The sequence below is a fragment of the Roseovarius aestuarii genome, assembly GCF_019966515.1.
GTDB classification, from domain to species: Bacteria; Pseudomonadota; Alphaproteobacteria; order Rhodobacterales; family Rhodobacteraceae; genus Roseovarius; species Roseovarius aestuarii.
In genome coordinates, this window is record NZ_JAIMIB010000018.1 from 57,672 (window position 1) to 104,058 (window position 46,387).

Consider the following 46,387-nt stretch of genomic DNA (forward strand, 5'->3'; position numbering starts at 1 on the left):
GACCTCGTCTCATGTTGCGGATCGCCTTCGACCACGCGGTCAGGTAAATCCGCAAGCCGACGGTTTGTGGTCGTTCCGCCGTCGAGCTGAAAGTTAATCACATTGGGCGCCATGCTCTTCGCACTCCTGGTTCATTGCTGCTCTAAAGCAGATCGTTACCGTGTTCTTGGGTGCGCGGGGCAAATTTAGCGCCACGCTCTTCGATGGCCACCCTCAAGGCCGCCCACGCCCAAAGCCTACAGGATTTCATCCTTTAAATAGTAATACGGGTACATTACGCGCTGCCCGAGCCGCCTGAATGGCGTCAGGATGCCGTGACTTGGCAACGCCGAGTTGAAGATCGGCAGTTCAGGATCAAGCTTCTTGCCAGCAACGAGCTGTGCAAGCCTTTTGCCCGCCTGAGCCGAATACATCACGCCATTGCCACCATAGCCCATAGCGTAGAAGACCGTGCGATCAGGGTCAGGTTGATAGATGCGCGGCATCATGTCGTGGCTGACATCCACCCATCCCCACCAGGAATAGTCCAGATCGATATCGGTCAGTGCCGGGAATTTACGGTGCAGGCCCTTGCGAAGCAGCGCAAGGTGTTTGGGGTTTTCCGCGTCTCTGCCGGTGATGGCGCTTCGACTTCCGATCTGAACACGACCATCCGGCAAATATCGATAATAGTGCCGCAGCGTCCGCGTATCCGTTAGCGGTGAATGCGTTTGGAAGCCACATTCCGCTTTTTCGTCGTCCGTCAGTGGACGCGTCACGATCGAGTTTGACAGTATCGGCATCAGCCGATGCTTGGTCCGATAGTTCAGACCGGGCGGTGTGTATCCCGCCGTGGCCAGAGCTACGGCCTTTGCACGGACTGTCCCCCCAGGTGTCGTCAGATGATGCACCCCGTCTTTCACTCTCCAGCCCATGACCGGACTGGCGGTGTGAACAGCAGCGCCTAGTTTCCGGGCGAGCCGAACATAACTGAACGCCAGCTTGCCGGCGTGAATGCACGTCCCGTCGGGTTCCCACATGGCACCGTGCGCTTCCTGATCACGCAAATGATTTTCATGAAGCTCTTCGCGCCCGATCACACGGCTACCATAGCCGAATGTGTCGTTCAGAAGCTGGCTCTCCTTCTCGAGGACGGGCATGACCTTGGCGCGGTGCGCCAGATAGAAATGACCGCCGGGCTGAGGATCACAGTCAACATCATCGGACCCGATCAGATCATTAAACAGCTCAAAGGCTTCGCAGACTTCGGCATGCATCTTCTTTGCAATGTCAACGCCCCAACGCTGAATCCACTGCGATCGTTTCAACCGCCCGGATGAAATCTGAGCCTGTCCTCCATTGCGAGTCGAGCAGCCCCAGGATACCGTATTAGCCTCCAGAACGGTCGCCTTTATGCCGTGTTCTTTGGCCAGATGTATGGCCGTCGACAGCCCGGTATAACCGGATCCGATGACAACGACATCAGCGTCGATGTCCCCAGATACAGGACCATCGTCTTCGGGCGGGTTACCGGCCGTTCCAATCCAATAAGTTGGCGCATGATCGCGGTTGTGCCCCGGGCCAGCATCAACCATGGGATCATATTTCGGATCATAAGATGCTTTGGGCCAGTGTCGGGGGCGTAATTTATCAGGCATTGTTCCCATCCCTCATCGCACGGATATGGCGCGTTATCAGGTTTTGAACGCAGGACGTGCTTTGCGCAGTGCTTGTTTGACTATGATCTTGCCGTCGCGCAGCGTGAACAGATCTGCACCTTGTGCCTCAACCCGCATGCCATTTTCGTCGGTTCCCGAAAAAGTCCATTCAGAAACGGCGCGATCTTCGTGCACAAAGTGACTGTGGTGATCCCAGTGCGCATCTTTCATTGCGGCCCAAACTGCGGAAAAGGCCTGTGCGATAGCATCGGAACCTTCGATTTTTGCACCAAAAACCTCAGGCCCGCCAACTGTATAGAAAACACAATCATCGGCAAAGCATTTCATGACACTGTCCACATCGTGTCGGTTGAAAGCATCAAATGTGTCTGCCAAATCTTGAGCTGTCAGCGTTGCGGTCATTTTAGAATCCTCCAAACAGCAGATATTTCGTCAATCAGAATTCAGGCAAATCGCCAGATCCTGAGAGGTGATGTCGTTAGAACTTTTTTTATCTGAACCGCTTGTGTCGATGGCCCAGAGGCTGCCGTCTAATACTATTGATACCAATTTTCAGTAGGGCCAAATAGTGCGGAAGCACCAGTCCAGATCTGTATCCGGTCCATGCGTGCTACGACAGTTTGATCATCAAACAATTGATTGAACTTGTTGATTTGACCAGCGGCGAAGAAACCGAGAACGTCGTACAAACTTCTGTGGCGGCGCCGAAAATGGTAACTATCCTATGATTTGCCAAAGAGGTCGAAGGAGGCGTGGATCTCCCAATAGATACGGCGATCGCGAATTTGCGAATCACTGGGGTATAGCGTCGATCAACGAGGTTTAGCCGACATATGAGCGAGCGCAGCGAAAGTCCGGGAAATCCGCTCTGCAAACTAACGTCGGCTAGCCGTCTCCATTGAACCCGCCCCGGTTACTCCCATTCAAGCTCGGTATACGCCACGGTTGCATTTCGCGGGTTAAACAGGTCGAACAGCTCCCATTTGGACATTTCGCCCGTTGCCACCTTCTCTACCGCTTCCGCCAGGCTATCGCCGCGGGCGATGGCTTCGCGGGTCTCGTCTACCAGCACATCAAGATAGCCGGCAAGCGCCCCACCGCCGTCAGGCCAGTCCAGCACCGGACCACCATGGCCGGGCACGATCTGCGTATAACCTTCAATCCCCCGAAGGTCGGCCAGCACCGACTGCCACCCCAGCACCGACCCGTCCAGCGCCGGCGTGTGGACGTGAAACACCAGATCGCCGGTGAACAGCGTGCCGGTTGTCACATCTCCCACCGTCAGGTCCGAGCCGGTATGAGAGCTGGGCCAGGCCCGCAGCTCCAGCACCCGCCCACCCAGATCCAGCGACATGCTGCTTTCAACCGTCACATCGGGCAGCAGCACCCTAGTGCCGATAAATGCCTGTTTCCCGATCAGGCGGCCAAAATTATCAAGATAGGTCTGCGCCCGGTCGGTCAGCGCGCGGCTTAACCCGGCATGGCCAACCACTTCGGCGCCGGCGGCAGCAAAGACCGACGCGCCCAACACGTGATCGGGATGCATATGGGTCAGGATCACATGACTGACCGGCAGATCGGTCTTGGCCCGAATGGCACGATAGAGGGCCTCGCCTACCTGTGCCGCTCCGCCCGCGTCAATCATCGCAACGGAATCGCCGCCAATTACGAACCCCGCATTGCCGACATCACCGCCATTCTCGGGTGCCGCATCGCTGATGACTGCACGATGTGCAAAGACACCCGCAGCGACCTCCTCGACACGGGCAACAGGGCCAATGGGTTGGCAGGTTATGGCGCCACGCTCGATCCCCTCGGCCAAAGTCGGTACAGGCGGCCGATCTGCAAGTGCTGCTTCACAAGCGGCAAGCGCCGACGCTTCATATCCCGGCAGCAAAACCGGGCGGCACAGCGCCGGGTCGGCAACCAGACAGGCCATAATGACGGCTTCAAACATGGGAAAACCCCTTTTTTGCTTGCCCCGGCACTTTCTTATTTTTTTCACGTCCGCGCGACCGATCCTTAAGGAGCATTTCAGAAATACGGGTTTTGTGCTAGAGAGCGCGCAACAGCGCGTCTTTCCGCAATGTTGTGACCCAACCTTGCGCGAAGCGCATTAGGAGGCCGATATGAAACATCTGATTGCTGCATCCGTGGTGGCATTACTCGCTCAGGGTGCATTTGCGCAGGATAATCCGCTGACCGAAAGCCCCACTTGGGAGGATCTTCGGGTAGACCTGATTGGAGAGGTAACACCGCAGGATGGGTCTGGGCTGTTTGAGATTGACGCCCCCTACCGCGCCCATGATGCCGCGACAGTACCGATCCGCATTCACCAGAGCGAAGATGCCACCCCGATCCGCGAGGCGATGCTGGTGATTGATGAAAACCCGGCCCCGATGGCGGCGGACCTGACTTTCGGGGATGCCATGGCCCCGCTGGATTTCGAACTTCGCGTGCGGGTGAATCAGTATTCCAACGTGCGTCTCGTCGCCGAGACAGAGACCGGCACCTATATGAGCGGGCGTTTCGTGAAAGCTTCAGGTGGGTGCTCTGCCCCGGCCTCCCGCGATCCCGAAGTGGCGCTGGCCAATATGGGCAAGATGCGACTGAAAACCTTTGACGACGCGCCCAAGATGTCGGGCCAACGGCGTGAGGCGCAAATCATGATCCGCCATCCCAACTATTCCGGGCTGCAGCGCGATCAGGTGACGCAGCTGTTCATCTCGGCGCATTTCATCGAAGAGATGGAAGTATTCCAAGGTGAAGAGAAGCTCTTTACCCTCACGGGCGGCATCTCGGTCAGCGAGAACCCGGTGTTCCGCTTCGGCTATCGCGATAACGGTGCGCCGACGATCCGCGTACGCGCGGTGGACACTGAAGGGAATGTGTTCGATCAAACACTGCCCAAATTCGCCGAAAGCTGACCGGTATCCACTATTGCAAAAGTAAAATGCAGGGCTGCGTTTCCGAGGGCAAAATGTGGAGCGAGGACCGCTGAACCACGGTTCTATCAACATCGTTTTCTTGTAGTGCGGTTATTTAGACCGTGCTCTACAAGACCCGGTCTGTTTCGATGGTCCGTGTCTTATTGCTGAAAACACAAGATTTCCGCTTCGGCCTGTGCCCGGCGCAAATTGGCGACAATTTCCTTGGCCATGGCGGCGGTGCGGAAGATCGACATACGTTCGCCCCCGGTCAGCTGCATCGACAGAACCGTTTCCGCCTCGACATACTGATCATAGGTCAGGATCGTGGCGATATGGTCGATCGAGCAGGCGCATTTCAGCAGAATGTCACGCTCCTGCCCGTTTGCCGCCATACAGCCGAAGACATAGTCGGCCCGTGCCGCCGTCGGATAATCATTCAGCCGCTCGGCCACGGTTTGCCCATTTGCCATGCTGCCGACAGCCAGCAGCCCGGCCAATACCAGGCCTGCCCTGCCAATCATTGAGCAGCCTCCATCCCATGCAATGTCAGCGCATTGCGATAGCTTAGCCCATCCTGATCACCCGGCGCGCTGGCTTCAAGCGACAGGTACCAGCCCGGCACGTCTTCAGACATGGTGAAGGTCAGGGCCAGATCGGCATAGCCACGCAGCTTCTCGCGGTTTTTGTCGTTTTCAAACGGTCTCAATGTCACGGTTTTGACGGCGATATCCCGGCCATTATAGGAGAGGGTGGCATCGTTCACCGGGGCATCCTGCACCAGTGAATCCTTGATACGGTTGCGGATGTAGAACGGGCTGCCGCCCGCCTCCTGCGCGACGTCTCGCAACACGGTTTCCACGAAATACATGATCACCGGATTGCCAACCGTCGCCGGGAACTGACCAAGATTGCGGTGCCTGGTGTCCTTCACAAAACGCAGCCGCGCCATGTCCTCGGGTTCAAAACGCAATTCAATACCGCCGGTATTGCGGTCGGCATATTCGGCATTGCCGTCAATCGCCACCTCGCGGCCATAAAGCAGCATTTCATCGCGTGGCAGCCCGTCCAGCGTGCCCATGCGGAATATCAGGTCATAGGGCTGTTCTGCTGCCGCCGGGACAGCCAGAAACAAAGTGAGAAGCAATGCGCGCAGATATGTCATGTATCCATCCTCTGTTGCCACCCAGCCTAGCCCGCACTGGCGCGAGGTCATTGCAGACTTTCGTCGGTATGCAAAAGATGTGCGGAACTGGGCATGCGCCGCGTTTTCCAGTCTATCAGCGGACGCAGGCGGGATAGATTAACCGGCTTGGTAAGCACGGAAAAGCTATGTTCGGCCCCGATTTCCTTGATCGCCGCATCCTGATTGGCGGTGATCATGATCGCAGGGATATCGATGCCGGTTCTTTCACGCAGGGCCAGAATGGAACGCAGGCCGGTATCACCATCATCCAGCTGATAGTCGGCCAGGATGATATCCGGACTCATGCCAATATCATCCAGAAGACGCACGGCTTCCTCGGTCGAGCTGGCGCCAAGCACCGACGCCCCCCATTTTTCCAGCCGTTGGGTCATGGCAAAAAGAACGCCAGGGTCGTTTTCTATCAGCATGACGATTAGATCCATCTCGGAATCCAGCGTCTTGGAACGGTCCACCGGCTCGGCGGGCTTGGCCACGTCCTGCCCCACCATGGGCAGGGTTATAGAAAAGACCGAGCCCATCCCCGGCTTTGACCGCACCGTCACCGGATGATCCAGAAGCGCACAGGCCCGGCTGACGATGGACAGGCCCAACCCCATCCCAAATCCCGCACCGGTACCGTGATCCACTCGGGTGAATTCCTGGAAAATGCGAGCCTGATCTTGTTTAGCAATGCCGATACCGGTGTCCCATACCTCCAGCACAACCTTGTCGCCGCGGCGGCGACACCCCACCAGAACCCGGCCTTCCCTTGTGTATTGAATCGCGTTGTTGATCAGGTTTTGCACCGAACGGGCCAGATAGCGCCTGTCGCTGCGCACGTGCAGGCGGGTTGGCACCACGTCCAGACACAGGTCCTTCTGATCGGCCAGCGGTTGGATATCCCCGGCAATTTCCAACATCAGCGCACCCAGATCGAAATCCGTCAACGACAGCTTGGTATCCACCGAATCCAACCGGGAAATGTCCAGCAGCGCGTGCAGCAGCGTTTCCATTGAATGAAACGAACTGTCGAGGCGGTGCACAGTGTCCTCCAACCCGGTGCCCGGCGCCATATCGGAAAGCGAGGATATCAGCAGCTTGGCCGCATTGATCGGTTGCAACAGATCGTGGCTCGCGGCGGCAAAGAAGCGGCTTTTGGAGGTCATTGCCGCCTCGACCTCGGCCTTGGCGACGCGCAGGTCCTCTTCCACGCGGGCTTGTTCAACGTATTGGCTGCGCAACACGTGGTTCACCTTGGTGAGTTCCTGGGTGCGGGCGCGTACCCGGTCTTCCAGCTCCTGTGTGGTCTGGAATTGCGCCGTGACGTCCATCACATTGACGATGCAGCCGCCATCGGGCAGCGGATGAACATCGATGTCCAATACCATACCATTGTTATGCCGCACCCTGACATGCAGGGTGTCCGCCCGGCGCAGGTAACGCATCAACCCTTCGAAATTTTCCTGCGGGAAAGCGCGGGGCAAGTGCCTGGCATTCAGATACTCGACGATCTGCGCATAAGACGTACCCGCGCGGGTCAACTGCATCGGCAGGCTCAGCAGGTCGGCAAACCGTGCATTGGTCAACAGCAATGTCCCATCCGCAGACAGCGTACACACCCCCTGCGGCATATTATCGAACGTGGCTTTCAGGAAATGCTCCTGCGCGTCGATCAGCCGGTTTTTCTCGAGCCGGTTTGACCGCACGATGGCGGTGATCTCGGTCTGCAGCACCGCGGTGTTGTTATGGCTCGTGCGGCGATAGCTGATCACGAACCAGCGATCATTCTTGAGCGCGAAAACAAAGGGAGGTGCCGCATCGGCATCATCGCGCAGCGCCACCCCGGCAACGTTCAGCCGGTCCGCCTCCTGGCGTGGAGTAATGTCGCGACTGTTGCCCACCAGCTTGAAATAGTCGTTCAGGCGCAACCCCGGATCAATCGCGTCGCGTACGTCCGGGATCAGCATCTTAAAAAATTCGTTGAACACCTGCAGCCGCCCGTCGGTGAAAATGGCAAAGCCACCTTCCATCGATTCCAGCGCATCTGACAGGCTGACCTGCGTGCGTGACCGCGCCTGTTCGGCATTTTCCAGGTCGTCGCTGGCGCGGCCCAGCGTGCTAAGCGCCGCTTCCAAATCGCGGGTTTTTTCAGATACTTTCGATTGCAGCGTAATCGCCGACTGAAACAGCGAATAGGCCGTGTTGCCCAGTTCGTGGCTCTGATTGGCCCGTGCCATCAGCGCCTTGATGATCTTGTCCTGCTTGACAATCTGGTCTTCAAGCGGCTGGTCACGGTCGATCACAGGTCAAACTCCCGTTCCGGCGGATAAAAGGCGATGCCGACAAAGGTCTGGTTCATGTGAATGCCACCAAACTGTTCGCCATACGTGTTGAACCCCACCACCCGGTTTTGCCGCAACACGCTGGACGCGGCATCGCGCAGCGATTTCTGTTCGATTTCAAGCCGTCTGAGCACACAGTCGAAACCCAGCACGAAACCCGGCTCTTCGCCATTGCGGTGGCAGGCCCTCAGCTCGCCTTGCATGGTCTCGATGATTTCCTTGCCACGCCCAAGTGCCAGGATCAGCCCGTTTTCAATGGCCGACAGGAACGTCATAGAGCCATCCTCCAGCACCTCCTGAATGGCGCGCACATGATAGCTTTGCATCGCGCGCACCAGCACGGGATTTTCCGCAAACACGGTGGGTGACAACTCGTCGATACTGTAACCGGTCAGGCGGGCATATTCTTCAGCCGCCGGAGAGCCGTTGATCTCGTGCACGATCCGGTCTTCAGGATTAGCACTGGTCACCACAAGCTGCGTATCGGTGGCGGTGAAATGATCGAAGCGCACGGTTTCCAGTTGCAGATTGGTCTCGACCAGCAACAGCAGGGCGGCATTTTCGTGGAACGCGCCATCATGCAGAATATAGGTCACATCATAGGACAGCCCGCGTCCGGCCGAACCGCCAAAGACTGGAATATCCCCCAGACCGGCATCCAGAGCGGCGACCAGCACGTCTTCCTGCTTGGACAATCCGTCGGCAAAGGTCAGGGCAAAATGCCGCCAGTTCGCAGTCGAGCGAAACCGTGTGGCCAGCGTTTTGGCCTGAAGCGCGGTTTCCTGGATCGACACCGGCTTGAGCGGGCAGATCAGCGTGGATGTGCAGCGGAAATGCGTCCGGGGAAATCCGATCAGCAGCAACGCCTCGTCTTCGTAACCTTGCGGCGTGATCTGCCCTCCGCTGGTGCATCCAAAAACCGGCGTACCCGGCAGCTTTTCGTTCAGCGCCTCAGCGACCGCCGTGTGATCCAGCGATTCCGGCAGGAAGGCCAACACGAAACAATGCCCCCATGTGCCAAGCTGCTGCACGGCCTCGTCCACCGCACCGATAGCGCCGTCATTTCTTGAAACACCGACCGAGATGATCCGGACCGATCCATCCATCTCTTCAGGATGGCGGTTCATCGCGTCAACTCAGCATCGCGCGGGTATTACTGTCCGACAGCGTATCGTGACGATCCAGATCCACGCTGTTTACCAGCACCGCCGCTTGCGTGCGGTTGCACACGCCCAGGCGACGTAACAGCGCCGTAATATGCGCCTTCACCGTGGCCTCTGCCAGCGACATTTCATAGGCAATCTGCTTGTTAGGCTTGCCAGCGCAGATCAGATTCATGATCCGGGTCTGCTGTGGCGTCAGATCGGCAATACGCTGCGAAATCTCGTGCAGGCCCGGTGCGTTTACCTCGCGCGGACGGGTAACCGGCGAAAATCCCGGCGGCGTGTATTTCGAGCCGAACTTCACCCGTTCCAGCGCCTCGGCGATCACGGTTCGCGGGGCGTCCTTGGGGATAAATCCGGCCGCCCCTGCGTCCATCAACGCCTGAATGGTCTGGTCACAGGAATCCGCCGAAATCACCAGAATCGGTACATCCGGCAACTTCTCGCGCAGCTTGATGAACCCGCTCAACCCGGTCACATCCGGCAGCCGCAAATCCAGCATCACCAGATCCGGCACCAGCCCATCGACCAGCGCATCAAGCGCTTCGGTAAGGGAATTAACCGTCCTAACTTCCTGAATCTCGAATGCCGTCGAAAGCGACCCGGCCATCGCATCGCAATATAACGGATGGTCATCAATCACCAAAGTGAGTTTGATAGACACAGCTTTTTCGTTTCGCTCAGTTTGACCCATGCGAACTCCTCCCGGTCAATAGGTTAGCGCAACTGGCCCGTGAAGCAAGGGTCGTGTGTTGACGTATGTTGGTGCGGCAAATTCATGCTTTTCGTTTGTTATTCGACGGTTGAAGGATTCAGGGGCGTTTTGCGCAGATCGAAATCACGGCGTGGCACCCGCAGGGAGGTCCCGTAGGCGCAGGCAAAACCAGGCGCATCCCATTGCTGTGGCGTGGGGCCGAAAAGCGCACTGTCCAGTTCGCGCAGCAGCGCCGCCCTCTCTGCCTCGGGTTCATAGAGCGCGTCCAGCGCATGGGCCGCACGCCGCAGCATACGTCGATCGTTCCGTTGCGCTGCGCGCCGTAACTGCCGCCAAACCCGCCAACGTATCAGCCAGTTTTGCGCCGGCACAAAAGTAACGCTGCGCCGCCGCAGGATCAGCGCCAGCCCAATACCAAACGCCAACACGGCGGCACCTACCACCCTGCCCGGCCACAGCCGCGCCTGCCGCTCCGGAGGGGTGACAGGCCGGGTGTCCGCGACGATCGCATCGCCAAAGGCAATGCGCTGCACTGACATTTCCACCTCGCGATCAACCCGCGCTACCGTATCGAAATAGCTGAAAGTGATCGGTTCCAGAATGGCCGAACGCCCGTTGGTCGGCGTTATTGTCCAGCGCCAGAAGGCGATCGCGCGGGGCCCGTCCGGAGTCAGCTCCACCAGCCGTTTTTCCGGATGCGCAAAGATCAGCGCCGAGGGCGAGCGCAGCTCAGGCATGGGCGGCATCATGTCAGGGCTTGCCCCGAGCGCGGACAGCCTGACAACACGCAACACCCCCTCCCCTTCCTTCAGCTGATCCGGCGCATTTGACCAATCATCCGTCACCTTCAGCCCGCGCACCGGGAACCACCAGTCATCACGTTTCGGCTCCGCCTGCACCTCGATGCTCAGCGGGTCGGAACTGATCGTATGCTCAAACCATTTGTTGTCTTCATCCAGCAGGGTAAGCGTATGCTGAAACCGGCCCACTTCCAGCGTGCCGAACTCATCGGGAAAGATCGCCATACGGCGGCGCATGTTTTTGACCGGCAGTCCGTCGATCAGGCTTTCGTACCAGAAATCCTCGCCCAGCTGCATCCAGCTGAACCCCTCAAAATCCGGCTGAATCAGCTGCTCGCGGGTAATATGGCGCTTATAGATACCGTGGATGGTCAGCAGGATCATCTCTTGCCGGTAGGGTGTAGTCGGCAGTGCCTCGACCTGCAATTCCAGCCTCAGGTCATCCGGGTTCACACTGCGCGTCTGCGCCGCGGCGATGGTCGCGCTCATCAGCGCCAGTATGAAAGCGAGCCAGATCCTCACCACTCCGTCTCCTGCGGAATCTGCCCGGTGCCCGCCTTGCGCCGCGCTTTATGTTCGTGGGCGATACGCGCGGCCAGAAACGCGCCCGGCACATCCTCCAGCGTTTTCAACCAGCGGTCATTTGCAACGATGAACACGTCGTCAAATACCCGGCGCACGCCCAGCTGTTCATCCGATTGCAACGACGGCAGAGCCAGCGTCGCGCCTGTGTTTGTCACCTCGTCTCCGGTACCGGCAGCGCGGGCGTCACCGCGCGCGACCGGCGCACGTACCGTTTCGCCCTCGCGTTTCTCCGACAGAAACACCGTGTCCGCCTCCAGCGCCGTGCCCGCGTAGAACGCGCGCAGCAGGTCGAAATTCGCCCGCGCCTGCGGGTCTTCGCGGATCGCCAGTGCCAGATCATACGCCTCGAGCGCGGCGGCGTATTGCCCGGCCTGAGCGAGGGCGTTCCCCCGGTTGTAGAGCGCTGCAGGTCCTGCCGAATCAAAGGCTTCTGCTGCAGCCGTATAATTCCCGGCCCGGTAGAGGGCCACACCCTGCCAATCCGGCGTCTGCAACAAGGCTGCTGCGGTTTGCGGCATCCCCAGCGACAGCACCACCCGGCCAAACGGGTCAGTCCCGCCGATGAGTAGCGCCAGCACAAAGGCGAAAGTGGCCGCTATGCCCGTCACCAGACGCATCACGCCTTCTCCCGCCGGAACATGAACAGAAGCGGCATCATCGCAAGGACCAGCAGATAACGCCCGATATCCTCCAAGAGCAAAAGCCGCAGGTCCTGCCGTTCCAGCCGCGCAGCCCCTGCCCCGCCAAGCGCCTGCATGAAAGCGCGCAGATCGTCACTGGCAAAAACGTCCGCCCCGCCCGCCAGCTTGGCAAAGGCCTCTGGCGGCAGCGCAGCGCTGTCGCCCACGCTGGTCTGAACCGCGACCACCGAAAGCCGCGCGCCAAGCGCGCTGATCCGGTCAGCGGCCTTTGTCACATCAGGGCCGAACCCCCCGCCATCGGTCAGCCAGATCACATCCCCCGCCAATATCTGCGCCTGCTCCAGCAGATCGGCCGCGTCGCTCAGCGCCAGCGCAGGCCGGTTGCCCCGATCCGGTACGGTCTTGTCATCCAACAGCGCGATGGTTTGCCCAAGCTGCTCGTGATCGGTGGTCAGCGGTGACGCGACATAGCTGTCCCCGGCATACACCACCAACGCCGCCGGTTTACTGCCCAACACGCTCAGCCCCCCCCGCGCCATGGTAATCACCGCCGGCCAGACCGGATCACGCGTCATCGAGCCCGAGACATCCATGACAAACACCACCCCGTCGAGATTACGGAAGGTCTGCGCGCTTTTCGTCTGAACCGCAGGACCGGTCAGCGCCAGCACCACACCGCCCGCGACAAGGAATGGCAAGGCGCTGACAAGGGACCGCCGGCCTTTCTCCATCCGACCCATCCGGGCCAGCGCCTGCAGCAACTCGGGTTGAATATGTGCCTGCCAGTCACCGGGCCGCCCCGCCCGGCGCATCCACAGCACCGCCAGGGTAGCAATCACCGGCAGGGCTAAAAACCACTGGGGCCGCAGAAAGATAATCTCCCATCCCGCCATCATCATCACGCCTGCCTCGTCAGACCGGCCCCAAGGGCGAAAAGACCGGCCAGCAGCGCGGGCCAGATCCACAGCTGCCGGTATGTTTCGGCCGCAAGCCCCGACCGTGCAGTGGGTTCCAGTGCATCAAGACTGCGCGCAGCCTCACGCAACTCCTGAGCGGTACGTACGTGGAACATCTCTCCACCGCTGGCCTTTGCCACGCCGCGCAGGGTTTTCACATCCACAACGCCGCGATCATCCGGCGCTTCCTCACGCGATACCGGCCCCAAGGCGAGCGTGTGCACCCGCACGCCCATCCGGGCCGCCAGTCCGGCCACATCCAGCGGAGTTGCTTCCCCGGCATTGTTTGCCCCGTCCGACAGCAGGATAATCACCTTGGTTTCGGCGTCCGAAACCTCCAGCCGCTTCAAGGCGATCCCCATCGCATCCGAGATATTCGTGGCTCGTCCCGAAATGCCGATCACCATGCTCTCAATGCTGCGGGCAACGGCCTCGATATCGAATGTCGGCGCGGCGGCGACATAGGCCTCGGAGCCGAATACCACCAGCCCGACCCGATCACCCGCGCGCGCGCGGGCAAACTCGGCGCCGACGGCCTTGACCACTTCCAGCCGCGTGGCCTGTGCACCGTCGAGTTCAAAGTCATCGCGGATCATCGACCCGGACAGATCCAATGCCAGGATCAGGTCGCGCCCGGTCATCGGCAACGCCTGTTGCGGAGCCAGCACCCGTGGACCGGCCAGCGCGATCACCAGCAATGCCCAGATCAGCGTTGGCACGGCCAGCCGGGCGCGTGCGCCCATCGACCCTTTCGGGCTGCCCGCCAGGATATGTCGCCCGACGCCCTCGGGCACAATCAGCGCCGCCCCGGCAAAACTCTGCGGCGGCGCCAGCAGATACACCACCGGCGGAACCAGCAAAAGCAGCAGCAGAACGGGGCTGGCAAAGTCAGGCATGTGTCCCCTGCCCGTCTCGCAATTGCGCTTCGATTTCTTCGGGTCTGGGGAACTCACCTGCGCCATAGAGAGACGCGACCGCTGGCAGCGCGATACCTTCGTCGCGGGCCAGATGCAGCAAGGCAACGCTGCGCTCAGCCGCGGGCAACTCCCGCAGCGCATCGATCCGGACCGCCAGCGACGGCGTGGTCGCCTGCACGCCACGGCGCGACGCCGTCACCAGAAGCGCGACGAGCCAGGCCAGGGCCAGACCGGCCCCGGCAGCCACCAGCATTTCCGCCACCTGACCGCCGGCAGCCTCGGCGGGCAGTCGAATGTCATTCAGCGCGCCCAGCATGGTCTCCGTATCCATCTGCCGCTCTGCCATGGTCAGCGCTCCGCCACCGCACGGATCATCGCATCGCGTGTCGGCTCTCCGGCGTCGACGCGCCAAATGTCGTAATCCGGCAGCCTGTCCTCGGCCTGTCCCGGACGGGCAAACTGCGCATCGCGCCGCGTACCGTCGCTGCCATAGATCGGATAATGCCCGGCTGGCAGATCATTCAGCGCGCGGTCCTCGATCCGCAGAATCTGCGGCCTGCGGTGTTGCGCCAGCCGACCCATCACCGCATCAAACCCGGGGCCAAGACTGTCCATCGCGCTGGCAAGAACCACGCTTGCTGCGCGCGGCACGATACGGTGCAGCCCCGACAGCGCGCGATCCAGCGGCGGGTCGCGGAAAAGCCGCGCCTCGCCCCCCTGCCCCGCCGCACGCATAGCCGCGTCAAGAGCAGTTTCATGTGCGTCGACCAGGCCGCCGATCACCGCCAGCATACCCCGCAACTTGCCCTGCGTGCGGACGATCACGGGGGCTGTTTCGGTCAGGGCCAGAAGGCCGACGCGCCCGCCTTCCTCTACGGCCTGCCAGCCGATCCATGCCAGCGCCTCGGCCGCCGCGACCGAGCGGAACGCCCGACGCATCCCCCACAGCATCGAGGGTCGGAAATCCGCCACCAGAAAGGTCACCTTGTCGCGTTCATCATGGAAGGTGCGAATGTGCAATTCCCCCGTGCGCGCGGTGGCGCCACGGTCCAGATGACGCATGTCATCGCCATGAATATACATCCGGCTGTCGGCCACCACCTGGCCATGACCGCGCTTGGAAATGGCGAAGCCGCCGGGCAAGCCGCTCAGCGGCGGTTTCTTTTCTGTCCGCGCGCGCAGCACGGCGCTGCGTTGCGCGATCAGCGCTTCGGCGGTGACGCGGGTGCCGTCGCCGGGGGCGGCCATCACAGCGCCTCTGTCGCGGCCAGAATATCAGCGATCACCGCACGGGGCCTGCGCCCTTCGGCCGCCGCGGCCCAACTCAGGACCATCCGATGCGCCAGCGCGTCTGCGGCCACGGCATCCACATCTTCGGGCAGCGCATGGTCACGCCCGGCCAGATAGGCGCGCGCCCGTGCCCCCGCTGCCAGCGCCAGCGTACCACGCGGTGAAACCGCATGTTCAATCTCATCGGAAAACGGACCCTTGCGTGTCGCCACGACCAATCTGGCGATGTAATCCCGTAGCGCCGGCGACAGATGGATGCCCACCACATCCCGCCGCGCCTGCATGACATCCTCCAGCGCCAGCGCATCGGGCTCCGCCGCACCCTGCTGGCTTTCCGCCTCAACCAGATCAAGGATGCGTCGCTCGGTCTCCAGCCCCGGAAGATCCAGCACGATATGCAAAAGAAACCGGTCCAGCTGCGCCTCGGGAAGCGGAAAGGTGCCTTCATGTTCAATCGAATTCTGTGTGGCGATCACACAAAATGGCTCGGGCAACGCATGGGTGGTTGACCCGCTTGTCACCTGGGTTTCGGCCATCGCCTCCAGCAGCGCCGACTGCACCTTGGGCGGCGCGCGGTTGATCTCATCCACCAACACCAAATTGTGAAACACCGGCCCGGGGGAAAAAGCGAACTTGCCGGTCTCGGGGTTGAACACATCCGTGCCGGTCAGATCCGACGGCAACAGGTCGGGCGTACATTGCACCCGGGCAAAACTGCCGCTCAGTGCGCTTGCCATCAGCTTGGCCGCGCGGGTCTTGGCCAGCCCCGGCGCGCCCTCGATCAGCAGGTGCCCGCCCGTCAACAGCCCGATCAGCAACCGTTCGATCAGATCTTCACTGCCGATCAGGCCCGCCTGCATCCACTGGCGCAGTCCGCTGATCCGGGCAAACCGGTCCTCTGTCAGCTCGGCTGAGGCATCCTCTGCCACGCGCATCCCTCCCATATTTCCTTGCCAAGGTCATCGTCAGTTTTGCCCAAGCCTGCCACAATTGCCATACCACCCTTGGTCTAGGCTTTTCAGCCCGGCCAGGTCTGGCAGGTCTCGTCAAGCATCGCGGCAAACCGGTCATCGCGCATTGTGATCCGGGTCTTGGCAAGCAACGTTCCCAGCTCTGCCTTGAAGTACGTCAGCAGTTCCGGCGTGTTCGAATTTCGCAGATTGGCCCCGGCCAAAGTATGCAGCATCAACACATCAAAACCACATAAACCGTAGGGATTACTTTCCAGAAGCCCCGTCATAAATTCCTCAGATTTCCACGAAAGATAGCGCAGATTGCTGGGGAATTCCTGAAGTTTTGAGTAAAACGGCGTATTTCTTTCAAATTTCAGAATGTCTGCGCCAAACGTCACAACCTGAAACAACTCTTCGATCAGCATCGAACTGTAAAATGCCTGCTGCAAGGGGGACGGATTGACCGAGCCGGGTTGGCTGATCAACAGATGCGCCGTTGCCCCGTTTCGCCCGAAAAATCCGTTGGTCTGCGCGGGCGACAAAACCGGCTCGTGCCAGTGTTTCGGAAAACGGATATCGAACACCTTGTCGAGCGCGCGCAGATCGGCATTAAACCTTCCATAGGGCGGGCGGCCAGAATAGAGCCGGATATAGGTGCGCTGCGGCGTCGGGCAGCTGTCAATATTCCCATCGACATAAGAGACCGGTACACGGCGGCCATAAATCTCACCCAGAAGCGTGGCGAAACTATCAATCACGGCGCGAGTCTGCGGATGAGGCGCTTCTCCGATCACACAAACTGGTCCCAGGGCCACTTCGGAGCTGTTAAACTCCACCTCTGGCAAATCCGGCGGGCGCCGTACGCGCGAGGAATGAATTTCATACACCCAGCCCCGCCGTACCAGCTTCAGCAACTCCGCCGGTGCTGGCAGGGTCAGACCATCCGATGCCCCCGCGGGCGGTGGCGGCGCCATCAGCAAAAACACGAAAAGCAGGAAGTTCAGGCGAAACAGATACCGTATTTTAGTTCTCTGCACCCGTTGCCTCATGCGGCCAGCGCTCTCATTTCCCGGGCTGGCCGCGATAGGTCAGCTCGGCATCCGGCGCGTGCGAAAACTGCTGTGCTCGAGCCTGCAAATCCGCATGCAAGGGCGATTTGACGCAAACCGGATCGGTTGCCGCCGGATCGCCCGCCAGCGCCATGGCCTGACAACGGCAACCACCGAAATCATGGGCCTTGCGCGGACAGGATTTGCACGGCTCCTGCATCCAGTCGAACCCGCGATAAGCGTTGAATGCCGCCCCGCGATACCAGATTTCCGCCAGCCCCTTGTCGCGCACATTGTCAAAGCTCAGGCTCTGGATCGTCTGTGCGGCGTGGCAGGGCAGCACTTCGCCATCCGGTGCCACGTTAAGGCCGGTGGTGCCCCAGCCACCCATGCAACGCTTGGGATAGTCCGAATGGTAATCGGCGGGCACGTAATCCAGCACCAGCCGCCCCTTCAGCCGTTCGCGCGCTTCAGCCACCACGCGGCTGGCCTCCTCGGCCTGTTCCTTTGTGGGCATCAGCGCGTCGCGATTGACCATAGCCCAGCCATGAAACTGTACAATCGCCACTTCGATCCGGCGGGCGCCCATCTCAAGCGCCATGTCGATGGCGTCGGGCAGCTGATGCAGGTTCTGCCGGTGCACCACCGCGTTCAGCGTCAGGGGAAAACCGATTTTCCCAATCCACTCTGCCACCTGCATCTTGCGCTTGAACCCGCCCTTGTAGCCGCCGACCCTGTCGGCCATGCCGGCATCAGTGCCCTGTAGTGACAGCTGAACATGGTCCAGCCCGGCCTCGTCCAGCGCGGCCAGCCGTCTTTCGGTCAGCCCGATACCCGAGGTGATAAGATTGGTGTAAAGCCCCGCCTTGCGCGCGGCCACCACCAGATCTTCCAGATCTCGCCGCGAGGCCGGTTCGCCCCCGGACAGATGCAGCTGCAATACGCCAAGTTCAGCGGCTTCCTGAAATACCCGTACCCAGTTTTCGGTTTCCAGCTCGCGGCTGCGCTGCGCCAGCTCCATCGGGTTGGAACAATAAGGGCAGGACAACGGACAGCGATGCGTCAGCTCAGCCAGCATGGCGATGGGCGCCGGTATCCCCAGCCGCTTGCCTTCCGCGCGCCAATCCATCGGGGCGGTGCCGTCCATCATGCTTCCTCCAGAATGCGCCGGTCCATCAGCCCGCGCAGGAACTCGCCCGCATCCGCGACGATCTGTTCCAGCGGTGCGGCATAGGCCTCGGCCAGCCCTTCGGTGATCGCGCCAAAGCTGCGTGTTCCGTCGATCTCGGACAGGATCGCATAGCCGACCTGATCCAGCGCCACGGCCCGCTCAGGCGCCAAAAGCACCCATTGCTCGCGCACCTCATCCCGGTGCAGCCGCACGCCACGCGGGATCACTGGTATGGCTTCGGGGGCGACCTGGCTCATGACGCCACCTTCTGCCGGGTCTCGAAGGTTCCGGGCTGCCAGGCACCGGGCGGAATGCGCCCCGGCTCCACATAGGCACTGTACAGTGCATCAAGCTGAGACCACAGAACATTTGTCTTGAAAATCAGAGCATTGGCAGCTGCATCTTGCTTTTCTGCGGTATCCGCATGATCCAGCACCCACGCCAGGCCAAAGGCTACATCCTTGGGCGCCTCCTTCAAACGGTTCTTGAAATAGGACAGGCTGCTGTCATCGGCAAATTCGTAATTCTGCAAGAGCCCCTCGATCCGCTGGGCATGAATTTTGGGCGCGAATAGCTCGGTCAGGGACGAGGCCACCGCCTCAAGCAAGGTCTTGTCACGCACGAAACGCACATAGGCATCAACGGCGAATTTGGTGGCAGGCAGCACGCCCTCGGTGCTGGCAACATAATCGCGGTCCAGTCCCACGGCATCGGCCAGCCGCAGCCAGCGCTGGATGCCGCCCTCATTCTCATCAGTGCCATCGTGATCTTCAATCCGGCTGCGCCACGCCCGCCGCAGGGCGGGGTCTTCGACCCGGCTCATAAAGGCCGCATCCTTCATCGGGATCGACGCCTGGTAGTAGTACCGGTTGATCACCCAGGCGCGCACCTGTTCGGGCGTGCACCCGCCGGAATGCAACAGATGGTGAAACGGATGCCTGTCGTGATAGCGCTCTGCCCCGATCTGGCGCAGACGGGCCTCAAAGGCGTCCTTGTCCGGCGTCATAGCTCAATCTCCATACCGTCCTGCGCGATCGTCCATCCCGCCGCCTCAGCCTCGGCCTTTTCCTCTGACCTGGGCCGCAGCACAGGGTTTGTGTTGTTCATATGAACATAGACCTTGCGACCGATCTGCATACCCTCAAACGCAGCAATCGACCCGTCTGGTCCTGACATGGACATATGGCCCATACGCTGCCCGGTTTTCTGGCTCAGTCCGGCGGTGACCATTTCATCATCGCGCCAGAGCGTGCCGTCGAACATCACCATATCAGCACCCGCAACCCGCGCTTTCAGATCTGGTTTGAACAGCGCGCAGCCGGGAATATAATACACTTCCCTGCCCTGCCCCTGCAAATGCACACCCACGGTCTGCTCGCCCTCCAGATCGGTTTTGACCTCTTCGCCCTCCAGGTAAAGCGGTACCTTGCCAGGCACTGCAAACAGCGTGGCAGTGATGCCGCTGACCAGATCAAAAGGCGTATCTAGCGCGATGGTTTTCCGGATCACCAACTCCGGTTTTAACGCCCCAAAGATGGGATTGTCGGCGATGACCTGATGTATCTCGCGGGTGGCGAACAGCGAAAAGGGTTGCTGCTCTCTGAGCGTCAGTAAGCCCGCCACGTGATCGATATCGCCATTTGTCAGCAGCACTGATTTCAATGGGCTGACGCGCAAATCCGTTGGGTGTAGTGCCGGTATGCGTGCCATCTGATCACGAATATCGGGCGAGGCGTTCAGAACGGCAAAATCAGCACCATTGGTACTGACGGCGACGGAACTTTGCGATTGAGGGGGAATGTCACCACGGCGCGCGAGATTGCAATTCTCACAACCGCAGTTCCACTGAGGCAAGCCGCCACCAGCAGCAGCCCCTAAAACATATGCGCGGAACACTATTCTGTCCTCCGCGCATACCTTAGGGAATTCGGGTTAGCCCTATCAGAACAGGTCTTCGTGCTCGCGCTCTTCACCTTCGGGGCCGTACATATTGATTTCCATGCCGCACTCGATTTCGCGCAGTACCGGTTTGTTCCATGCCATGAGTCAATCCTCCAATTAAGCTGCATCATTTGTCGCATTCCACACCGATTCCATCAACGTTTATTATGTAAGAAGAAATTAAGAGCGCTCTGCCCCGGGCTGTTTCAGAACAAAGCCGCGATTACGTATCGTGCTGATTTCAATTCCAAATTCCTCAATAGGCGCCAGTTTTTTGCGCAGGTAGCCGATATATACGTCCACCACGTTTTCCGACGATGTGCCCTCGGCGGCCCAAAGCGTGTCGAAGAGATCATAGCGTGACATCACCTCGCCCTCATTGGCCCAAAGCATCTCCAGCAGAGAAAATTCGCGTTCGGTCAGCTGCACGGCGTGACCGCCAGCGCGGATCGTGCGGGTGTCACGCTCCAGCACCGCGTGCGGGACAACCGGTCGGGCGGCACGGTGCAACTGCACCTTCAGCCGGGCCAGCAATTCGTCAAAGGAAAACGGCTTGACGATATAGTCGTCCGCCCCCGCCTGCAGCCCGGCGGCGCGGTCCTCAACCTCGGCCAGGGCCGACAGCATCAGGATCGGCGTATCATGCCCGGACCTGCGTACGCGCGTCACCAGGTCCAGCCCGCTTTCGGCACCTATCATCACATCGACAATCGCCGCCGACAGCCCGCCTGCCCCGAACTTTGTTTCAGCCGCAGCAACGTTGCTTTCTGTCAACGTGTCATAGCCATGCATTCTCAGCCCGCGCGCCAAGGCGTCGGTGATCTCGGGGTCATCATCGACAATCAGTATTCGGTCGTCGGTCATGACCGCAGATTACCCTGACACACGGGGTAGAAAAACCGTGACTAAAGTACCGGTGCCATCATCCAACCGGCGCTCCTCTGGCACCGGGCTTGTCAGAGTGATCCGGCCCCCCTGCCCTTCGATGATCCACCGCGCAAAACTCAGCCCGATGCCAAACCCCTTCGAGGCCCCCGCTCCGCCTGCCTGCGAAAACCGGTCGAGTACGCTCTCCAGCTGGTCGGGCGGGATGCCGGGGCCGTTGTCGATCACCCGCACCAGCGAGCCGTCCCCCTCCTGCCCCACTTCGACCCGCACCTGACCACCGTCGCGGGCGTGACGTACGGCATTTTCCAACATGCCGGTGATCACCTGCCGCACCCAGTTGCGATCCCCGCACACCGGCGCTGTCGCGGCATCCAGCGTAATCACCATGCCCGCCGTTTCGGCCACGCTCTGCATGTCGGCCACCGCCTTCTCGGCGGCTTCGCCAAGGTCAAAATCGGCGGTCTCCAAATCCAGCATACCTGTTTCCGATCGTGCGATGCGCAACAGATCGTCGATCCGCTGGTTCAATCGCTGCGCGCGGCTGCGGATCACGCCGTAAGGTCCGTCCCGGGCAGCGCCGGACTTCAGGGCCAGCTCGGCCTCCATCAGGATCACAGTCAACGGTGTGCGCAGCTCATGGCTGACATCGGCAAAGAACCGGCGGCGATCCTCGTCCCGTTTTGCCAAGGCATCATTGGCCTTACGCAAAGCCTCGGTACGTTCCGCGATAGTCTGGTTGAGCCGCCCCCACTCGTGCTTAACGTCAGATTTGCGGCGCGCCAGCGCCTCTGCCATCTCCTGTGTCGCGGCAAAAACGCGGCCAATTTCGTCATCCATGTTACGCGGCAGATCGATCTCGAACTCCTCGCGCCCGATCTGCTCGGACGCCAGCCTGAGACGGTCCAGACGCCCCAACTGAGGCCGCACCAGCACCAGGTAGAACCCCGACACCAGCAACACCGCCAGCGCCCCTACCGCAAGCGCCACGCGGGTCAACCGTTGGCGCAGGGTTGCGACCCGGGCCACGGCTTCGTCGCGAAAGCGGCGCTCTTCCGTGATCGCGGTATTGAGCAACGGATCAAACCCGATGGAAAACGCGTTGATCTGGCCCTGGATGCGGCTGGCGCGTTGGCTGGCATCCCCGGATGCGCGGGTCACTTCTTCGATGCGGTCCAGCGAAGTATTGAATAGCGCCTCCATCCGGGCCACCCCGATGGACCGTGTCGCGCGGCGCGACTGTTCGTCAATATCATCCGCCTCGGCCACGGTGCGGTCCAGATCCTCGCGGATCAAAGTGAAATACCGCTGCGTGTTCTGCACCAGGCCCGCCAGCCGCGCATCCAGCAACTGCGGATCAAGGTCTGACTGCGCCGCCTCATAAAGCACAACAATGACCGAGCCGATGTTATTGGCCAGCGTCGAATAATGCTGAATCCGCTGTTCTGCGGCGACGATGGATTGCAGTTGGTCGGACATCAGCGTTGTCGCGCGGATGGTCAGGCTGGAGGCCAGCACGGCGATCGTCCCGATCAGTGCCGCGCTCAGCAAAAGCCGCGCGCGCAGGCTTCGCATGGCGCGAAGGGAAAACATTGCCGGGCTGCCCTTTCCTTTGATCTGCTCCGGATGGTGGACCAGAGCATATCAAGAACGCAAGCGCGATATTGGTCGGCATGGTCCGGCCCGAAACAACAAAGCGGCCACCATCTGCCGCCGCTTTTTCAGAAGTTACCAATTGGTAATTTTGTATTCCGCGACTGGCTGTTGCACGTCGCTACTATGCATTCAGGCCGTCCTGCAATTGCCCCCGATTAGGCGTCTACCTGCGCCAGTGCCGCGGGCACCATACGTGACGGCCTGCAATCGCCAGCGGGCGTTTTCGATAGAGGAACTGGACGTGTTTCAGTGCCTGTCGAATGACATGACCATCGAAGAAGAAGCAGATCATCTCGATATCAGCGCCTCTACGGTCAAGGCGCGCCTAAAGACAGCGAGGGATCGCTACGGAGTTAAAACGAACACCTGGCTGGTGGCGAATGCCCTCAGGGCGAATTTGATTAGCTAAAAACGCTATTCAAGGAATTGAAATTAAAGAGCTATTTTATTGGGAAAATTTAGGCGCGCAAGCAAGTTTTGTTGAGCAAGGCCGTAGCGGGCTCGATGGTAGATTTGGTTTGAACCTCTTGCGGATATCAAACGGGGCGGGCCTTGCCACACCGCTTTGCGTTGAACAGTTGTGTTGCAAAACGGCGTGTTTGTTTCAGAAGATCTCGCCCGCGACCGGCACGTCCGAGGACGGTCTCAGCAGGATCGTTTCGCCTTTTTCATTCGGCACGCCAAGGATCAGAATTTCCGACATGAACCCGGCAATGTTGCGGGCCGGCAGGTTTACGACGCACACGACCTGACGGCCGATCAGCTCTTCCTCGGAATAATTGGTGATCTGGCCTGATGACCACTTTTCCCCCAGATCGCCGAAGGACACACAGACCTTGTAAGAGGGGTTTCTGGCGCGTGGGAAAGGCAGAACCTCTTTGATCTCGCCGATACGCATCTCGATCTTGGCGAAGTCGTCATACACTATTTCATCTTTGGTCATGATTTTCTCCCAATATTCTCAACAGGCATAGCAGCTTCCGACACGCCAGATGGCCTCAATTGAATCACAGATTTGCAGTCTGGCGCTGAAATAGCGACCGTAAACCACAGATTATGCTGCCGCGGTTTTTGCGTGCCCGGGGCCGCTGCTTATTCATGATCAAGAATGCGGTCCAGCGGCACTACATTGAACGGTACGACGGACTTGATCACCACATAGCTGAAATACTTGTCCACGCCGATGTTGCGCTGAAGGATCGTCTCCATGATCTCCTGATACTGAGGCACGGATCGGGCCACGAATTTCAGCAGATAGTCATAGCCGCCACTGACCAGGTGGCATTCCATCACATGCGGGTGTTTGCGAATGTCGGCCTCGAATTTGACGAAATCATTGTGCCGGTGGTCGGCAAGGGTCACCTCGGTGAAGACGACCACATGATCCGAAAGTTTCTTCAGATTGATCAGCGCCGCATATCTGTCGATGTACCCGGCCTTTTCCAATCGTTTCACCCGTTGCAGACAAGGGCTGGGAGACAGCCCGACCACATCTGCAAGGGTTACGTTGGTCAGTTTTCCATTCTTTTGCAGTTGGGACAGGATATTGATATCAATCCGGTCGAGTTTTGGCAGACCATGCATAACCTGTCCCTCCTAACTTTCAGGCCCCTACCCTGCCAGTTCAGCCTGATGTGCTTTCGCCATCTCTATCATGCTGTTGAACTGGAAATCGTACTTAGGCATATCGCCTGGATTCATGGTAGCCCCAAAGCCCTGCTTGTCATGCCGACGATAGATCCAGCAATTTGCAAGACCATATTTGTTTGCCGGTGCATGGTCATGGAACATGCTTTCCGCGGTGTGCAGAATGTCACCTTTCTCGATGCCCTGATGCTTCAGCATTTCGAGCATATAGTCGAAGTTGCGATCGAAAGGCTTGTAGCTGCCGACGTCCTCAGCGGTATAGACACCGTCGAAATGCACACCCAGACGCGTGTTTGCACCTGAGAATGTCAGGTTGTCCGTGTTGGTCAGAACCACCAGTTTGAAGTGCTTCTTGAGGTAGGTCAGCGCCTCGATCGAGTCGTCGAAAGCCGGCCAGTGACGCCCGGACTTACCGTAGGCCTCGCACTCTTCCCAGGTTACCTCGACACCCCATTCTTCGGCCAGGCGGCGATACACGACCGGCAGCAATTCGTAGTACTTCTTTGCGGGCGTGTAACGTTGTGTCGTGCTTTCGTAATAGGCGTGCGCTTCGAGGATATCATCACGGGTCAGGCTGCGGCTCACCCGGTCGGTCAGCGGTTTCAGACCAGTGACCATGCCGGTTTCCCAGTCAATCAACGTGCCATAAACATCAAATGTCAGGGCTTTATAGTCACTCAGTTTCATTGCTTCATCCTTTGATATCGAGAATTGAGTCCAGTGTTGCGCGCAAGCGGGTCACCAAAAGGTCGACCTCTTCCCTGGTGATGCAGATCGGCGGCGCCAAACCAATACAATCATCGGCGAAGGCCCGGAAAATCACGCGGTTTTCATACCCAGCTGCGGCCAGGCGTGCTGCAACTTTCATCTCCTTGGTTGGTTTGGTCTTGGCTTCCTTGTCAGTGACAATTTCTATGGCCGCCAGCAACCCCTGACTGCGAATATCACCGACCAGCGGGTGATCAGAAAGCGTTCGCAACTGTTCGCCAAAATAGGCGCCGACAGTCTTTGCGTTTTCAATCAGTCCGCCTTCGTAGAGACGCAGCACCTCAAGGGCGACAGCAGCACTAACGGGATGACCTGAATACGTGAAGCCGTGTCCAAAGGGCACACCATCGGGAACCGCGTCGGCCATGACCTCGTAGATCCGGTCGGACACCAGAACCGCGCCCATGGGAACATATCCGGACGTCAGACCCTTCGCACAGGTCAGGAAGTCCGGCTCCAGCCCCTCATGCTCGCACGCGAACATCGGCCCTGTCCGGCCAAAAGCGGTGATCACTTCATCTACGATGAACAGGATACCCAGTTCTCGGCAGGTGGCCTGCATGGCGCTCAGAAAACCTTCGGGGTAAACGATCACACTTCCCGATCCCTGAACCGGTTCGCAGATGAATGCCGCAACCTTGTCTACACCCAATTCGGCGACCTTGTTGCGGAGATCCTGAACGGATTTCGCGATAATCGCAGCATCATCTGCTGCGTCATTGCGATAGGGATAAGGTGACGGGATATGATGTTGCCACTGTACCGGAATGTCAAAATTCAGATGGAACGCCGGCAAGGCCGTCAAACCTGCCCCATTCGAAGTCGACCCGTGATAGCCCTTCTCCAATGCGATGAAGTGCTTTTTCTCAGTGAGGCCGCGCGCGTTGTTATAGTAGCGCACCATCTTGATCACTGTATCGACAGCGTCCGAGCCGCCAAGCGTGAAGAAAACCTTGTTCAGATCGCCTGGCGCCAGTTCTGCCAGCTTCTCAGTCAACTCAATGGCAGGCTCACTTCCAAAGTGAAAATAGCCTGTTGCGTAAGGCAAACGCCGCATTTGTTCAGCGGCGGCTTCCACAATGCTTTCGTGCCCGTAACCGGCATTGACGCACCACAACCCCGCAAACCCGTCCAGCAATGTGTTCCCTTCGGCATCGGTCAGAAAACAGCCTTTGGCTGACTGCAAGACGGTGACTCCGCGTTTTTCGTGGGCACGCATCGGCACAAACGGGTGGATATAGTGCGCGCGATCTTTCTCAATTAGGGAATTGGACAACATGGCTTAAGCCCTCCTGACATCACGGAAAACTTAGGCGGAATTGACGAACTATTTGGCTCAATTTCAAACTCATGCAGCATTTTATGCCGCGGGCAAATCAGTTAGCGCCATTACATGCTGAATTGACAGGTCTCACCTCCCACGCCGATGATTCATGTCTCAAACATGGACCTCGATCAAACATTCTCCCCGAATGTCTGCATATTGTGAATTCACTCTTGGTCCACATTAGTGCCGCCGACTGATTTTGACAGCTTCAAGAGATTAACCAATTGACGATATTTATTTTTCTATAAAACAGTTTGATTTTATGGCGACAAAGCCACTCATGTATCAACAAAGTATTCGGGTGGTGGCAATGACCTCCACCCTTTCCATAAGCTCTTCTTTGTTACGCAGTGCGAAACACCAAGCTTGCTGAATTCCAGTCGTCAAACGACGTTCAAAGAATGAAGCTTTCTTCCGTGAGGACGAAACTCGTATCCGACAATACCTCGATCTTGACGGTTCCACATCTGTCGCTGGTGAAACGGATAGTGGCCGTCATATCGGACGTCTGGTCAATCTCGACATCACCGAACCCATTGACGTGGTTGGCTCTGGACAGGTCGATCAAATCAACACCGCCTTCCCAGTCAACGATCGTTCCACCGCGCGACGTGCCATAGAAGCCGAAAATGTCGTTACCGTCGCCACCGATCATCAGATCACAAAAGGCTTTAGCTGGCGCTTAATCGCGTTATCCAAACTGTTGCTGCGACGTGCACCGCCAAACAAAGGAATGATGCGATGTTGCGCCTCTGGTATGTTGTTAAGGACCCGGGTGCCTGCAAACAAAAAAACTATGCGGCCACGAATTTCTTCGGGCCGCATGCACTCGTTACAACAAAAAAAGGGCTAATCTGTTTCAGGTTCAGTAGGGTGCCGAGCCGTAGGAGTAGGCAGATGTGCTTTCGTATTGACCTCCATACTCGCAGGCCGTTAGAGCCAGCAGGCCCAGCAAAAATAAGAAACTACGTGTCATAAATATTCCTCCCGATTTAATCACGTGCGGCATCCCAGACACCACCGACGCCATGGCCCGTGATGTCGCCTTTTGCGGTGTCGCCAGCCCAGAAGTAGAGCGGCTGGCCATTCAACGTCCATTGACGGGTCCCGTCCTTGCGCTCGATGATCCCCAAGGCGCCTTTTTCGCGCGTCGATGCCGGGGCGACGAAGGGCGGCCAGGCCCGGGCGCAGTCGTCATAACAGTTCGATCTGTTCCGGCTGTCCTTGCGGAAAGTGTACAGCGTCATGCCAGTCTTCGCGGAAGCCAGCACCTTGCCGATCTCGGTATTCACTGACACCAACGTTTGTGCTGAACCGGCTGTTCCGAGCGCGGCAATGACAGCGCATGCTGCGATTAGTTTGCAATTCATCGGTCAACTATCCTTTTCAAGTTCGGTAAATAAAGTGGCGTTCTTTGCTCTTACTGCTGACCTCTACGCACGGGCCGAGCCGCTTATTCACGCGTTTCGAACAAAAATAGGAATTTTTTCGCCTGCCCGTGCGTATGCTCTTTGAAACAAGGGCAAAGGAATGCGAAATGAACACGGCTTTGTCAGGTCCGTTGAACTGGCAATCACGTTGCCATCTTGCGCCTGTCACCACGGTGAGAGACGATACCACGTACACGCGAGGCGTAGATGTGAGAGAGGACCACGCATTGACCGATCTCAAGCGCGAGCTGATCGCGCTCTTACCACGGCTCAGACGGTTTGCCCGGTCGTTGACCCGTTCGGTTCCCGAAGCGGATGACCTTGTTCAGGAGGCGTGCCTGCGCGCGCTCAGCCGTGCACATCAATGGGATCCGGCGCAGCCGCTTGATCGGTGGATGTTCCGGATCACCCGGAACCTGTGGATCAGCGAAATGCGTAAGCGAACGGTTCGGTTGGGCCAGGGTCACGTCCCGGCAGACGAGAGCCACGAGCTGGTCACCCATGAGACAGGTGAAACGGCGGCGGCCGTAACCGAGCTTCGCAAGCAGATCTACATGCTGCCGGAAGAGTTGTCCGCTGTCCTGCTCACCATATCGGTTGAAGGCTACAGCTATGCCGAGGCCGCCGAGCTGTTCGATATTCCGATCGGCACAGTCATGAGTCGCATACACAGAGCGCGGAGAACCCTGGCCGCGCAGATTGCCGAACCCACAGGAGCGAGCACGTGACCGACTACACAGACAAACTAAGCGCGTTCCTGGACGGTGAATTGCCGGAGGCCGAAGCACGGGAGATCGAAAAAGCCCTCGCCGATGATCCGGCACTTCAGGCCGAGCTTGAAGCACTGAAGGCCGCGGATGTGGTGGCGCAGGAAGAGTTCGCGGCGATCCTAGACGAGCCGGTTCCACTGGAACTGGCGGCCACCATTCGGAACGCTCCGTCCGGGCAGCGCGCTGCGAATGAAACCGGCACGCCGTCTGTATTCAACTGGCTGAGCACCATCGCGGCATTGGTCGTGCTGGCGATTGGCGGCGGTGCGGGCTATTTCACCGGTCTTTCGCAGGGCCAGCAGATTGCTGCGGCCCCCGGCTGGCTGGCTGATATCGCCGACTACCACCGCGTCTATGCAGGCCAGGGCCGGCATCTCGTGGAGGTGCCTGCAGCCGAGGCCGACCACATCCGGACCTGGTTAACGAAGTCGGTCGGGGCCGAGGTGCGCATTCCCGACTTGACCACGCATGGACTGACCTTTCAGGGTGCGCGCTTGCTGGTCGCTGCTGGCAAGCCGGTATCGCAACTTATGTATACGGATGCCGAAAAACGCGTGATCGCCCTGTGCCTGATCCAGTCCGACGCCCCGCGTGACGGATTTCAGGAAAAGAATATCGGCGCGTTCGATATGGTGAGCTGGGGCGCGCGGAACGCGAATTTCGTCATCATTGGCGACGAGGACCGCGATGATCTCACCCTGATCGCTCGTTCCGCTGCGGATCAGGCATAGGCGCACGATCCTATCTTGGACTAGTTTCCGAGATGCCCGGCGCGCTGTACCGGGCACGGTCCTGCTTCAGCTGACACTCTGATCAAACCGGCGCAATGGATTCTGACTGATGAAACACAACCTGATCAGGGTTGGGAAATCCCTTCAGATATGGATGGGCGTTAGGTGCCAGCTAGTTATTTCCCATAGCGCATCGTCCATCAAACAGGCCGAGGCGGCCAACCTGATTGGCGCGGCATCAAAGAAATTTTCAAAGATGAGAATAATCCACCGTGGGCGCGCGTAATCCGGACATGAACGTTTAGCCATGCAGCTTAAAATTGCATCTGCGTTCCTGAAGGGAGGAACCGACATGATGACCGTATCACCTTCGACTACCCGATGCGCTTTTGTGTTGGCCCGTCTTTTCCAACCCTCCCTACGTAACCAGTTGATTGAGAGGAATAGAAAATGACCACGAAAATCAAAACCCAAAAGGATATTTCGAAAGGTCCCGAAGCAGCCAAGAGGAATGTTGCCGAAATCACCGGTACTGACGACAATGATTTTCTGATCGGTACATTTGGCCACGACAGCATGAAAGGGCTTGCAGGCGATGACGTGTTGCTTGGCCTGTCGGGTGACGACACAATGGACGGCGGGGATGGCATCGACATCATGCTCGGCGGTCGCGGCTATGATGTCATGTCTGGCGGAAACGGTGTGGACGCGATGAGCGGCGGCAAAGGCAACGACACCGTGATCGGCAACAAAGGCGATGACATCATGCTGGGCGACCAAGGCGATGACCTGCTGGTGTGGAACAACGGCGACGGATCTGACCTGATGCGTGGCGGTGAGGGCTATGACAAGACCCAGGTGAATTTCTTTACCGATCTGGTCAATGAGGATCTGCAAAACCAGGACACAGCGCGTATCCAGACCTCGGCGGACGGCATCAGCTTCGCCCGGACCGAACTGAACGGACAGGCCGTCAACGGTCTCTTTGAACTGGACATCGCCGAGATTGAGGCGCTCGAGGTGAATTTCGGTGGCGGCGATGATACCGCCGAGTTGGTCGGGAATGTCGCCAAAGAGATCGATATCACCCTGGAGGGAGGTGCGGACGAGGCTGGCGACACGCTGGACCTCAGCGAACTTGCCGCCGGTGCAAAGGTCGACCTGGATGTCAAATATAACGGCGGTCGCGGCCTATCGCAGTATGGTGAGGTCAAGACCGGTGGCGCAAAGGTCATTGCCAACGATTTTGAAAACGTAATCGGCACCGATTTCAAGGACGTCGTCAAGGGCAATGCCGAAGACAACGTGATTTCAGGCGGCCTGGGCAACGATCGGCTCTCCGGGCTGGCTGGTGATGACACCATCATCGGTAACAAGGGCGACGACAAAATGCGCGGCGGCAGCGGTGACGACCTGCTGGTCTGGAACAACGGAGACGGCTCCGATCGGATGAATGGCGGCAAGGGGCATGACACGACCGAGGTCAACTTCTTCACCGATCTGATCAACGACGATCTGCAAAACGATGACACAGCGCGGTTCGAAGAGGCCGGGAAGGGCATCACCTTTGCCCGGACCGAGCTGAACGATCAGACCGTCAACGGACTTTTCCAACTGGACATCAAAAAGGTCGAGAAGATCGTCACCAACTTCGGTGGTGGCGATGATACTGCCGAACTGGTGGGCGATGTGGCCAACCGGATCGACATCGTGCTGGAAGGTGGCGATGAAAAGACCGGTGATACGCTGGACCTGAGCGAACTTGCTTATGCCGCTAAGGTCGATCTGGACATTGAAAATGACGGGGGGCACGGCCTGTCGCAAAATGGCGAGATCAAGACTGGTGGTGCAACTGTCATCGCCAACGATTTCGAAAACGTCATCGGCACGGAGTTCGCAGACGAAATTTTCGGAAATGCGGAAGACAACACCATTGCCGCTGGCAAGGGTAACGATGTTATGGCTGGTGGAGATGGCGCGGACGTTTTCGTCTTCGAGGACCACGATGGTCAAGACAAGATCATGGATTTCGATCCGGATGAAGACACCATCAGCCTGAGCGGTGTATCGAACATCACCGACTTTGATGACCTTGCTGACAATCACATCGTGCAGGTCGGCGACAACGTCGTGATCAATGATCACGCGGGCACGCAGGTCACTCTCGAGAACGTCGACATCCGCAATCTTGATGCGGACAGCTTCCTTTTCTGACCATTGGGTGCATTGGCCCAACGAAACGCGCCACGGGGACGTCAGTGTCACCGTGGCGCAAATTCTGAACCCGTAGCTTTCGAGGACTGCTGGCATGCGCACAACACCCAACATTCGTGCCTTTTGCAGCAATCAGTGGGAAGAGCTTGAACCAATCATCAGAGGTCCTGAGGCGTCGCCTCTGGAAATAGGTTAGGGTTGGCTACATGATTGTGCCGCGGCGACTGGCCACCGTGTGCCGTCGTCTCATTCAGGTGCGCTACCGCACTTGCATGACAGGTGTTCTCAGACATTGGTATCAAACAAAAATCGTCTAACCTCAGCGCTTATGGAGCCCGCATTCTCGCAACCATCAGGGTTGTCAAAAGGTGTAAACCCCTTCGAAAATCGGAACCGGCACCATTTCCAGATGAAGGTTAGAATAGGTTTTGTGACCAGGTAGCAGAAACAACGGCCAGTCGGCGCCTTCATCCAGCCTTAAACGAATTGGACCCGGCTTCAGCAAAAAGGGAACCCGCACCGGCCTGCCTTCCACCAGCAAGGTCGTTTGTACAGGCTTTCCTGTTTTGTCAAACAAACCGAACTCCTGTTCCAAAGGCACGTTGAATGTTACTTCTCGCGCGTTCGAAATACGTGCTCCCGGAACCTGAATGTTGGGAGAAATTCGAACATATGAATGTTCCAAAAGCGGCCTCAGTAGATCACTCAGATTCTGGGTTCTGTAACTGTCAATGATGAGATGCGGTGGCGCTGCACGCAATTTTGTCATCACGTCAGAGCGCTCCCCGTCTGAATTTGCGATGTGGACCTGCCTTGCGTCGAGCCATCTACGTTGGGATTCCCTGAAATTTGACAGCATCCCGATCCCATCAAAATAGGTTTCGCCCGGGTCCAGCAGGCTTTCCGCCTGCCGCATAATCTCGAGCCCCGCCCGATTGTCATTTTCGATGTAAGATACGTTCCGGATGAAGCTTACGAGGATTGCAACGGCCCACAGCATATAGATCAATTTGGTCCCCGTTTTATGGCCCTTCATGATATCCAGCGTAGCCGGTGCCCACAGAGTCAGGAATGGGATCACCATGATAAAGACATAAGGCCATGGCTGATTGTGACGGGCGATCAGAACAATCATCACCGAGGTAGAGATCAGCGCAATTTTCTGAGCCGGTATCAGCGTCCGCCACTTGTAAGCGCTGATCGCCAAGCCAAAGGCAGCGAGTAGATAGGGAATAAGATTTCGTCCAACCGTCTGCACATAAAATGTTTCCAGTCCGGCATAGTAGGAATGACCGTTGGTGGCGACTTCCACGGGGCCTTTGAAAAGGGATGCAAAGATCGTGTGGGCTTCCCAACCGCCGAACACAAAACAATATACAAGAACGGGTATCCCCCATCCTGCGATCAGGATCGCACCCTGATGAAGGGCGGCGATGAGGCCCCCCCTGGAGAGTGCCGCCACGCCCAGCCCAAGCCCGAGAGAAAAATTGAAATACACTGCCTTTTGCGTTGCAAGAAAGGACAGCCCGCTTAGGCACCCGGCAATCAGGATCGTTTTTCTGCGCTCAGTGTCGCGGGACACGACCCAATAGAGTGCGGCGGTTGCAAAAAACAGCGCCAAAGGTTCAGAGCGTGTTCGGAAAATCCGCTCGATGAAGGTCGAAAAACTCAAAACCAGCACGATGACCAGTAGCGCCTGCAGCCGGGTTTGCCCAAGCGCGCGTGCGATCGCGAATAAAAGCCCCAGTGTTCCGAAAGCCAGCAGCGCAGTTTGCAGGCGACCGAGCAATAGTGAGGAGGGTGCATCCCAGCCCAACCAATGAGCCGGTTTGTAAAAAACCGCGTAGCCCACGGCCTTTGCTGGCCAGATAGTGTCAAAAAAGCCGTCGCCGAGGTATTTGGACTGACCAAACTGCCAGAATTCGTCCATGACGAATTGGGTGTTGTACGCAAGTATCAGTAACAGACAAAGCTTGGCGCATAGCGCGACCGTAATTACCCAATGGAAGCGCGCCGACAAACCGTCAGCAGCGCCAGAACTGGTATATGCTGTGTTTGTAATATCCAAATTGCTACTCAACTGGCGCGTTTTATCTGGCTGCTCTTTCCGTTGATCAACTCCATTCTACCGCGCGGTACTCTTGTTCGGGCGTTCCAGGCGTCGTCAATGTCGGTCTGCTTGGGGGGCAGGACGCTGGTCACGGCCTTGTCGCCACGCACAATCGAAATCAGGAAATTTCTGAACGCGTTGACCGATCTCAGACCCTCTTTAGGATTTGTCACGGCCTGTATCGCCTTTCGCACCATGTAACTGGGACGGAAGTGAAACTTACGCACTGCGTATTCGCAAAAATCTTCAAGATCTTTTGGCGACAGGCCCGGCAGATCCAGAACGCATCTGTGCCCGCCGTCAGGGTTCAGCCATTCATCGAAGTTTGTGGTCGCAAGATAGCCACCCTCTTCGGCCCAATCATAGGCACCGGTGCCGGGGTAGGGCATAACCGGGTAGAACTGCGCGCTGTCGGGATTAAGCTCTTTGGCGAGCCCAAGTGTCTTGGCAAGCGTTTCTTTCGTTTCCCCCGGAAACCCGACCATGAAACAACCATGGACGAGAATGCCTAGTTTCCGGCAATTTTCCATGAACTCTTTCTGGTGCTGCAGGGTTTGCCCTTTGCGCATGTTAATCAGCAGGGTCTGGTCACCCGATTCAAAACCAGTCGCACATTGACGGAGACCGGCTTCTTTCAGGGCTTTCAGTGTCTCGTAGTCGACATTGACACGAATGTTGGCGAACCATGGCAGCGTGATGCCCGCCTCTTTGACCAACCTGGCAATTTCCTGAGCGCGGGCTCGGTCCGAGGTGAACGTATCGTCCTCAAAAACAATCTCCTGCACCTCAGGCATGTTGTCCTGAATCCATTTCATCTCGTTCACGACATCCTCGGCAGAGCGGCAGCGATAGCTGTGACCGTGCATCACCTGCGGATAGACGCAGAAAAAGCAACGCGCCTTACACCCGCGGCCGCCGATCAACATGACCATCGGTTGGTTTGCGATAGTGAAGAGATAGTTTTGAGGCGTCAGGAATTGCTTGTAGACGGGCGCGATCCAGGGCAGCGCATCCATATCGCTGATCAATTCTCGATTCTGGCTTCGCTCGGGGCCTGAAGCAGACCGCCAGGCTAATCCATCGACCGATGCGGTGGGTTGATCCTGTTCCAACGCTTCCGCAAGCTCGGAGATCGTGTAGTCATATTCACCAATTGCAACGAAATCCAACGCGCTGCTTTGGTTCAGCGCCGCCTCCCATTTTGCGGTCACGTGGGTTCCCGTGCAGCAGAAGCTGGCATTTGGCAGGGCGGCTTTAAACAGATCTACGGTTTCAAGGTCGTGGTTCACGCTGGGTGTCGACGTTTCGATCACAATCAGCCCGGCGTCGAATTCCTTGAGCCTTTCGATGGTATCCTGGCGCGAAAGCTCGTCGGCGGCACAATCCAACAGAAGGCAGTCGTGACCTCTGGACATTGCCAACGCAGTCGCGTGCGCTAACCAGTAGGGGTAATATAGGGTTCCGGACTTAATTACGCCCGGGCTGCGCTGAGATCTGGAAAAGCGCCAGTCTCTGAGCGGCGGGTTTACGAAAGCGATGCGCATTGCGTTGCTCCCTCTTTCTGTACGGGTTTCCGTGTTGACTCTATGCGCAACAGCCATTGTTCCAGCACATGATAACCATCGTTCAAAGCGTCAATTTGTGTCGTGCGCGCAGAGGAAGCATCGCTGACATGTTCCGGCGACCGGCCAAGCTTTTTCAGCACTTCATCCGCCCAGCACGGATCATCCAGTTCGACGACCTGATCATCAAATCCGGCTTGGTGGCAAAAGGCGCGAACCTTCGCGGCGTAGTTGAGGGCAACAAACCGCGTGTTGCAATTTGAGGCAAAAATCACTGGATGTAGCCGCATCGAGATGAGCGCTGACGACGCTGCAATGTGGCCCTGCACCTGCGAAGGACTGAGGTGTTCGGTTTCGATACACTCGATGCTGTTACCCGTCCTCAGGATGATCTGCTCGGCGAATACCCGATCTTCCGGGTTCATCGTCGGCAGCATCGCCAATTCATACCCGTCTGCGATCAGTCGAGTCACCAGCTTGGTCCAGTTCTGAAAGCTCTCGTCAATCTTGGCCTGATCCAAAGCGTATATGTTTTCGAAATTCGCCCATGCGCATGGCGAGATCAGTATGCGGTTCTTGGATGTCGCGACCGATGAGGTTGGCAGAAGAAGCGCAGGATCGGCAGCAGTGCTTGCGTGTTGCAAGCCGCAATCACGCAGCAACTTCGTCGAGGCATCGTCGCGGGTGACAACGAGCGACCCGTGGCCCAATGCCCGTCGCGTCAACCACCGTGACAGGCCCCGCCGCAACGGTCCGACGCCGATACAAAACACGCCGACGCGTGTGCGAAAAACCCGCGCGAAGGCAAACAGTGAACAGATGACAATATGCTTTGGTAGACTCAGATCATGAAGCCACTGCCCGCCCGAGATGAATATTCCTTGAAATCCGGAAAACACTAGCAGGCTGCGCATTGCATCGGACACAAGATCGAGAGGTCGAACCGACCGCGAGGTGCGCGCGGGTGCCAGCGCGTCCAGAATGACGCGCTCCCGCGCGTTTTTACAGGCCGGTAAGGGGCGGACGTCAAGCCCGCTGGGTCCGAACGCGATCAGATAAGGATCTATCATGCAGTCCGGCCGCGACAGGAGTTTTTCCATGCGGTCGGAAACGGCACACAGGATCGCCTCATCGCCTTTGTTGCCTGCATTTTTCAAGGCTACCATCCCAACGCGATAGCGTTTGCGGCATGCTTCCCGGTTGTCGCCTCGCTTAATGAGCCCGACAATCTGACCTAACCCGTAAGGCAGATGCGTGGCTGAAAACAAGACCGTTAGTCGTATCCAGAGTGAAGGCCGCCTGGCCTTAAGGCACAAAGCCAACGAAACCGCAGCGATGCAAATCAGATAGAAGGGCAGGAGTAGAATAGCCAGCGGAGGGATGAGAAAAACCGGTGACCAGGCATTCGGATGGCGCCTGATCAGCCATGTCCTGCCCTTTCCATAGGCATACATGTTCTTTGCCCAACTATGCAGGTCGGCGCGTTGATGGTGCACGACAACCGCATCCGGGATCGCAACCAGCGAATGCCCCATGTCACGCAACCGGCGCGACAGATCCTCGTCCTCGCCCATACGGGCAAAACGGGGATCAAAACCGCCAACCTGTTCAAGCGTGGTTTTGCTATAAAGTATATTGAGAGTTGGAATATGCGGCACAACCGCCTCAGTCGACGGAACTTGCCCTTGCAGCGACCCGCGCGAACCCAAATGAGACGCCAACATTATCGCCAGCGCATCGTAATGACTACTTTGGCCGGCTGGTGGTTTGTTACCTCCGCCCACGGCTGCCACATCAAGCTTTGCAGCCGCAGCCAGCAGGTTTTCGAGCCAAGCGGGAGGCGCTTCGCAATCGGCATCCAGAAACGCAACAAATTCCGTTTCTGCCGATTGCCATCCCACGTTTCGGTTCTTGCTGATCGAGCGCGTTGGACTGGAGATGACGTCCAGCCCCGGATAGGCGTTCTTGGCAATTTCGACCGTGGCGTCCGTTGATCCGTCATCAACCAGAATGACTTTGGTCGGGGGGTGGCTCTGGCGATTGAGCGACCCCATGCAAATTCCGATCGTATGTTCGGCATTTCGGGCAACGACCACAATGGTCGCTTGCGACTGCAATGGTTCCGTCATGCCATTGCCTTTCGTGCCGAAAATACCGGGGCCATCAAAAGAGGGGTTACGATAATCATGCTGGTCAATCCCATGACGCGCAGCGCCAGTGCGAATTCCAAAGGTTTTTCAAATCCGTAACCCAAGAAGGCTAACACGCCTGACCAGCCCCATTCTTGCAGTCCAAGATTTCCTGGCGTGAACGCTGCAAGCTGCGTCGTCTGAACAATTGTAAAGCCTTGTGCCGCGTCCAGTGACGATATCGAATAGCCAAGGGCGATCACGATCAGCGGGGCCCTTGCAAGCATTACCAAGTATCGCAGGACCGACAACCCGTAGAGCGCCGACACAGTTGGCCCAGAACATATTCGCGCGATGCCACAATCGTCTAGCAGGGCCTCGTGCCCGGAAAGCTTGGGGTGAAGCTGACGCAAAACGGGGATGATATGGTTTAAGCGGGTTGAAGCCAGCATGCCGAGTACGACAAAAAGAGTCACAAACAAAACCCATGTCAACGCTCCGCCGCCCACAATCCAGGTGATCAGAGTTCCGATGGCGATGCACATCAACACAACAACGTCAAAGAGTTGTTCAAATACCGAACTGCCTGCACCGCGCGTGATGGGAATACCGTGAAACCTACGGCCCGCCCAACCCCTGACCACAACCGAAGATACATAGGTGGTCAAGAGCTGCGACAGCAGTGCCGAAGCTGATGAGCATGTCAAAAAAAACGAAAACCCCGGGGGGCTTGTTTCAGGCGTTAGCTGGTTTACGACTATTCGCCACTTGATCGCCGATATAGTGATCTGAATACCTGTCAGCACAATAAAGCATAACAGCAGCCAATGAGGCGCTTCGATCAATCGATGCAGCAAATTGCGCAGATCCAGACCGCTCCAGACGACGGCGCAGATCACCAGGATTAGTGACAGAAGCAGAAACATACCTGATCGCAGGAACATCATGCCGGCTGATTGAGCGGTGGAATGGCAGGGCTGGGTGTCTGGCTCTCGAATTCGGGTAAGACGGCAGAGTGGCGTGACCTGTTCCCGGCGATCATGGAAAGAAGAAAACCTGAGAAAAATACCTGCACACCAATGATGATCATGGTGAATGCGGCGATCAGAGTGCGTATCTCATTCAACGCCGCGAAATTTGAATTGATCCAGCCTGTGGTGACTGTGCCGGCCCAAAACAAACCAACTAGGGTCAATGAAGCGCCCGCGAGCATCCAGTACTGAAGCCGGGAAAAACCAAGCCAATATCGCGCTCTTTCCGTTGGTACCAGTAAACCGTCACGAAAACTGCCCATCAGCGCAGCCATCCAAAACACGATCGCCTGAGTGGCCAGGATCATCGATGCACTGGCAACGACCGCCCAGTGATCACCAAATCTGTAGCCGCCAATCCAGACCATTTCTGCATCACCGCCAAGTTGCAGCATTACGGTGATGGCGAAACCAACGGAAAATAGAAACAGAGCGGGTGCCAGGAACAGCCAGGTCGGGCTGAGCAAAAGCATATAGACCAGATGCCTCAAACCATCGCGCCAAGGGTTCAGATGAGGAGCGCGGCCACGCCGGTCGGGCGAAAGCGTTACCGGCACCTCGGCAATGGAAAACTGTTGCAACACCGATTTCAGGAGCATCTCAGATGCGAATTCCATGCCCGTGGATGAGAGACTGAGCTGGTCCAACGCATCTTTCTTGATGGCACGAAGACCGCAATGCGCATCTCCTATCTTCGTACGGAACAGAAAACGAAGCACGCCCGAAAGGGCGGGGTTACCTATATAACGGTTCTTCCAGGGCATTGCGCCTGGCTTGATCTCTCCACGAAACCGGTTCCCCATGCATAGATCAGCGCCATCCATGAGGCACTTGATCATGGGAACAGCTTCAACAAAGTCATAAGAACAGTCGCTATCTCCCATGACCAGATAAGAGGCATTGGTCGCGGAAAATCCGCCAATCAGTGCCGCCCCGTAGCCGCGTTGAGATATGTTGACCACCCGGGCGCCAGCCTCTTCCGCGATTTCCTGGCTTCCATCCGTGCTGCCGTTGTCAGCGACAATGACTTCACCTGCCAACTGGTATTGGTCTGCAAGCATCCGCAATGCATCGTGCGCTCGATTGACGCAAGATGAAATTGTCGCCGCCTCATTCAGACAGGGCATGACGATAGCAACCGAGTTCTCGCGCGGTACCATGGTTCTGAAGGCTCCCAATAGCCGATCGCTTTTTCAACAATGAAGACATAACAAAGGAATAGTGTCTAAATCGTGACCACAAGCTGGCCATAGGCGGTTAATTCATCCAAGGAAATCTTCACGTTTCTAAAATCAGAAAGAGTGAGTTTGATATATTCCACAGCGAACAGGGTGTAAGCTAGTCAGACTGACCGGTCAGCGTAACAATACCCGGGCAGGCACTGTCAGATTAAGCCGGCATGAGGCTAATCATGCGGTTTCGTAACTTCACCGAATGACGAAACGCTCCGCATCCCGCTATTTCAAAACCAGCACCGAGATCATTCGTCTGGTGGTAGTGATGTATGTTCGGTTTCCGCTGTCGCCTGCGCAAAGTCGAAAACTTACTGCATGAGCGCGGCATCGACGTCAGCTATGAAACTACTCGATTCTTCGAGCGCCATCTCTGGTCAATGACTGCACAGTGGATGCGGCGTGCATGTAGCGTTGAACTATAGCCACGTCTTTACGGGATCCAAACCGATACGGCCAAAACGACATCAAAAACCGGTAATTTCGAATTTGAATAAAATTGCGATCCGTTTCGGGGTCAATGTTTTTCGCATCTTTAACCGTTGCGTCATATGCCTGATGCAACGTCAAAAAAAGAGTTTGCCCGATGCGCCTTCTTAACGCACTTATCGCCGTGTTTTTTTTGTTTGCAGTACCCGTCCATGCATCTAGCTGGTTGGTTCAAAAGGTGTCCAATGTTGTCGAGGTCTCGATTGACGGGCGAACTTGGAACCGAGTGACTGCAGGAACCGAGCTTCCCAACGCAAGCTGGCTCCGAACCGGCCCGCGGGGACGTGTCATTTTGACCCGGAACGACGAAAGCATCGTCTATCGTGCGAACACACTTGCGGCCATTTCGGTTTCGCAGAAGTCGGGCCGAAAAACGCTCGTCACTCAGCAGCGTGGTTCGGTGCTTCTCTCTGTGAGGAAACGACGGACCCAGCACACGAGTGTCGTGACGCCCCACCTCGCAGCCGTGGTCAAGGGCACCGTGTTCGAGGTCTCCGTCACACCGCAGGTTTCGAATGTCCGCGTGGATACCGGGCTTGTTACCGTTAGCAATGACCATGGTTCCGTGGCTGTCTACGCGGGAAATCAGGCAAGCGCAGGGACCGGAGCGCAAGGTCCGTCAGCCGGCGCCGCGGCTGGAGCCAGCGGTGCCGGGCAAGGCAGTAGCGCCAGCGGGAACAGCAATGGCAACGGGAACGGGAACGGGAACGGCGGTGGGAACGGCAATGGCAACGGCAACGGCAACGGTAATGGCAACGGCAACGGCAACGGTAATGGCAACGGCAACGGCAACGGCAACGGTAATGGCAACGGCAACGGTAATGGCAACGGCAACGGTAATGGCAACGGGAATGGGCGGTAGCGAGTTTTGATGTCAATATGCTGCTGGTCTGGCCGACCTCGAAGCACACCTTGAAGATATCGCTCCATTAGGAATCAGCGTGCGGCACACACATTTGAATACAATCTTGTCGGCCGTACTTGTCTGCGCGGTTTCTCTTGCAGCCCAGAAGCTTGGCGTGTTTCAGGATCTTGACAGGATCCTTAGCAACACTCGTATGGCACTTGCGCCAAAATCCGCCAGTGAAAGTATCGTCTTTGTAGCAATCGATGCCTCGAGCCTCGACGCGGTCGGCACCTGGCCATGGTCGCGCGGTGTCCACGCCAGCATTTTGGACAATCTGACGAATGCCGGCGCGGCAGACGTATTCTTTGATATCGATTTCGATTTTCCGTCCGACACAGACGGGGACCGTGCATTCATAGACGCGCTCGACCGCGCCGGCGGCACAACCTATCTGGCTGCATTCGTTCAACCCTCTTCCATATCGAATTCGGACGTTCGGCACTACAATCTCCCTCTCGCCGCATTTGCCGAGAGGAGTTGGCCCGCTCTAGTAAATGTCATCACCGACGAGCAGGGCCTGGTCCGGAACTATCCTCTTGGCGATGTCATCGATGGCCAATTCATTCCATCGGCGGGCAGTCTCATTGCCGGCCATTTCGTGGAAGCCAAACACAATGTCGAAATCGACTTCTCGATTCGTCCACAGAGTTTCCAGGTTATTTCAGCTATCGACGTGATAGAACGCCGATTTCCCGACGCCCTGTTCGAAGGCCGCTCCGTCATCGTCGGGGCGTCCGCAATCGAGTTAGGAGATCAATACGCCGTGCCCGTCCATGGGGTGGTTCCGGGTCCACTCGTACATGCGCTTGCCGCAGAAACGCTCCGATACGGTCTCAACCCACGCTGGCTAATGGCCGAGATCCTCACCATTGTGCTGTTCATCCTGCTTTGCTTTTTGCATATCCGGCTCAAACACTCTCCAGTCGCATTCGTTGTAGCGATCGTTGCGATCTTGTTGGTTGTGGAAGCGTGTGCGTTCGGTCTCTTCCGCCAAAGTTCCCTGCTGGTCCCCAGTGCCATGCTCTACCCCTCGCTAATCGCATTCGGGCTGTGGCGCCTCGCGACTTTGCTCACCAAGAGCAGATGGGACGAGCGCAAGACGAGCGCGAAGTTCACCAACACTCGGCGCTTGCTGGAACAGGTGTTCGACGACAGCACGGATGCCTTTGTGATTATCGACGAGGAAGGCCAGATCATCCGACATAGCCGGTCGGCTGAACAGCTCTTCGGCGTGGACGGAGCCGGGCGCTTGGCAATACCTGCGGGACTACACCGACATGTTATGGCGGAGATGCTCTCAGATGTTCGCACAGCGGCCCCCTTGATTCACAGCATGGCGATCAACCTGAATGGCCACATGCGATCAATCGAATTCTCGATCGCACGGTCCCATTTCGAGGTGCCGATATCGCAGAACGCAGATGCCAATGTCGCAATCATAGCAACTCTGATGGTGCGTGACGTAACCGAGACGAAACAGCAGGAACGACAAATTGCCTATCTGTCAAACCACGACGAACTAACCGGTGCGTTGAGACGTAGCACGTTTCTGGCATTTCTGAAGCTTCGTCTGGAAGTTGGCGAGCCGGTTGCGGTCTTCGCCCTGAACCTGCAACGCTTCAGGACGATCAATGTCGTCTTAGGACGGAACGTCGGAGACGCAGTGCTGACGGAGATGTCCAACCGACTTAATTCATTGGATGAATGGTTCTCAGCGACCACGCGGCTGGACGCGGATAACTTTGCCATCTTTACCGAGAAACCCGTCGATGCGGACGTCATCGACAAGCTGACGGCGATGATCGTCGACTGCATCCGTGCGCCCTATCGCGTTGCGGGCACGAACGGTCAGTTGGATGTTCGGATCGGCTACACGGTCGTTACCGAAGACGACGAAACGACGGCGGACATGGCACTCGAGCAGGCGGTGGAGGCACTGGAAACCGCGAAGTCGACATTCGCCGCCACATCAACCCATGATCCAGCGCTATCCAAGAAGCAGAGCCGTTTCCGGGCGATCGAGCGTGCGATGGCCGACGCGTTGGCGAACCGGGAATTCCATGTCTTGTACCAGCCGCAATACAGCATGACCAACGGTCGGTTGACGGGTGCTGAAGCGCTGGTCAGATGGAAGAGTCCAAGCTTTGGCCCGGTGTTCCCAGACGAATTCATCCCCATTACAGAGTCCACCGGTTTCATTGTCGAGTTGGGGCGTTGGGTGCTGCAGGAGGCTGCGAAAGACGCACTATTGATGCCCCCGGACACTTCCATGGCCGTCAACGTCTCCGGGGTTCAGTTGATGCATGCGGAAGTGATTTCGGATGTTTTGGCCACCTTGAAGGCAACCGGCCTTCCACCAAGTCGCCTTTGCCTCGAAATCACCGAGAGCGTCTTTCTGACCTCGATCGAACCGATTATCGAGATCATGCACGATCTACGCTTCCCCGGCGTGAAATGGGCTCTTGACGATTTCGGTACCGGTTATTCTTCCATGGCATATCTTTCGAGAATGCCCTTGGACAAGATCAAGCTCGACAAAGCATTCATCATGGACCTCGGCCGCGATCCGAAATCGCGGACCATCCTACACACTGTCGGCGAACTTTGCCGTGGACTTGGCGTGACATTTCTGTGTGAAGGAGTGGAGACGGCCGAACATGTCCGGATTCTGAAATCAGAGAACTGCGCCGAGATGCAAGGTTATTTCTTCGGCAAGCCAATGCCAATCGATGACCTGCTGAAACTGCCTACTTTTGTTTCTCCTTTACTTGCAAGCAGGCAGTGACAAGTGTCTCTGGCCTGATGGTTGAATCTATTCGATCGACCGGCGTTTGACCTTAGTGACGTTTTCCGCTGAAACTTATCCCATCCCCCTTATCGCCAAGAGTTTGGAGAGAAACGTGGCTATTTGGCGCGACCCGTCCCGCTGGTAACGGCCTTTGGTCGAAGCTTTCAGCTGGCCGAAATTGTATCGCGTGACAATGTCACTATTTCGGCGCCGCACGTTCAGGGAGTGGCTGCGCAATTTCAAGAATTGATCACTATTGCGGTTTACTCTCAAACCAGCCGCTATGAACTACAACAGTAGTCGAGTAACGATTTGGTACCATTTTGATCTTATTCCAATACAAAATGGTATCGGTTCAACAAGGCGAAGATGAGCAAGACTGAGGCAACGGGATACATTCGGTCAAGCTCGTGGAGATTGCGTTGGCTCGAGTTGTTCGGTGTCGATCTAAGAACTCTGGCCTTGTTCCGCGTGATGCTTGGCCTCTATCTCATCGCCGACCAAATTCGCAGGATACGGGACCTGTCGGCGCACTACACCGATTTCGGTATCATGCCCCGAAGCGTAGCGATCGATTTTCTATCGACATCATCGTTTTCCATCCACCTGACGAACGGAACCGCTGCATTCCAAGCCGTCCTTTTTGCGATTGCTGGCGCTGCCGCCTTTGCGATGGTACTGGGGTGGCGCACCCGGCTCGCCACTTTTGTCAGTTGGTTTCTCCTCTTATCGCTGCAAAACCGGAACACGCTTATTCTGTCAGGCGAAGATAACCTCGCGCTTCTACTGCTCTTCTGGGCAATGTTCCTGCCTCTGGGCGCGAGATATTCCGTCGACGCAGCCCTGAACCCATCCGACGCATCAGTGCGGAACAGCCATGCTTCGGTGTGGTCGGCGGCACTGTTGATCCAGGGCATGTCGATGTACTTCTTCAGCGCACTGTTAAAATCTGACCCGATCTGGTTCCCCGAAGGAACCGCAGTCTATTACGCTTTGAACCTAGATTACTTCGCGACACCGTTTGCTATCTGGTTCCGTCAATTCGAGTCGCTGCTTCAAGCCCTAACCTATTACGTCTGGTCACTGGAGCTGATCGGACCAATCCTGATGTTCACGCCCGTGTTTCAGCGTTTCCTTCGCCCGATGTTGATAGTTTGCTTTGTTACCATGCACATCGGCTTTTCGATGTGTCTTGAAATCGGTCTTTTCCCGGTCATCTCGATTATCATGAACCTGACGTTCTTACCCGGTTGGATTTGGGACCGGATCGAGCATCAAATGGCAAGTGCCAGCAAGCGAAATCTTACAATCTGGTACGATAGAGATTGTCAATTCTGCGTCAAGCTGTGCCGGATAATCACCACCGTCCTCTTCTTACGCAGTGTCCCGATACAACCCGCGCAGAAGGATCCAAAAATCGGCCCCTTACTTGAAACCACCAACAGTTGGGTCGTGACGAACGGCGAAGGAAGCCACCTCAGATGGGCCGCGATGTGCACATTGGTGGCCGCCTCACCAGTGTTCCGGCCATTGGCTTCACCGTTGAGATGGCGCACTTTCAGCCGTTACGGTGACGCGGTCTATCGCTTGATTGCAGAAAATCGGCCAGTCCTCGCAGGCCTCTCTGATGCGCTTCTCCCGTTCCGAAAGGTGCGGTTGCGCACCAGTGGACCGTCAAACCTACTTGGAGCCGCAGCGCTTGGATTTATTACCGTCCAGAACCTCGCGACGTTGCCCACGTCCGGGGTCCAACTGCCGGCATATTTTACGGCCACGCGCCAGGCGCTTGGCCTCTACCAGAATTGGACGATGTTCGCGCCTTATCCCGAGCTCCGGAGCCCCTGGCCATTCATTCGCGGTGAATTGGTCGATGGCACCGTCGTTGACGTTTACAACCTGCGCCTGGGCGCACCATCGGACGAACGACCAGCCGTCGTTTCCAGCGTTTACGCCAACGACCGTTGGCGCAAGTTTCTGTCGAACCTTGAGGACCAAAGTTACGAGCAAGGTCCGCACAGGTTGTCATTGAACTATGCCAGATACCTCTGCCGTCTTTGGTCACGGGAAATGTCCAACGAGCCGCAACTGGCAACATTCGCGATTGCCTTCATCGTCGAAGATACGCCCCCTCCCGGCGAACTGAAACCGCAATGGGTTAACACAGTCTGGCACCACAATTGCTTCGGATGAAAACCCAGGCAAACGGACGTACTGACGTACTAACGTGCCGAGGCAGTAGCTGATCCTCTTGTTATGCCGGGCACCCGGGATACCGGGGACCGTTGCATTAATTGAATGAGGCTGCGTGTGTGACTTAGCACTTAAAGCCAGGACGTCAGGTGTCTTAGCCCCTTAGAACTGTGCCACTATTTGTGTGTCACAGGAGGGATGGGAGATGGCTCGGAAGCGGTATTCGG

The 46,387-nt window shown here is 57.4% G+C and carries 44 protein-coding genes and 1 pseudogene (1 of these 45 running past the window's edge); 10 read left to right on the plus strand and 35 right to left on the minus strand.

What is annotated here, in order from left to right; genetic code table 11:
• The 4 genes from LC334_RS18410 to LC334_RS18425 form a co-directional block, all read right to left on the minus strand.
• Positions 1-113 carry the 5' end (the start) of a cupin domain-containing protein gene (locus LC334_RS18410; protein ID WP_085801857.1) on the minus strand. It extends 256 nt beyond the left edge of the window, so only the first 113 of its 369 coding nucleotides appear in the window; it begins with the start codon at positions 111-113; its stop codon lies beyond the left edge, outside the window.
• A 123-nt stretch (positions 114-236) separates the two neighbouring features.
• Positions 237-1,637 carry an NAD(P)/FAD-dependent oxidoreductase gene (locus tag LC334_RS18415; RefSeq protein WP_085801858.1) on the minus strand — a complete coding sequence of 467 codons (1,401 nt, stop codon included), beginning with the start codon at positions 1,635-1,637 and terminating at the stop codon, positions 237-239.
• Between the two features lie 36 nt (positions 1,638-1,673).
• Positions 1,674-2,060 carry a nuclear transport factor 2 family protein gene (locus LC334_RS18420; protein ID WP_085801859.1) on the minus strand — a complete coding sequence of 129 codons (387 nt, stop codon included), beginning with the start codon at positions 2,058-2,060 and terminating at the stop codon, positions 1,674-1,676.
• A gap of 511 nt (positions 2,061-2,571) precedes the next feature.
• A complete protein-coding gene (locus LC334_RS18425; RefSeq protein WP_085801860.1) occupies positions 2,572-3,615 on the minus strand; it encodes a quinoprotein relay system zinc metallohydrolase 2 in 1,044 nt (347 codons plus the stop codon).
• A 172-nt stretch (positions 3,616-3,787) separates the two neighbouring features.
• On the opposite strand from LC334_RS18425, the gene LC334_RS18430 reads away from it, so the two are divergent.
• Positions 3,788-4,585: a quinoprotein dehydrogenase-associated SoxYZ-like carrier gene (locus tag LC334_RS18430; protein ID WP_085801861.1), complete on the plus strand. Its 798-nt coding sequence runs from the start codon at positions 3,788-3,790 to the stop codon at positions 4,583-4,585.
• Positions 4,586-4,746: 161 nt separating this feature from the next.
• Here LC334_RS18430 and LC334_RS18435 read toward each other — a convergent pair whose 3' ends face one another.
• From LC334_RS18435 to LC334_RS18530, 20 genes are all read right to left on the minus strand, one after another.
• Complete coding sequence (locus tag LC334_RS18435; RefSeq protein ID WP_085801862.1) at positions 4,747-5,109, minus strand: hypothetical protein; 363 nt, start codon at positions 5,107-5,109, stop codon at positions 4,747-4,749.
• Complete coding sequence (locus LC334_RS18440) at positions 5,106-5,801, minus strand: hypothetical protein (protein ID WP_223413066.1); 696 nt, start codon at positions 5,799-5,801, stop codon at positions 5,106-5,108. The genes LC334_RS18435 and LC334_RS18440 overlap by 4 nt, the downstream gene beginning before the upstream one ends.
• Entirely contained in the window at positions 5,798-8,074 is a 2,277-nt protein-coding gene (locus tag LC334_RS18445; RefSeq protein WP_085801863.1) for a hybrid sensor histidine kinase/response regulator, read from the minus strand. Before LC334_RS18445 ends, LC334_RS18440 begins: the two co-directional genes overlap by 4 nt.
• Positions 8,071-9,240 (minus strand): FIST N-terminal domain-containing protein, encoded by a 1,170-nt coding sequence (locus LC334_RS18450; RefSeq protein ID WP_176237750.1) that lies wholly within the window; start codon positions 9,238-9,240, stop codon positions 8,071-8,073. The genes LC334_RS18445 and LC334_RS18450 overlap by 4 nt, the downstream gene beginning before the upstream one ends.
• Before the next feature lie 4 nt (positions 9,241-9,244).
• On the minus strand, positions 9,245-9,970 hold the full coding sequence (locus LC334_RS18455) for a response regulator (protein ID WP_085801864.1): 726 nt from the start codon (positions 9,968-9,970) through the stop codon (positions 9,245-9,247).
• A 98-nt stretch (positions 9,971-10,068) separates the two neighbouring features.
• Complete coding sequence (locus LC334_RS18460; RefSeq protein WP_085801865.1) at positions 10,069-11,313, minus strand: BatD family protein; 1,245 nt, start codon at positions 11,311-11,313, stop codon at positions 10,069-10,071.
• Positions 11,310-11,993, minus strand: a complete 684-nt coding sequence (locus LC334_RS18465) for a tetratricopeptide repeat protein (protein WP_085801866.1) — start codon at positions 11,991-11,993, stop codon at positions 11,310-11,312. The genes LC334_RS18460 and LC334_RS18465 overlap by 4 nt, the downstream gene beginning before the upstream one ends.
• Complete coding sequence (locus tag LC334_RS18470; RefSeq protein WP_223413067.1) at positions 11,993-12,982, minus strand: vWA domain-containing protein; 990 nt, start codon at positions 12,980-12,982, stop codon at positions 11,993-11,995. Before LC334_RS18470 ends, LC334_RS18465 begins: the two co-directional genes overlap by 1 nt.
• Positions 12,916-13,869: a VWA domain-containing protein gene (locus LC334_RS18475; protein WP_085801868.1), complete on the minus strand. Its 954-nt coding sequence runs from the start codon at positions 13,867-13,869 to the stop codon at positions 12,916-12,918. Before LC334_RS18475 ends, LC334_RS18470 begins: the two co-directional genes overlap by 67 nt.
• A complete protein-coding gene (locus tag LC334_RS18480; RefSeq protein ID WP_085801869.1) occupies positions 13,862-14,236 on the minus strand; it encodes a hypothetical protein in 375 nt (124 codons plus the stop codon). The genes LC334_RS18475 and LC334_RS18480 overlap by 8 nt, the downstream gene beginning before the upstream one ends.
• Positions 14,237-14,238: 2 nt before the next feature.
• A complete protein-coding gene (locus LC334_RS18485; RefSeq protein ID WP_085801870.1) occupies positions 14,239-15,138 on the minus strand; it encodes a DUF58 domain-containing protein in 900 nt (299 codons plus the stop codon).
• Positions 15,138-16,040, minus strand: a complete 903-nt coding sequence (locus LC334_RS18490; RefSeq protein ID WP_223413070.1) for an AAA family ATPase — start codon at positions 16,038-16,040, stop codon at positions 15,138-15,140. Before LC334_RS18490 ends, LC334_RS18485 begins: the two co-directional genes overlap by 1 nt.
• Positions 16,041-16,198: 158 nt before the next feature.
• A complete protein-coding gene (locus LC334_RS18495) occupies positions 16,199-17,170 on the minus strand; it encodes a hypothetical protein (RefSeq protein ID WP_139836484.1) in 972 nt (323 codons plus the stop codon).
• Between the two features lie 25 nt (positions 17,171-17,195).
• On the minus strand, positions 17,196-18,329 hold the full coding sequence (gene pqqE / locus LC334_RS18500; protein ID WP_370737947.1) for a pyrroloquinoline quinone biosynthesis protein PqqE: 1,134 nt from the start codon (positions 18,327-18,329) through the stop codon (positions 17,196-17,198).
• Entirely contained in the window at positions 18,329-18,610 is a 282-nt protein-coding gene (gene pqqD / locus LC334_RS18505; protein WP_085801874.1) for a pyrroloquinoline quinone biosynthesis peptide chaperone PqqD, read from the minus strand. Before pqqD ends, pqqE begins: the two co-directional genes overlap by 1 nt.
• The gene (gene pqqC, locus LC334_RS18510; protein WP_085801875.1) at positions 18,607-19,359 is read right to left on the minus strand and encodes a pyrroloquinoline-quinone synthase PqqC; all 753 of its coding nucleotides are present in this window, start codon (positions 19,357-19,359) and stop codon (positions 18,607-18,609) included. Before pqqC ends, pqqD begins: the two co-directional genes overlap by 4 nt.
• Positions 19,356-20,252: a pyrroloquinoline quinone biosynthesis protein PqqB gene (gene pqqB, locus LC334_RS18515; RefSeq protein ID WP_085801876.1), complete on the minus strand. Its 897-nt coding sequence runs from the start codon at positions 20,250-20,252 to the stop codon at positions 19,356-19,358. The genes pqqC and pqqB overlap by 4 nt, the downstream gene beginning before the upstream one ends.
• A gap of 42 nt (positions 20,253-20,294) precedes the next feature.
• Complete coding sequence (pqqA, locus tag LC334_RS18520; protein WP_085801877.1) at positions 20,295-20,396, minus strand: pyrroloquinoline quinone precursor peptide PqqA; 102 nt, start codon at positions 20,394-20,396, stop codon at positions 20,295-20,297.
• A 78-nt stretch (positions 20,397-20,474) separates the two neighbouring features.
• The gene (locus LC334_RS18525; RefSeq protein WP_085801878.1) at positions 20,475-21,158 is read right to left on the minus strand and encodes a response regulator transcription factor; all 684 of its coding nucleotides are present in this window, start codon (positions 21,156-21,158) and stop codon (positions 20,475-20,477) included.
• 9 nt (positions 21,159-21,167) lie between these two features.
• A complete protein-coding gene (locus LC334_RS18530) occupies positions 21,168-22,772 on the minus strand; it encodes a sensor histidine kinase (RefSeq protein WP_085801879.1) in 1,605 nt (534 codons plus the stop codon).
• Positions 22,773-23,010: 238 nt separating this feature from the next.
• Between LC334_RS18530 and LC334_RS18535 the strand changes: the two genes are divergently transcribed.
• Positions 23,011-23,244 carry a helix-turn-helix domain-containing protein gene (locus LC334_RS18535; protein WP_085801880.1) on the plus strand — a complete coding sequence of 78 codons (234 nt, stop codon included), beginning with the start codon at positions 23,011-23,013 and terminating at the stop codon, positions 23,242-23,244.
• A 195-nt stretch (positions 23,245-23,439) separates the two neighbouring features.
• On the opposite strand, the gene LC334_RS18540 is transcribed toward LC334_RS18535, so the two are convergent.
• The 6 genes from LC334_RS18540 to LC334_RS18565 form a co-directional block, all read right to left on the minus strand.
• A complete protein-coding gene (locus LC334_RS18540; RefSeq protein WP_085801881.1) occupies positions 23,440-23,778 on the minus strand; it encodes a tRNA-binding protein in 339 nt (112 codons plus the stop codon).
• Between the two features lie 149 nt (positions 23,779-23,927).
• Entirely contained in the window at positions 23,928-24,419 is a 492-nt protein-coding gene (locus tag LC334_RS18545; protein ID WP_085801882.1) for an Lrp/AsnC family transcriptional regulator, read from the minus strand.
• 27 nt (positions 24,420-24,446) lie between these two features.
• Entirely contained in the window at positions 24,447-25,169 is a 723-nt protein-coding gene (locus LC334_RS18550; protein WP_085801883.1) for a haloacid dehalogenase type II, read from the minus strand.
• Between the two features lie 4 nt (positions 25,170-25,173).
• Positions 25,174-26,529, minus strand: coding sequence for an aminotransferase class III-fold pyridoxal phosphate-dependent enzyme (locus LC334_RS18555; RefSeq protein ID WP_085801884.1), 1,356 nt, complete (start codon positions 26,527-26,529; stop codon positions 25,174-25,176).
• Positions 26,530-26,971: 442 nt separating this feature from the next.
• Positions 26,972-27,232 carry a hypothetical protein gene (locus LC334_RS18560; RefSeq protein ID WP_085801885.1) on the minus strand — a complete coding sequence of 87 codons (261 nt, stop codon included), beginning with the start codon at positions 27,230-27,232 and terminating at the stop codon, positions 26,972-26,974.
• A 337-nt stretch (positions 27,233-27,569) separates the two neighbouring features.
• A complete protein-coding gene (locus tag LC334_RS18565) occupies positions 27,570-27,824 on the minus strand; it encodes a COG4315 family predicted lipoprotein (protein ID WP_263286556.1) in 255 nt (84 codons plus the stop codon).
• On the opposite strand from LC334_RS18565, the gene LC334_RS18570 reads away from it, so the two are divergent.
• The 4 genes from LC334_RS18570 to LC334_RS18585 all read left to right on the plus strand — a co-directional run bounded on the left by LC334_RS18570 (position 27,823) and on the right by LC334_RS18585 (position 31,722).
• On the plus strand, positions 27,823-28,092 hold the full coding sequence (locus tag LC334_RS18570) for a hypothetical protein (protein ID WP_223413073.1): 270 nt from the start codon (positions 27,823-27,825) through the stop codon (positions 28,090-28,092). The two genes, LC334_RS18565 and LC334_RS18570, sit on opposite strands and share 2 nt — an antisense overlap.
• A gap of 142 nt (positions 28,093-28,234) precedes the next feature.
• Complete coding sequence (locus LC334_RS18575; RefSeq protein WP_223413068.1) at positions 28,235-28,735, plus strand: RNA polymerase sigma factor; 501 nt, start codon at positions 28,235-28,237, stop codon at positions 28,733-28,735.
• Positions 28,732-29,508 carry an anti-sigma factor family protein gene (locus LC334_RS18580; protein WP_085801887.1) on the plus strand — a complete coding sequence of 259 codons (777 nt, stop codon included), beginning with the start codon at positions 28,732-28,734 and terminating at the stop codon, positions 29,506-29,508. Before LC334_RS18575 ends, LC334_RS18580 begins: the two co-directional genes overlap by 4 nt.
• Before the next feature lie 450 nt (positions 29,509-29,958).
• Positions 29,959-31,722 (plus strand): calcium-binding protein, encoded by a 1,764-nt coding sequence (locus LC334_RS18585; RefSeq protein WP_139836486.1) that lies wholly within the window; start codon positions 29,959-29,961, stop codon positions 31,720-31,722.
• A 361-nt stretch (positions 31,723-32,083) separates the two neighbouring features.
• Here the strand turns inward: LC334_RS18585 and LC334_RS18590 are convergent, their stop codons facing one another.
• The 5 genes from LC334_RS18590 to LC334_RS18610 all read right to left on the minus strand — a co-directional run bounded on the left by LC334_RS18590 (position 32,084) and on the right by LC334_RS18610 (position 39,714).
• Positions 32,084-33,652 carry a DUF7055 domain-containing protein gene (locus LC334_RS18590; protein WP_085801888.1) on the minus strand — a complete coding sequence of 523 codons (1,569 nt, stop codon included), beginning with the start codon at positions 33,650-33,652 and terminating at the stop codon, positions 32,084-32,086.
• A 146-nt stretch (positions 33,653-33,798) separates the two neighbouring features.
• Positions 33,799-35,433, minus strand: a complete 1,635-nt coding sequence (locus tag LC334_RS18595) for a B12-binding domain-containing radical SAM protein (protein ID WP_085801889.1) — start codon at positions 35,431-35,433, stop codon at positions 33,799-33,801.
• Positions 35,358-37,523, minus strand: a complete 2,166-nt coding sequence (locus LC334_RS18600) for a glycosyltransferase (protein ID WP_085801890.1) — start codon at positions 37,521-37,523, stop codon at positions 35,358-35,360. The genes LC334_RS18595 and LC334_RS18600 overlap by 76 nt, the downstream gene beginning before the upstream one ends.
• Entirely contained in the window at positions 37,520-38,449 is a 930-nt protein-coding gene (locus LC334_RS18605; protein ID WP_176237753.1) for a lysylphosphatidylglycerol synthase transmembrane domain-containing protein, read from the minus strand. The genes LC334_RS18600 and LC334_RS18605 overlap by 4 nt, the downstream gene beginning before the upstream one ends.
• Positions 38,450-38,466: 17 nt before the next feature.
• The gene (locus tag LC334_RS18610; RefSeq protein WP_085801892.1) at positions 38,467-39,714 is read right to left on the minus strand and encodes a glycosyltransferase family 2 protein; all 1,248 of its coding nucleotides are present in this window, start codon (positions 39,712-39,714) and stop codon (positions 38,467-38,469) included.
• A gap of 274 nt (positions 39,715-39,988) precedes the next feature.
• Here LC334_RS18610 and LC334_RS18615 point away from each other — a divergent pair.
• The 4 genes and pseudogenes from LC334_RS18615 to LC334_RS18630 all read left to right on the plus strand — a co-directional run.
• A pseudogene (locus LC334_RS18615) lies at positions 39,989-40,190 on the plus strand (IS6 family transposase); the annotation flags it as partial.
• Between the two features lie 182 nt (positions 40,191-40,372).
• Positions 40,373-41,137: a FecR domain-containing protein gene (locus LC334_RS18620; RefSeq protein WP_085801893.1), complete on the plus strand. Its 765-nt coding sequence runs from the start codon at positions 40,373-40,375 to the stop codon at positions 41,135-41,137.
• 106 nt (positions 41,138-41,243) lie between these two features.
• Complete coding sequence (locus LC334_RS18625) at positions 41,244-43,967, plus strand: EAL domain-containing protein (protein WP_176237754.1); 2,724 nt, start codon at positions 41,244-41,246, stop codon at positions 43,965-43,967.
• A 474-nt stretch (positions 43,968-44,441) separates the two neighbouring features.
• On the plus strand, positions 44,442-46,160 hold the full coding sequence (locus LC334_RS18630) for a DCC1-like thiol-disulfide oxidoreductase family protein (RefSeq protein WP_223413072.1): 1,719 nt from the start codon (positions 44,442-44,444) through the stop codon (positions 46,158-46,160).
• Positions 46,161-46,387: the final 227 nt, after the last annotated feature.

Bases quoted from the DNA above. Each gene is read 5' to 3' on its own strand.
- LC334_RS18490 (WP_223413070.1), bottom strand. From the start codon at position 16,040: ATGCAGGCGGGCCTGATCGGCAGTGAAGATCTGATCGAACGGTTGCTG.
- LC334_RS18600 (WP_085801890.1), bottom strand. From the start codon at position 37,523: ATGACGGAACCATTGCAGTCGCAAGCGACCATTGTGGTCGTTGCCCGA.
- LC334_RS18435 (WP_085801862.1), bottom strand. From the start codon at position 5,109: ATGATTGGCAGGGCAGGCCTGGTATTGGCCGGGCTGCTGGCTGTCGGC.
- LC334_RS18595 (WP_085801889.1), bottom strand. From the start codon at position 35,433: ATGGCTGTTGCGCATAGAGTCAACACGGAAACCCGTACAGAAAGAGGG.
- LC334_RS18525 (WP_085801878.1), bottom strand. From the start codon at position 21,158: ATGACCGACGACCGAATACTGATTGTCGATGATGACCCCGAGATCACC.
- LC334_RS18455 (WP_085801864.1), bottom strand. From the start codon at position 9,970: ATGGGTCAAACTGAGCGAAACGAAAAAGCTGTGTCTATCAAACTCACT.
- LC334_RS18550 (WP_085801883.1), bottom strand. From the start codon at position 25,169: ATGAAACTGAGTGACTATAAAGCCCTGACATTTGATGTTTATGGCACG.
- pqqA (WP_085801877.1), bottom strand. From the start codon at position 20,396: ATGGCATGGAACAAACCGGTACTGCGCGAAATCGAGTGCGGCATGGAA.
- LC334_RS18545 (WP_085801882.1), bottom strand. From the start codon at position 24,419: ATGCATGGTCTGCCAAAACTCGACCGGATTGATATCAATATCCTGTCC.
- LC334_RS18530 (WP_085801879.1), bottom strand. From the start codon at position 22,772: ATGTTTTCCCTTCGCGCCATGCGAAGCCTGCGCGCGCGGCTTTTGCTG.
- LC334_RS18425 (WP_085801860.1), bottom strand. From the start codon at position 3,615: ATGTTTGAAGCCGTCATTATGGCCTGTCTGGTTGCCGACCCGGCGCTG.
- LC334_RS18585 (WP_139836486.1), top strand. From the start codon at position 29,959: ATGACCACGAAAATCAAAACCCAAAAGGATATTTCGAAAGGTCCCGAA.
- LC334_RS18430 (WP_085801861.1), top strand. From the start codon at position 3,788: ATGAAACATCTGATTGCTGCATCCGTGGTGGCATTACTCGCTCAGGGT.
- LC334_RS18440 (WP_223413066.1), bottom strand. From the start codon at position 5,801: ATGACCTCGCGCCAGTGCGGGCTAGGCTGGGTGGCAACAGAGGATGGA.
- LC334_RS18420 (WP_085801859.1), bottom strand. From the start codon at position 2,060: ATGACCGCAACGCTGACAGCTCAAGATTTGGCAGACACATTTGATGCT.
- pqqE (WP_370737947.1), bottom strand. From the start codon at position 18,329: ATGGACGGCACCGCCCCGATGGATTGGCGCGCGGAAGGCAAGCGGCTG.
- LC334_RS18485 (WP_085801870.1), bottom strand. From the start codon at position 15,138: ATGGCCGCCCCCGGCGACGGCACCCGCGTCACCGCCGAAGCGCTGATC.
- LC334_RS18590 (WP_085801888.1), bottom strand. From the start codon at position 33,652: ATGGACGAATTCTGGCAGTTTGGTCAGTCCAAATACCTCGGCGACGGC.
- LC334_RS18555 (WP_085801884.1), bottom strand. From the start codon at position 26,529: ATGTTGTCCAATTCCCTAATTGAGAAAGATCGCGCGCACTATATCCAC.
- LC334_RS18475 (WP_085801868.1), bottom strand. From the start codon at position 13,869: ATGCCTGACTTTGCCAGCCCCGTTCTGCTGCTGCTTTTGCTGGTTCCG.
- LC334_RS18540 (WP_085801881.1), bottom strand. From the start codon at position 23,778: ATGACCAAAGATGAAATAGTGTATGACGACTTCGCCAAGATCGAGATG.
- LC334_RS18570 (WP_223413073.1), top strand. From the start codon at position 27,823: ATGCCAGTCTTCGCGGAAGCCAGCACCTTGCCGATCTCGGTATTCACT.
- pqqD (WP_085801874.1), bottom strand. From the start codon at position 18,610: ATGAGCCAGGTCGCCCCCGAAGCCATACCAGTGATCCCGCGTGGCGTG.
- LC334_RS18465 (WP_085801866.1), bottom strand. From the start codon at position 11,993: ATGCGTCTGGTGACGGGCATAGCGGCCACTTTCGCCTTTGTGCTGGCG.
- LC334_RS18450 (WP_176237750.1), bottom strand. From the start codon at position 9,240: ATGAACCGCCATCCTGAAGAGATGGATGGATCGGTCCGGATCATCTCG.
- LC334_RS18480 (WP_085801869.1), bottom strand. From the start codon at position 14,236: ATGGCAGAGCGGCAGATGGATACGGAGACCATGCTGGGCGCGCTGAAT.
- pqqC (WP_085801875.1), bottom strand. From the start codon at position 19,359: ATGACGCCGGACAAGGACGCCTTTGAGGCCCGTCTGCGCCAGATCGGG.
- LC334_RS18605 (WP_176237753.1), bottom strand. From the start codon at position 38,449: ATGTTTCTGCTTCTGTCACTAATCCTGGTGATCTGCGCCGTCGTCTGG.
- LC334_RS18565 (WP_263286556.1), bottom strand. From the start codon at position 27,824: ATGACGCTGTACACTTTCCGCAAGGACAGCCGGAACAGATCGAACTGT.
- LC334_RS18415 (WP_085801858.1), bottom strand. From the start codon at position 1,637: ATGCCTGATAAATTACGCCCCCGACACTGGCCCAAAGCATCTTATGAT.
- LC334_RS18610 (WP_085801892.1), bottom strand. From the start codon at position 39,714: ATGGTACCGCGCGAGAACTCGGTTGCTATCGTCATGCCCTGTCTGAAT.
- LC334_RS18620 (WP_085801893.1), top strand. From the start codon at position 40,373: ATGCGCCTTCTTAACGCACTTATCGCCGTGTTTTTTTTGTTTGCAGTA.
- LC334_RS18560 (WP_085801885.1), bottom strand. From the start codon at position 27,232: ATGATCGGTGGCGACGGTAACGACATTTTCGGCTTCTATGGCACGTCG.